Annotated in this window: 56 protein-coding genes and 6 tRNA genes (2 of these 62 only partly in view); 5 read left to right on the forward strand and 57 right to left on the reverse strand. The window is 57.1% G+C overall.

Features of this window, described 5'->3' with window-relative positions; all coding sequences use genetic code 11:
* From B9Z52_RS17565 to rpe, 35 genes are all read right to left on the reverse strand, one after another.
* A protein-coding gene (locus B9Z52_RS17565; RefSeq protein ID WP_146182779.1) for a hypothetical protein crosses the window boundary here: on the reverse strand, window positions 1–527 show its 5' portion. 196 nt of this gene lie to the left of the window's left edge; the window shows 527 of its 723 coding nt (coding positions 1–527); the start codon lies at window positions 525–527; the stop codon falls past the left edge of the window.
* Window positions 524–2,524, reverse strand: a complete 2,001-nt coding sequence (gene pglZ / locus B9Z52_RS03470) for a BREX-3 system phosphatase PglZ (RefSeq protein ID WP_108412477.1) — start codon at window positions 2,522–2,524, stop codon at window positions 524–526. Before pglZ ends, B9Z52_RS17565 begins: the two co-directional genes overlap by 4 nt.
* A complete protein-coding gene (locus B9Z52_RS03475) occupies window positions 2,521–5,364 on the reverse strand; it encodes a helicase-related protein (protein ID WP_108412478.1) in 2,844 nt (947 codons plus the stop codon). Before B9Z52_RS03475 ends, pglZ begins: the two co-directional genes overlap by 4 nt.
* Window positions 5,364–8,159 (reverse strand): DNA methyltransferase, encoded by a 2,796-nt coding sequence (locus B9Z52_RS03480; RefSeq protein ID WP_108412479.1) that lies wholly within the window; start codon window positions 8,157–8,159, stop codon window positions 5,364–5,366. Before B9Z52_RS03480 ends, B9Z52_RS03475 begins: the two co-directional genes overlap by 1 nt.
* Before the next feature lie 15 nt (window positions 8,160–8,174).
* Complete coding sequence (locus tag B9Z52_RS03485) at window positions 8,175–10,094, reverse strand: hypothetical protein (protein WP_108412480.1); 1,920 nt, start codon at window positions 10,092–10,094, stop codon at window positions 8,175–8,177.
* Between the two features lie 4 nt (window positions 10,095–10,098).
* Window positions 10,099–13,824, reverse strand: a complete 3,726-nt coding sequence (locus B9Z52_RS03490) for a DUF6079 family protein (RefSeq protein WP_108412481.1) — start codon at window positions 13,822–13,824, stop codon at window positions 10,099–10,101.
* Window positions 13,825–13,841: 17 nt separating this feature from the next.
* Window positions 13,842–14,297: a BREX-3 system P-loop-containing protein BrxF gene (gene brxF, locus B9Z52_RS03495; protein WP_108412482.1), complete on the reverse strand. Its 456-nt coding sequence runs from the start codon at window positions 14,295–14,297 to the stop codon at window positions 13,842–13,844.
* A gap of 6 nt (window positions 14,298–14,303) precedes the next feature.
* Window positions 14,304–14,549, reverse strand: coding sequence for a helix-turn-helix domain-containing protein (locus B9Z52_RS03500; RefSeq protein ID WP_233251800.1), 246 nt, complete (start codon window positions 14,547–14,549; stop codon window positions 14,304–14,306).
* 338 nt (window positions 14,550–14,887) lie between these two features.
* A tRNA-Phe gene (locus B9Z52_RS03505) sits at window positions 14,888–14,963 on the reverse strand.
* Window positions 14,964–15,023: 60 nt separating this feature from the next.
* The gene (locus B9Z52_RS03510) at window positions 15,024–15,677 is read right to left on the reverse strand and encodes a response regulator (protein WP_108412483.1); all 654 of its coding nucleotides are present in this window, start codon (window positions 15,675–15,677) and stop codon (window positions 15,024–15,026) included.
* A gap of 20 nt (window positions 15,678–15,697) precedes the next feature.
* Window positions 15,698–17,989: an ATP-binding protein gene (locus B9Z52_RS03515; protein ID WP_233251801.1), complete on the reverse strand. Its 2,292-nt coding sequence runs from the start codon at window positions 17,987–17,989 to the stop codon at window positions 15,698–15,700.
* 7 nt (window positions 17,990–17,996) lie between these two features.
* Window positions 17,997–18,635, reverse strand: a complete 639-nt coding sequence (locus B9Z52_RS03520; protein WP_108412485.1) for a DUF4390 domain-containing protein — start codon at window positions 18,633–18,635, stop codon at window positions 17,997–17,999.
* Window positions 18,592–19,944 (reverse strand): 16S rRNA (cytosine(967)-C(5))-methyltransferase RsmB, encoded by a 1,353-nt coding sequence (rsmB, locus tag B9Z52_RS03525; protein WP_108412486.1) that lies wholly within the window; start codon window positions 19,942–19,944, stop codon window positions 18,592–18,594. The genes B9Z52_RS03520 and rsmB overlap by 44 nt, the downstream gene beginning before the upstream one ends.
* A gap of 7 nt (window positions 19,945–19,951) precedes the next feature.
* Complete coding sequence (locus tag B9Z52_RS03530; protein WP_108412487.1) at window positions 19,952–20,494, reverse strand: hypothetical protein; 543 nt, start codon at window positions 20,492–20,494, stop codon at window positions 19,952–19,954.
* Window positions 20,495–20,592: 98 nt separating this feature from the next.
* Window positions 20,593–24,813, reverse strand: coding sequence for a DNA-directed RNA polymerase subunit beta' (gene rpoC / locus B9Z52_RS03535; RefSeq protein WP_108412488.1), 4,221 nt, complete (start codon window positions 24,811–24,813; stop codon window positions 20,593–20,595).
* Between the two features lie 23 nt (window positions 24,814–24,836).
* Complete coding sequence (gene rpoB / locus B9Z52_RS03540) at window positions 24,837–28,961, reverse strand: DNA-directed RNA polymerase subunit beta (RefSeq protein WP_108412489.1); 4,125 nt, start codon at window positions 28,959–28,961, stop codon at window positions 24,837–24,839.
* Between the two features lie 251 nt (window positions 28,962–29,212).
* Window positions 29,213–29,587 (reverse strand): 50S ribosomal protein L7/L12, encoded by a 375-nt coding sequence (gene rplL / locus B9Z52_RS03545; RefSeq protein WP_108412490.1) that lies wholly within the window; start codon window positions 29,585–29,587, stop codon window positions 29,213–29,215.
* Between the two features lie 40 nt (window positions 29,588–29,627).
* On the reverse strand, window positions 29,628–30,134 hold the full coding sequence (gene rplJ, locus B9Z52_RS03550; RefSeq protein ID WP_108412491.1) for a 50S ribosomal protein L10: 507 nt from the start codon (window positions 30,132–30,134) through the stop codon (window positions 29,628–29,630).
* Window positions 30,135–30,393: 259 nt separating this feature from the next.
* Window positions 30,394–31,089: a 50S ribosomal protein L1 gene (gene rplA / locus B9Z52_RS03555; RefSeq protein WP_108412492.1), complete on the reverse strand. Its 696-nt coding sequence runs from the start codon at window positions 31,087–31,089 to the stop codon at window positions 30,394–30,396.
* A complete protein-coding gene (gene rplK, locus B9Z52_RS03560) occupies window positions 31,090–31,521 on the reverse strand; it encodes a 50S ribosomal protein L11 (RefSeq protein WP_108412493.1) in 432 nt (143 codons plus the stop codon).
* Between the two features lie 111 nt (window positions 31,522–31,632).
* A complete protein-coding gene (nusG, locus tag B9Z52_RS03565) occupies window positions 31,633–32,214 on the reverse strand; it encodes a transcription termination/antitermination protein NusG (RefSeq protein ID WP_108412494.1) in 582 nt (193 codons plus the stop codon).
* Window positions 32,214–32,597: a preprotein translocase subunit SecE gene (gene secE, locus B9Z52_RS03570; protein WP_108412495.1), complete on the reverse strand. Its 384-nt coding sequence runs from the start codon at window positions 32,595–32,597 to the stop codon at window positions 32,214–32,216. Before secE ends, nusG begins: the two co-directional genes overlap by 1 nt.
* Window positions 32,598–32,695: 98 nt before the next feature.
* Window positions 32,696–32,771, reverse strand: a tRNA-Trp gene (locus B9Z52_RS03575).
* Between the two features lie 11 nt (window positions 32,772–32,782).
* Window positions 32,783–33,973, reverse strand: a complete 1,191-nt coding sequence (tuf, locus tag B9Z52_RS03580) for an elongation factor Tu (protein ID WP_108412496.1) — start codon at window positions 33,971–33,973, stop codon at window positions 32,783–32,785.
* A 73-nt stretch (window positions 33,974–34,046) separates the two neighbouring features.
* A tRNA-Thr gene (locus tag B9Z52_RS03585) sits at window positions 34,047–34,121 on the reverse strand.
* Between the two features lie 30 nt (window positions 34,122–34,151).
* Window positions 34,152–34,225 (reverse strand) — tRNA-Gly (locus B9Z52_RS03590).
* An 87-nt stretch (window positions 34,226–34,312) separates the two neighbouring features.
* Window positions 34,313–34,398 (reverse strand) — tRNA-Tyr (locus B9Z52_RS03595).
* Window positions 34,399–34,459: 61 nt separating this feature from the next.
* Window positions 34,460–35,158, reverse strand: coding sequence for a uracil-DNA glycosylase (locus B9Z52_RS03600; RefSeq protein WP_233251802.1), 699 nt, complete (start codon window positions 35,156–35,158; stop codon window positions 34,460–34,462).
* Window positions 35,159–35,210: 52 nt separating this feature from the next.
* Window positions 35,211–35,999, reverse strand: a complete 789-nt coding sequence (trpC, locus tag B9Z52_RS03605) for an indole-3-glycerol phosphate synthase TrpC (protein ID WP_108412695.1) — start codon at window positions 35,997–35,999, stop codon at window positions 35,211–35,213.
* Window positions 35,992–36,132, reverse strand: coding sequence for a hypothetical protein (locus B9Z52_RS17960; protein ID WP_199222026.1), 141 nt, complete (start codon window positions 36,130–36,132; stop codon window positions 35,992–35,994). The genes trpC and B9Z52_RS17960 overlap by 8 nt, the downstream gene beginning before the upstream one ends.
* On the reverse strand, window positions 36,132–37,160 hold the full coding sequence (gene trpD / locus B9Z52_RS03610) for an anthranilate phosphoribosyltransferase (protein WP_108412497.1): 1,029 nt from the start codon (window positions 37,158–37,160) through the stop codon (window positions 36,132–36,134). Before trpD ends, B9Z52_RS17960 begins: the two co-directional genes overlap by 1 nt.
* A 38-nt stretch (window positions 37,161–37,198) precedes the next feature.
* The gene (locus tag B9Z52_RS03615; RefSeq protein ID WP_108412696.1) at window positions 37,199–37,780 is read right to left on the reverse strand and encodes an aminodeoxychorismate/anthranilate synthase component II; all 582 of its coding nucleotides are present in this window, start codon (window positions 37,778–37,780) and stop codon (window positions 37,199–37,201) included.
* Between the two features lie 5 nt (window positions 37,781–37,785).
* Window positions 37,786–39,285, reverse strand: coding sequence for an anthranilate synthase component I (gene trpE / locus B9Z52_RS03620; protein ID WP_108412498.1), 1,500 nt, complete (start codon window positions 39,283–39,285; stop codon window positions 37,786–37,788).
* Window positions 39,286–39,540: 255 nt separating this feature from the next.
* On the reverse strand, window positions 39,541–40,242 hold the full coding sequence (gene gph, locus B9Z52_RS03625) for a phosphoglycolate phosphatase (RefSeq protein WP_108412499.1): 702 nt from the start codon (window positions 40,240–40,242) through the stop codon (window positions 39,541–39,543).
* The gene (rpe, locus tag B9Z52_RS03630) at window positions 40,242–40,922 is read right to left on the reverse strand and encodes a ribulose-phosphate 3-epimerase (protein WP_108412500.1); all 681 of its coding nucleotides are present in this window, start codon (window positions 40,920–40,922) and stop codon (window positions 40,242–40,244) included. Before rpe ends, gph begins: the two co-directional genes overlap by 1 nt.
* 29 nt (window positions 40,923–40,951) lie before the next feature.
* On the opposite strand from rpe, the gene apaG reads away from it, so the two are divergent.
* Genes apaG through B9Z52_RS03650 form a run of 4 tightly spaced genes read left to right on the forward strand, consistent with a single transcriptional unit; the run spans window position 40,952 to window position 43,346 of the window.
* A complete protein-coding gene (gene apaG / locus B9Z52_RS03635; RefSeq protein ID WP_108412501.1) occupies window positions 40,952–41,344 on the forward strand; it encodes a Co2+/Mg2+ efflux protein ApaG in 393 nt (130 codons plus the stop codon).
* Window positions 41,345–41,386: 42 nt separating this feature from the next.
* Window positions 41,387–42,346 carry a thiamine-phosphate kinase gene (gene thiL / locus B9Z52_RS03640; protein ID WP_108412502.1) on the forward strand — a complete coding sequence of 320 codons (960 nt, stop codon included), beginning with the start codon at window positions 41,387–41,389 and terminating at the stop codon, window positions 42,344–42,346.
* Window positions 42,343–42,879, forward strand: a complete 537-nt coding sequence (locus B9Z52_RS03645; protein ID WP_108412503.1) for a phosphatidylglycerophosphatase A — start codon at window positions 42,343–42,345, stop codon at window positions 42,877–42,879. Before thiL ends, B9Z52_RS03645 begins: the two co-directional genes overlap by 4 nt.
* Complete coding sequence (locus B9Z52_RS03650; protein ID WP_108412697.1) at window positions 42,873–43,346, forward strand: CinA family protein; 474 nt, start codon at window positions 42,873–42,875, stop codon at window positions 43,344–43,346. Before B9Z52_RS03645 ends, B9Z52_RS03650 begins: the two co-directional genes overlap by 7 nt.
* 66 nt (window positions 43,347–43,412) lie before the next feature.
* On the opposite strand, the gene B9Z52_RS03655 is transcribed toward B9Z52_RS03650, so the two are convergent.
* From B9Z52_RS03655 to glpK, 19 genes are all read right to left on the reverse strand, one after another.
* Window positions 43,413–43,489: transfer RNA gene (locus tag B9Z52_RS03655), tRNA-Met, on the reverse strand.
* Between the two features lie 19 nt (window positions 43,490–43,508).
* Window positions 43,509–43,895: a 50S ribosomal protein L17 gene (gene rplQ, locus B9Z52_RS03660; protein WP_108412504.1), complete on the reverse strand. Its 387-nt coding sequence runs from the start codon at window positions 43,893–43,895 to the stop codon at window positions 43,509–43,511.
* 82 nt (window positions 43,896–43,977) lie between these two features.
* Window positions 43,978–44,970 carry a DNA-directed RNA polymerase subunit alpha gene (gene rpoA, locus B9Z52_RS03665; protein WP_108412505.1) on the reverse strand — a complete coding sequence of 331 codons (993 nt, stop codon included), beginning with the start codon at window positions 44,968–44,970 and terminating at the stop codon, window positions 43,978–43,980.
* A 100-nt stretch (window positions 44,971–45,070) separates the two neighbouring features.
* On the reverse strand, window positions 45,071–45,694 hold the full coding sequence (rpsD, locus tag B9Z52_RS03670) for a 30S ribosomal protein S4 (protein ID WP_108324098.1): 624 nt from the start codon (window positions 45,692–45,694) through the stop codon (window positions 45,071–45,073).
* A gap of 86 nt (window positions 45,695–45,780) precedes the next feature.
* Window positions 45,781–46,185, reverse strand: a complete 405-nt coding sequence (gene rpsK, locus B9Z52_RS03675) for a 30S ribosomal protein S11 (protein WP_108324097.1) — start codon at window positions 46,183–46,185, stop codon at window positions 45,781–45,783.
* Between the two features lie 19 nt (window positions 46,186–46,204).
* Window positions 46,205–46,570: a 30S ribosomal protein S13 gene (rpsM, locus tag B9Z52_RS03680; RefSeq protein ID WP_108324096.1), complete on the reverse strand. Its 366-nt coding sequence runs from the start codon at window positions 46,568–46,570 to the stop codon at window positions 46,205–46,207.
* 24 nt (window positions 46,571–46,594) lie between these two features.
* Window positions 46,595–46,708, reverse strand: a complete 114-nt coding sequence (rpmJ, locus tag B9Z52_RS03685; protein WP_011481465.1) for a 50S ribosomal protein L36 — start codon at window positions 46,706–46,708, stop codon at window positions 46,595–46,597.
* A gap of 92 nt (window positions 46,709–46,800) precedes the next feature.
* Window positions 46,801–48,120, reverse strand: coding sequence for a preprotein translocase subunit SecY (gene secY / locus B9Z52_RS03690; protein ID WP_108412506.1), 1,320 nt, complete (start codon window positions 48,118–48,120; stop codon window positions 46,801–46,803).
* Between the two features lie 22 nt (window positions 48,121–48,142).
* The gene (gene rplO / locus B9Z52_RS03695) at window positions 48,143–48,574 is read right to left on the reverse strand and encodes a 50S ribosomal protein L15 (protein WP_108412507.1); all 432 of its coding nucleotides are present in this window, start codon (window positions 48,572–48,574) and stop codon (window positions 48,143–48,145) included.
* Between the two features lie 10 nt (window positions 48,575–48,584).
* Complete coding sequence (gene rpmD, locus B9Z52_RS03700; protein ID WP_108324094.1) at window positions 48,585–48,767, reverse strand: 50S ribosomal protein L30; 183 nt, start codon at window positions 48,765–48,767, stop codon at window positions 48,585–48,587.
* A gap of 14 nt (window positions 48,768–48,781) precedes the next feature.
* Window positions 48,782–49,300 carry a 30S ribosomal protein S5 gene (gene rpsE, locus B9Z52_RS03705; RefSeq protein WP_108412508.1) on the reverse strand — a complete coding sequence of 173 codons (519 nt, stop codon included), beginning with the start codon at window positions 49,298–49,300 and terminating at the stop codon, window positions 48,782–48,784.
* 17 nt (window positions 49,301–49,317) lie between these two features.
* Window positions 49,318–49,683 (reverse strand): 50S ribosomal protein L18, encoded by a 366-nt coding sequence (rplR, locus tag B9Z52_RS03710; RefSeq protein ID WP_108412509.1) that lies wholly within the window; start codon window positions 49,681–49,683, stop codon window positions 49,318–49,320.
* Window positions 49,684–49,694: 11 nt separating this feature from the next.
* Window positions 49,695–50,228 carry a 50S ribosomal protein L6 gene (rplF, locus tag B9Z52_RS03715; protein ID WP_108412510.1) on the reverse strand — a complete coding sequence of 178 codons (534 nt, stop codon included), beginning with the start codon at window positions 50,226–50,228 and terminating at the stop codon, window positions 49,695–49,697.
* Window positions 50,229–50,244: 16 nt separating this feature from the next.
* Window positions 50,245–50,640, reverse strand: coding sequence for a 30S ribosomal protein S8 (gene rpsH / locus B9Z52_RS03720; protein ID WP_108324090.1), 396 nt, complete (start codon window positions 50,638–50,640; stop codon window positions 50,245–50,247).
* Between the two features lie 19 nt (window positions 50,641–50,659).
* Complete coding sequence (rpsN, locus tag B9Z52_RS03725; protein WP_108412511.1) at window positions 50,660–50,965, reverse strand: 30S ribosomal protein S14; 306 nt, start codon at window positions 50,963–50,965, stop codon at window positions 50,660–50,662.
* A gap of 8 nt (window positions 50,966–50,973) precedes the next feature.
* On the reverse strand, window positions 50,974–51,513 hold the full coding sequence (rplE, locus tag B9Z52_RS03730) for a 50S ribosomal protein L5 (protein ID WP_100174273.1): 540 nt from the start codon (window positions 51,511–51,513) through the stop codon (window positions 50,974–50,976).
* A 2-nt stretch (window positions 51,514–51,515) separates the two neighbouring features.
* On the reverse strand, window positions 51,516–51,836 hold the full coding sequence (rplX, locus tag B9Z52_RS03735; protein ID WP_108324088.1) for a 50S ribosomal protein L24: 321 nt from the start codon (window positions 51,834–51,836) through the stop codon (window positions 51,516–51,518).
* A 9-nt stretch (window positions 51,837–51,845) separates the two neighbouring features.
* Window positions 51,846–52,214: a 50S ribosomal protein L14 gene (gene rplN, locus B9Z52_RS03740; RefSeq protein WP_053172537.1), complete on the reverse strand. Its 369-nt coding sequence runs from the start codon at window positions 52,212–52,214 to the stop codon at window positions 51,846–51,848.
* Window positions 52,215–52,483: 269 nt separating this feature from the next.
* Window positions 52,484–53,983: a glycerol kinase GlpK gene (gene glpK, locus B9Z52_RS03745; RefSeq protein WP_108412512.1), complete on the reverse strand. Its 1,500-nt coding sequence runs from the start codon at window positions 53,981–53,983 to the stop codon at window positions 52,484–52,486.
* 89 nt (window positions 53,984–54,072) lie between these two features.
* Here glpK and proC point away from each other — a divergent pair, with 89 nt between their 5' ends.
* A complete protein-coding gene (gene proC / locus B9Z52_RS03750) occupies window positions 54,073–54,897 on the forward strand; it encodes a pyrroline-5-carboxylate reductase (protein ID WP_108412513.1) in 825 nt (274 codons plus the stop codon).
* Window positions 54,898–54,947: 50 nt separating this feature from the next.
* Here the strand turns inward: proC and ubiA are convergent, their stop codons facing one another.
* The 3 genes from ubiA to B9Z52_RS03765 all read right to left on the reverse strand — a co-directional run.
* A complete protein-coding gene (gene ubiA, locus B9Z52_RS03755) occupies window positions 54,948–55,799 on the reverse strand; it encodes a 4-hydroxybenzoate octaprenyltransferase (RefSeq protein ID WP_108412514.1) in 852 nt (283 codons plus the stop codon).
* 16 nt (window positions 55,800–55,815) lie between these two features.
* Window positions 55,816–57,009 carry a phosphoglycerate kinase gene (locus B9Z52_RS03760; RefSeq protein WP_108412515.1) on the reverse strand — a complete coding sequence of 398 codons (1,194 nt, stop codon included), beginning with the start codon at window positions 57,007–57,009 and terminating at the stop codon, window positions 55,816–55,818.
* A gap of 99 nt (window positions 57,010–57,108) precedes the next feature.
* On the reverse strand, window positions 57,109–57,356 hold the 3' portion of the coding sequence (locus B9Z52_RS03765) for an AzlD domain-containing protein (RefSeq protein WP_108412516.1). Its footprint extends 88 nt past the window's final position; 248 of the gene's 336 nt are visible here — the last part of the coding sequence; its start codon lies beyond the right edge, outside the window; the stop codon is at window positions 57,109–57,111.

Raw genomic sequence — 57,356 nt, forward strand, 5'->3', positions numbered from 1 at the left:
TCCGGATCAGAAATCTTCACCTTTTCTGCAGGCGTCAATTTAGACTCGTTCTTTTCTCTGGTGATAACTTTCCAATCAACAAGCGTCTGAATAACAGCCTGAGCCGCCACTCTAATGTTATGGCGTTCACCATATAACTCACCCATACGGCGGTACACCTCTGACGAAGAGCATACGCCTTGGATACTTGAGAGCCTGCCAATAGTTTCCGAAACTTTGCCGAAAAACATGTTGTTAACAATAATTGAGCCCCAAGCGAAAATCAAGACGCTGTTCGAAGTAGATGAGTTGCTTATGCTGTTAATGCCTCGGTCTATGAAATCTTGAAGTTCAACTCTTGGCTCTAAGCACAGCAATTTCAGTTTTGTTTTTAACTTGACTCGCGCTTCTTTCCCTAGCTTTACCCCATCAAGATATTTTTCTAATTCATCAGGATTGCTTCCACTTACCCGCACTTTTAGTGCCTCGGCAATCCATTCAAGTCGAATATATCTATCATATGCAATAGATGAGTTTGCAATTGTCATTTGTCTTTCTTCTTGTTAATTATCTTGATAAACGGCACCAGCAGCTCTTCTATAGAGAGTCCGCCATGCACTACAGATTGCTCTCCTTGGAGAGTAAATGCACTGCGACCACCTGCATATAAGACCACATAGTTTGCTGGAAGACCAGTATTTTCCATACGATAGGTACCAAGACAAACGGCTTCAGACTCAGCAGCGAGCGCTTCGTTGCGATAGGTTCGGACACGTTCTCCGCGCATTTCTGCAGCAACGCCTTGCTTAGGACGGCCTTGGCCGATCGCTTCAACGTTTCCGTGATCCGCAGTCAGGTAAACATCAAATCCTTTTGCTAGCAGAAGCTCGAACAGACGATCAACGAAGCCGGAGTCACACCAGTTTTCAATCTGATTGGCAATTCCGCGTTTGCCAAGAACTGCGCCGTGAACAATTTCGTCAACGGTGTCGACGACGATTCCAGCCACCTTTGTCGAGCTTGCGATTGAGGATTCAAGCTCCTCCAGTTGGTCGATGCGCTTCAGTCCTTTTTGGTAATGGATCTCGTTCGACTTGAGTCCTTGATCCTGCCAAAACCTGCTCCAGTGTGCCGGCTCAGATGCAGTCGTCTCGATCGTTTCTGTGAACTCTCGTGGCTTCAGACCAGAAAAAATGGCTTGTCTCGATACAGAGGTCAGCGTTGGCATCCATGCAAAGCAAGCGGACTCATCAAAGCCATAATTTGGGGCGTGGCGGCCAAGACACTCCCGGACGAGTACCCACTGATCGATGGCAAGACCGTCAAACACTAGCAACGCGACGCGACCAGAACCTTGGGCTCTTTGCCGTTCCAGATAACGGGGAATGTGATGAACCATCACTGGCCCTTTGACTATTGGGAGTGATGGCAGGTCAGCGTAATGCTTGCGTGACCAAGCGATCAGTTGTTCGTCGGTGGCCCGTTGCAGCTCCGCCATGCTGGCCTTCAATCCCGCCGCTCCAGTCGCGTCCAGCCCATGATAACGACCCAGAACCTCGCCAAATTTGCGTGCGGTGTTGATCCAGTCGCGGTACGAGGATTCAGTGTCCGGCAGGGCCTGCTGAATGGCCTTGATCCCTTCTGCTACGAGAGTCCGAAGCGCGAGCGGATCCTGAATCACGCCTACCTTCGCCCATTCGGGAATGGAAGTGGGAATGCCTTGCACGGACAGTGGATGCAAGAGCCCATCCAGGAACATCGAGTCGATCCAAACGCGAACGTCAGGATGCTCGAAAGGGATCTCGACACGCAGCTGAAGCTCGGCAGGAGAAGGCTCCCCGATCTGCGTCCCTGTTACCCCATAAATCGACAGGAAGCGATACCAAGCATCCTGTACGGTGCGGAGCAGCGCTGGCTTCGATTCAAATAATTGTCGCAACGGAAGCGGCTTTAGCGCAGTAATCTCGGACAACACCCCAGCGACATGTTCTGCGAGCACGGCTGGAAGCGCTGCATCGCGGTAATGAAGCCGCAGTAATTCCCGCCATAAGTCTTCAGGTCGAGCCATGAGGTGTGGGCTGATCTTGTAAATATGGGTGAGGATGAACTCCTTGGTGGAAGACTCACCCATTGTCTGTGAAGCATGCTTAGCATGAGCATCAAACAGCGCTTCGTGTTGGTCCGGACCTAGCTGGCGGACGACCGAGTAGCTGAGTTTCGGGAACAGGTTGGCCAGACTAACGCTGACTTGCCGCGCTTGCGATAGGTAGTCCCAAGGAAGGTTACCGGTGGAGCTATCCCGCAGATGCAGCACCAAAGCTTTCGTTGGCGCATCCTGGTTATGGACCCAGGCAGTGCGATACCGCTCCTCATACTCGGCGCGGAATGCGACTGAGTCGTCGTAGGGCAACAGCTCAAAACCGCGCTCACGCAGACCTGACAAGACGCGCTCGTCCAACAAGACATCATCAGGGTCCGCTGCGATCCACAAGCGAGACAAATCCGCAGTGAACTCCTTGAGGATACGATCCACCCAACTGCTCATCTGGCAACTCCTTCACATTCTGCTTGTGCAGCGCAAAGTGGAGCCGACCCGATCCGAACCATAAGGACCGCGTTCAGGTCAGGCACGCTCGCCTCGGCATCATCGAGTGCTGCCATCCTGACGTCATGCTCGGCCTTGAGCCTCTTGCGGCGATGCTCCCGAACCTGCGGGAGACCAATCCGGCCGATAGCTTGGTACCGGGCTTCGTAGGCGTACTGGGCGCGATCGCGTTCTTCCCGCAATTGAGTGCGCTTCTCTTCAACTAAGTTGGAAAAGATACGCTCGCCCTGCGTCTTGGCTGCGGCCACAGAAACCTCGAACCATCCTTCTGAATTTTCGATGGACGTTGCGCCCAGAACTTCAACGGACTCCGTCAGTAACAGATCCCAGATACGTTTGGCCGTGGGGAGGTAGGTACGACCCTCGTCGGTAGAAAAAACAGGCAGGAAACGCTTTCTGCTGAACCCGACAGCAGACAGGCTTATCTCCCACAGTGACCACACCCCCTGCAAGTTGTCTGGCAAACCAGCGATCTTCGCCACAGGCATCGGCTGTCCCGCGGCCCATCTTGGTAACTCGCTAATCACTGCTCGTGCGCGCGGGTCCTCCAGGGTGATCCAATCGAGGTTCGGGTTCTGTTCAGCCGTCCGCGCGTCAAAGCAGGCGCGTGACGATTCGCTACCGTCCATCCAACGCACGCGCCACGCATCACCAGCCTTGACTGCGCTGCCGCCGCGTGCTGGCAAACCGGCCGTGATTGCGCGCTCTAGCCAGAACTGGGCTGGATGGTCTCTCCACTTGCGAGCATCGTCCGCCTCCAGCGAATGGGCGTCAGAAAGCAGTTCGCTGTTCTTCCTGGATTCCGCCACCTTGTCGCGGACTTGATTGATCGCAGCGTCGCACTCACGCTCAATTGACGTCGGATCCTGCAAGCCTTGCACGAAGAGTTCATCAAGGATGGGCTCAGCCTCAACAGAGTCCATCACGTCGGATGCTTTGTCGACTCCGAATTCTTGGGCGATCAAAGCCAGCTTCTCTTCGAGCACTTGGCGCACGCGATGTTCGACGGTTTCCTCCAGGACAAAGTTGATGGCGCGGACGACGTGTTGTTGACCAATACGGTCCACACGGCCGATGCGTTGTTCCAGTCGCATCGGGTTCCACGGCATGTCGAAGTTGACGATGACGTGACAGAACTGAAGGTTCAGGCCTTCGCCACCAGCGTCAGTGGAAATCAGAACTCGAACATCCTGCGAGAACGCTTGTTGCGCCTTTGTCCGAGCGTCGAGGTCCATGCTTCCATTCAACTGCGCTACAGAAAAGCCGCGACTCTCAAGGAGCGACGTTAGCATTGACTGTGTCGGCACGAATTCCGTGAAGATCAACACCTTGAGTGCTGGATCGTTCTCCTCCTGCTGGAGCTTGTAGACCAATTCCAGCAGTGCTTCGGCCTTGGCATCCGTACCCTGTGCCTCTGTCTCGCGTGCTAGGTTGAGCAGCAGTTCGACTTCTGACTTTTCCTGAGCCCAACCTTCCATCTGAATAGCGATGTCCACTTGAGACTGACCGTCCAGTTCGGACCATTCTTCGGTGTCGGAAGACTCGAACAGGCTGTTCTGGAGTTGAGGCTCTTCGAGCAGCGCCAGACGTCGCTCTAATGTAGTGCGAATGGCTGCTGTGCTAGACGTTACCAGTCGCTGCATCAGGATCATAAGAAATCCGATATGGCGCTGCTTTGCAGCAAGCGCCTTGTTGTAGCCATGCCGAACGTAGTCTGTGACCGCCTCGTACAGGCGTTGCTGTGCCCCGTGGCGCTCTTGCCAAGCCACAGCATGCAAGCGTGTCATGCGCGGTTTGAAGAGTGGCTGCCCCTCTGCGTTGATAGCAACGCGCTTCTCCGTTCTTATGACAAATGGGCGGACGCGATCTTGATTTACGCTGCTTTCATCCGGAAATGCATCCCGGTCAAGGAGTTGCATCAGTCTCAGGAACTGGTCAGTCTTACCCTGGTGTGGTGTTGCCGAAAGCAACAACAGGTATGGCGCTGCCTCCGCCAATGCAGCGCCCAGTTTGTAGCGCGCGACCTGTTCCGTGCTACCGCCCATGCGGTGCGACTCGTCAATGATGACGAGGTCCCATGACGCGGAGACCAAGTCCTCGAAGCGCTCCTGGTTGTACCGCTGCAATTGCTCCAGGCTCCAGCCCCGTCGGCCCTCAATGGGCTTCACCGAATCCAGCGAGCAGATGACCTGATCGTGCAGCCGCCAGAGGTTCTCCTCATCGTTGCGCCACTGGCGGAACGACGCTAACTCTGCCGGGTCGATGTACTGCAGCTTTTCACCGAAGTGGAGACGCATCTCAGCTTGCCACTGGCGAACGAGGCCTTTGGGTGCTACAACCAGGATCCGCTTGGCCATCCCGCGCAACTTCAGTTCCCGAAGGATCAGGCCAGCCTCGATCGTCTTGCCCAGTCCGACTTCATCCGCGAGCAGGTAGCGGATACGTTGGTGACTCATCGCTCGGTTCAACGCGTACAACTGATGCGGCAGCGGGACGACGCTGGACTGGATAGGCGCCAGCAGCAGGTTGTCCTCAAGTGCATCGAGCAGCTTGGCAGCCGACACGGTGTGCAGAACATGGTCGACGGATGGTTGAACGCTATCAATAGCATCCAAATCCACCGAACGCACCCGTACCACTGCGTCCCTAGTAGGGAGCCAAACACGGTAGACCGTGTCTCCCCAAAACTCCTGGCGATCCACCACCTGGCACGGTGTCGCTTGGCGCTTGTGCCAGCACCAATCGCCAATGGAATGCCCCACGGCGGATGCTTGCGCCATCAGGCACTACCCTCCGATCTAGTTAAGGCCTGGTCATACCAGAGCAGTAGTTTTTCGTCTTCCTGCAGCGCTTCCTCTGGAATTTTCTGGGCAACCTTGATGATCGTCTGATAGTCCTTATTTGCCCACGCAACCTTAAAGCCCGAACGCAAGACTTCCAGTCGGAATTCCTTGAGCTTTCTGCCGGCTGCGCCAGCGTAACCCTCGAACTCCTTCAATAGCGCTCTTTCGCGCTTTTTCTCAAGATCTTGAGCCTTATTGGGGTCAGGCACGTACCACCGGTCCTTTGCCTTGGCAATTAGCTGTGGGCTAGTCTTGTCCAAGCCTCGTAAGTCTTTGTGATTGGTGGACAGATAACTGTGAATTTGGCTTGGCACCTCGCCTTTGCCGTCAAATTGAATGAAGTTTTCGTCGAGCAAACGTATGAGTTCGGGGATGACCTCTCCCTTCTTCTTGGCAGCACCGACAACAGGCATGTATTCCGGAGTGATTTCAGCATATGTAGATGGCCGCTTCTTCAGGAAATCTGCAAGCCAATCAATGGCACTTCTTTCGTCGGAAACAAACATCTCCATCTGTGGCGCTGACGCGACCTGCATGCGTTTTTTGTCATATTCCGCCGCTTGCTCTGGAAGGAATGTCATGCCGTCACGTGACTCGAAGCGCTGCATTAATCCAGCCTGGAATTCTTGGCTTGACAATGGCACAGCGAAACCGTGCTTCACAAACCACGCAACCATACGGTCAAAAATAATGCGCGGATCTCGTTCTTGAATGAACTCAAGTTCTCCGGCTCGCATTTTCACAGAGGGTAGATAACCAAGGTGTGTCCTGACAAAGTCCCACACCGAATCAATATGACCCTCAGATTTCACGAATCGATCTTCTAGCCCCCCATTAGGTTTGTAGGCGGTAATCACCAGGTCCTGTTTCACAGACGTCGCGTTAGAGACCGCGTTAAAACTACCCTGAACCTTATTGAGAGCCGAAACGTTGGCAATAACGAACCCGGCCTCTTGCAATGCGGTTCGAATACCGTTCCATACCGCGGCTTGTGTATTTGAGAACACAACCGTCATCCAGCGACCGGGCTTTAATACTCGGTAATACTCAGAGAAGCATGCCTTCATCAACCGGTAGTATTCATGCAAGCCTTTTTGCTGACTCTCGCTCATGACAGCTTCTGGGCCCTGATGTGTGAACACACGGTGGAAGGCTTCAACAATAAAATTCAACTCCGAATACGCGAGGTTGTCTCCAAACGGCGGGTCAGTAAAAATGTAATCAATGCTGCTTTCGGGCAAGCCAAGTGAGGCAGCTGTGCCTGTGGTGACCGCCGCATTGCCTGCCGTGGCTCTGTAATCGCGAAAGGCCTTCGTCAAGCGATCAAGTTTTCCGCTCATGTTGTACCAAGGACTGCACTCTGCATGCTGCGAAGCTACGTAGTAAATCCCACTCATCGCCTGGTTAACCTGTGAACCTCCGGCGCGACCATGTTGGATCGGCTTATAACGATTCAAGACAGACAAACCTGAGATCGACTGTTCGATCATGTAAAGCAAAAATGCACGAATGCGCGGGTCTGGGTTTTTATTGGCTTTGCCCCATAAATTTCCAATAGCGTGTGCTGAACGCGGGAGAAAAAGATGATGAACATGAGAAAAGGAAGCTGAGCCCGCACGCCATTTGTCGCCCCATTTTGCCTTTTCCTCAGGTGCATGCATCATTCGTTCTGAAGGCAAGTTAGACGGAAACCCGAGCGACCTTATCTTCTCCAAAACAGTTAAATCAAAGACGTCAGGTTTCTTTTCATAGCGCTTTCCGTTCACTGCGTAGCAGATCACACTCGGTACTCGTTTACCTGTTTTAAGTGCCTTGCCAGAAACGGGGTCGACGGTTGTTTCAAAAAGCTTCTCGAGTTTTTTCTTGGTAAGCTCCGCGCCACAATGCGGGCAAGGAAAATCATCGCGCACGCGTTTGGTGTCATCGTCCAGCGCCTCATCCAGAAAGTTGACCTCTCCAGCGCAATGCGGGCACGTGAAAACCTCACTCCAAACCGTGTACTCAATCCGCCCCTTAGTTTTTCCATCAGTGTGAGTGGTCTCGTACATCCACCCAATGTTTTGCTCAAGCTCCTTCAGTAACTGCTTGCCGGCTTTGGAAAAGACCTCCACATCGACCGGGATGTTGTAGTTCGCACCAATGAAGGTGGCGGCAGGTGATAGATCGTTGATGACGGCACGCCGCGCACCCCATTTGGGCGCTGGTTTGCCTTGTTTCTTCCACTCTATCTCAAGGTCGTGGCGATAAGCCGCCGGAGCCAACCCGCACCACTGCGCCGCAACCCCCGTCATTCCTGAACCGCCGAAGGCATCCAGAACGATGTCTCCAGGTTCCGTGTAGTGCAGGATGGAGGGCACGATCGCCAAGTGCGGTACCTTAGTGTGATACGAGTGGGCCTTGTAAAGTGCATCTGTCTTTCCGACTGACACGTCAACCGTTTGAGGCTCTCTGCTGTATTTAGCACTCGGGTCATAAGGCTTGCCGTAGTGATGAACGAAGTCCTCAAGGAAGGGATTCGGGCACGCTGTGTAGTAAGGCGGATCCGACATGGCCAGAATCGCCTCGTCCGTGCCCGTTGGAAAGCCGTCCAGTTTGCGGAAAGCTGGATCCTTGAGTTTTTCAGCAAGGATCTTCAGAAAATGCTCGCGACGAGCCTGATCGTTGGGGAATTTGATCCCTAGACACTCGACGGGGCCGGTGTCTTGGTTTTGGTGTTTGAGCAGATCGTTCATAGGGAAGTCCCAATTTCACAGGTTCGGGCGCACTTCGCGCACGTAGGTTGCTTTGTCGATCCCCAGGTGCTGTAGGAACGTCTTGAAGACGCCCACGCTCACTGGGTCCCGCGTTGGAAGAATGAAGGCCCGTTGGTCGGGACCGGTCCACTTCTGGTGCCCGCCCTTGCCTCCCGAGACGTCGAGGATGTGTCTGAAGAACTTCAGGGCTCTTTCAAGCTCGCGCCGTGTCGGAACGTTGAAGGTGGCCGGTTGCGACTGGAGTCGATCCGCAATTACGCCAGAACCAACGAATCGCAGCGGGATGTCGCTTGCCAGAAAGTCGTATGGCAACGGACCCCACAGCGTGCTCTCCAAAGGCAAGGCCAAAGCCGAAGCAGACGCTTTCGCCTGCCCAGTAGTGAGTTGTGTAGTGAAGTTTCGCCAGGTGAAGGACTGATGTCCCACTCGCCACTCGCGATAACCCGGCGGGGAAAGGTCAAGTGACGACTCCACCACCTTTCGTAACCCATCGAGGTTAGCCATGCTGCGTGCAAACAGTGCCTGGACGGGGGCAGATTGAAACCAGTCCCAACTCGTCCAGTTTGCCAATGCCTCTTCCAGCCACTCGGGCGTCTCGCGCAAGGCGTCATAGACTCGCTGCTTGTAACGCAAATGACGGGGTTGCAGGGCGTTAAGTTCTACCCACGAAAGCGCAGCCTCAACCCGAGCGTGGAACAGCTCGTGAGCATAAGTTAGACCGAACGCCAGACGCGCTGCATGGGTTGGGGATGCGTGAATGCGATGCGACCTTATGTCATCCAACAGACTTAACGCGAAATCATCCAGTTTGCGTGCATCGAAATAGATGCCCCAGACATCCTCTGAATAAGAGTGGTAGGGCTGAAACCACGCGATGGCCTCGAAGCCTTGCGCCTGTCGGTCTTTTCGACTCGCGTCGATACGTTCCCTGTAGTCGTGATCGTCAAGCTGGACATCATCCAAGGAGTCGAGCCATTCCTGTCCCCCGCTATCTAGACCGCTGACGGTCCCAGCAGGCTGGTCAGACAGGTTTACGTCGCTCTCGAGCTTGGGGCGTCCGATATGCGCCAATCTCGGTTTGCGAAGGGCTTGAGGTAGGCGGCGCTGAACTGCCCATCTCACCTCTGAATAAGAAGGGGGGCCACTGTATGGCTCCCATGTCAGAACGCAGGATTTTTTCGCACCAACAAGGATGTGCCTTATTCCTATGTAGGCACCGTCACGCGATGGCAGCCACCCTGAAGCTTCGATAGCCGTAATTGATTGACGATCAAGTGCTTCAGGTCGTAACGTTGACGGTGCACTGAACATAGTTGCCTTGGGCAAAAACGGCAACAGCAACTTGGCTTGCACTGACGGTGGTTGTTCTTGCGGTCCGAGTCCCTCAAACCGCATCAGCTCTGGACTCTTCTCGTACAGCCGTTCTCTTTCGAGTTTCTCGCGACTGACACGATCCTCGAAATCAGCCATCTCGGTGAGGTGAGCTGCATACAAGGAATCAGCTGCCGTCTTCAGGGACTGCGAAATCCATTCGTAGGATTGCACGGGCGCATTCCGTCCTGCAAGAACCAGGAGAGTATCTGAACGGCCAAGGCTAAAGGCTCCGTGAAAGTAGACCTTGACACTTTTTTCTCTCGAGGTGCCAGTTGCTAATGGTTTCAGTCGCCGCGGATCCCAAGCTGCTATTGCAAGTTGACCAAGCAGCCAGTCTTGTCCATGGATCAGGGCACTCATCGCTCTGACAGCTTTTTTGGGACGCCAGATCGTCACATCTATTGAGCCCGACGAGACGAATCCGACTAAATCGGGGTCCCCGCCTGATACCTCGACAGCAAAAAGGTCCTGCAGCGAAGACCACACTATGTAGTGAGGAATCCAACTGCGCAGGGCAGGCTGAGCGGTCGTCTTGTTCACCGGCTCATTCCACGACGAATCGGAGCTTGGATGCGTCCTTGCCCTTGGAGCGTTCAGTCAGGAACGACTCGAAGCGCTTGCGCAAATCTTCTGGAGAAGCTGGGGAGCCGCCATGCAGTAGCGCCATACGGATGTCATCTCCAGAGACTTTGACCTTCTCAAGGCCAGAGAGAGCCTCCTGAATGGCGCTGACAAACTCCGGCGGGATCGGGTCTGGCAGCCTCTTGGATGCGATGAACCTCTGGATCAAGTCACGTGCGGCAGCTTTCAGAAGGTCAAAGTTGGCCTGGATGATCGGATCGTCTAGGTTGTCCAGCAGCGTCTGCTGCCATCCGTCCAGCAGTTTGTCCAGTTCGTCGTCGAGTTGCTTGAGCACGTTGGCTGCCGGCAGGAAATCTCCTTGTTCGTTGGCAGGACGGAAACTGCAGTGTGGGCAGTATGGACTGGCCGACAACTCCGATTCGACCAGCGACGCGCAACTCTTGAGCTTGTCTAATTTCTCCTCGAAGGACGTCAGCTGGGCTGTGTTCATCATTTCGATACTCGCTAGCGCACGCATCGAAACCAATCGGCTGTCCTTGCGCAGTGCTGACTTAGTCTTGTCTTCTGCAACGCCGAGCCGGGCCTTGCTATGCTGGGCCACGTAAGCGGTCAGATAATCCTTCTTGAGCTGTTCGAGCGTCTGACGGTACTCGGCAGCATGCTGCGCGCTCCGGTCATTTGCGAGCTTGTCGAGGACTGATTTCCGAGCCGCTTGGGCCTTTTGGACCCAGGGATGGTCGCTAGTGAGGACCATTTCAGCCTGGGACAGGTACGACGCAGTGGTGCCCAACTCGGCGATCAGTTCTTGCAGCTTCTCGACTGCAGACAGAACCTCAAGATTCTTTTTCTGTGCATCGATGTCGTCCGATCCGATCCGCAGGTTCTTGAGTTTGCCGACGGTGTTGTAAGGACTCAGCCCTTCGGTGAACGTCTTCAGCGCTTCTAATCGTTTGCGCCAGTCGGCGATCTCGTCCTCGGTCAGGAGGGGCTTGCCCCAGAACGTCAGCTTGCCTTGCAGATCCGTGCCGGCAGTCAGCACGCGGCTAACGAGTTCCGAGACAGAGTCGAGTAGTTGCTTGACAGGCTCTTCAGACCCTTGGGTGGCCAACTGTGCGAGCCCAGGCGACAGGCCAAGCAGTTCGAACAGCGAACGAAGGACGGCGACGTTGATTTCCTTGGGTGCTTCAACGTGTTTGAACTGCTTAAGGTCTTCAAGGTTGCGCTCGGCCAGCAGGGTGAGCTTGCCGGAGTCGATCTTGTCCCCAGTGATGGCGAGAACGATGTCGCCGGAGTAAATCAGGCCTCCGAGAACAGTGACGAGCAGGTCGGGTTCGAGACGGAACTTGATCGGATGGAAGTATTCGACGTCCGTCTGTCCGTTAAGCAGTTCGCTGCGGTTCAGGACCTGCCCGTGGCCCTTGGTTTTGAGGCGACTCAGAACCTCCTGGGCATATCGAGAGCGCCCGGCGTCGACGCGATCGCCGTCGAGCATTTCCAGTGCATCGAGGATGGCGTTTGCGTCCTTGGTGCGAGCGCCACCAGCGAGCATCTTGAGCGCACTGCCCACGAGTTGCTTACGGTTGGCTTCAGTGACCAGCGTTGAGAATGTTGGGTACTCCGGTGCCAAGTCCGCAAAGCGCTGGTTGAAAGCGATGCCCGAGACTACATTGACGATGTCCCGGAAGTTGGCGCGTTCGTCGGCACCCAGGCGCAAGCGATCGCGTAGGTTGACGCCCTTTGCCCAGTCCTGAAGAGTCTTGGTCTTGCCTTGGTAAGTGACCTCGAACGCCGTCATCTGCTTTTCCTGGAGCCACTTACTCATGTCACGCAGCGCGTCCTTGGCCTTATCCAGGTAGACGCCTTTGGCGCTACCGCTGGCAGTCGATGCGAGGTCTTGTGCTGCGGCGTAGTACGCCAGGTGACGACGGATGGCGTCATCGAGTCCCTTTAGGCGAAAGAAGACTTCGTCAGACTTGCTCTCGTCACGGAAGCGCGGTGGCTCGAAAGGCTGTATGAAGTAGACGTAGAAGTCGCGCTCGGGTTGTGCAGTGGGGCGATCGTTTGGTGCCCCGAAAAACAGGTAGCCATCCCGTTCAACACGACGATCCTGCCACTCGATCTGGTATTGCCAGATCTGGTGGCCTGTCACGTAGGTGCTGTCGTCAGTGCGTTCCATGAGCTGCTTGACCGCTCCGTAGTAAGCACGGTCAAGTGCATCGTCGGACAGTGCCTCGGCACGCTTTTCGATCTGGGCGTCGTAGTCGACGTCTTTCTTGAGGTCGAGGTAGTACTGCTCAGTATCCGGCGCCTTGGAGATAAATTGGCCATTCACCGTTTTCACCACCTCACGCAGCGTTGTCTGGACCGCAGTCAGCAGGTCATCGGCAGGCTCTCCACCCATGTCTTCAATGCCCGGCTGGTACAAGCAAAGCGTGTCACGCAGTTCGGTCGCAGTGGGGCCGACCGGCACATAGATATCGCCACCTGTGGTTAGTCGCTGTACTGACAGACCAGCAATCACACGCTGAGCCATCGCCTTGTAGGCTGGCCGTGTGAAGGCCTTCTGGATGCGCTCAGTCAGGACCTCTGAAACCTTCAGAACAGGACCGATGTTGGGGTCGGACCGCAGCACGGAGTTCGATGTGACAGTCTCCCAGAATTTGTCGTAGCCGATAAGCCCTGGCCGATCCTCCGGCACGTCTGTGTTCAGGATCGCCTGGATCTGGTCGCGCAGTGTGACCAGCGCTCCTCGCTTTTCCGTGAAAATCAGACGTTCGAAAGTACCGATGTACTCGGGGTGGACCGGGAACAGGCGCACGTATTCGTCCATGCGCTCGTTCATCGTGCTGTAGAACTTGGCGAACTTGGTGAGGTAATTCCGGATTTTGTTTTGCTGGTCCGTTGTTTTCTTCAGCAGGCGTTCTGCTACCACAAAGCTGACATCCTGTCGGGCCAACAGGACCTGAGTGAATCGGTCCTTCACGCGGCGAAGGCTGTCCGCCACATGCTGGAAGCGACTGCTGTCAAAGATCGCCTCCTGGACACCGGCCACGAAGCGGAAACGCAGATGCTTTGTGACTTCCCCGATCTCGCGCAGGAATGAAAGGTCCAGCACGAGGTCATGGTCCTTGCGCGAGCGCAGGTACTCGAGGAACTCGTCGACCACCAGCAAGACGCCATGATTGGGATGGGCCTCGGCGAACGCAGCCATCATGTCCTCGAACGCGGCCTTATTGTTTACGACCTTGTCGGCAGGAGGGAAGGTGAAGTTGACACCGTTTTGCTCGAGGAACAACTCGAGCTGCTGCGTGACGATGTCGCGCAAGGACATCTGGCTTGAAATCTCGATGCGATGAACCTTGAACTTGCCTGCGATTGCCTTCGCGGCTTCGGAAACCTTCGGGTGCCTGATCATCGACAAATAGGTCGGATCTTCAGCGACCAGAGAAAGCACTGACATCAGGTGCGATTTACCCGTGCCATAGTTGCCGACCACCAGCACGCCCTTGTGATCAACTGATTCGTCGAACGAGAGTTGAGGGATCATGAGCTTGGCGATCCGCTCCGCCATGTCATCCGAGATGACGTAGGTCGCGACGAGCCTCTTGGCTTCGTCGGGCCGGTTTGCGTCGAGCAGCTGGATGACCGATTCGATCGGTTCGAATTGAATGAGATCGCCGTAGCGCATGGATTCCTCTCTTACCCTTAAATTGCAAATGGAACCAGGCCATCAATGCCATAGTCCTGATGTTCTGGATGCCCTGTGGTCGCGTAGGTGAGGCGACCTTCGGTTAGCTGACCAGGCCAGACTGCCACGACACGACGTACGCGCGCTTGTTGCTTGAGCAGGTCAAGCGGATCAAGTTGCAGCGTCCTATCAAAAAGCAGTTCAATGTTGTCTAACAGCAGCAGGTTGTCCCTAGCACGCTGGTCGGCCAGCTCGCGCAATATCGAAGCTGCCTGGAGTTGGCGACGGCGCTGTGGAATCGCTGCAAGTTTGTTACCCAGCTCAGCCCCTACACGCAACGGCGTGAGATCAAGCTTATTCCCGATTGCTTCTAGCAATGCAGTCTTTTCAGACGGGGGTCTACCGACAAGCAGAATTAGCTTGCTGTGCAGTGCGCCAATTTCATCGACTAATCGTTCAAGCAAATCCAACATGAGTGCTCAATTGCTTAGATTTGGCTCGATAGAAGTAGATTGCTCAGCAATCCATTTATCAATATCGACTTTTGAAAACCGCCAACTCCCTCCGACCTTGAACGAGGGAATCTTTTTAGCGCCCGCCAACCTATAAATAGTTCTCTCAGTGACTTTGAGATAGTTGGCAAGCTCCCCAATAGTCATGATCGTGCTGTCTGTTGATTTCGTCGGCATTGGCATCGCCATGAAGCTGGTAGAAAATGACAGCATAGTGCAAAATTTTCAATCCAAAAACAATAAGTGAAATATTATTCCGGACCAGTAGCTCATGGGACGAGCTCACTCAATATGGGTAGTACAGAAACATAAGCAAAACTTCGCTGATTCGACACGCGCACAAATCATTGATCTGCTTGACGTTTTGCGCGTGCTTCTCGCGCTTGTTTCGCCATGGTTTTTTGAGAAAGTGGGGCCAATAGAGAGTCGAACGCAGCATTTGTGCGACATGCGCGCAGACTTGTGGCACTCGCAGAATGGGCCGGAAGCCCTAGAATCGCGCCATTAACCCAAAAGAAAAGGCCCAACTGAGAACAGTTGGGCCTTCATATTGGTGGCCTGGGACGGAATCGAACCATCGACACGCGGATTTTCAATCCGCTGCTCTACCAACTGAGCTACCGGGCCGGTAAGCGGAAATTATAGCAGAGGAAAAACTGCATTTCGAAAGGGCTAACAAACAATGCATCATGCGATGCGTTTGCTGCGCGACAAATCCACGCCCAGTTGTTTGAGTTTGCGGTACAGGTGGGTGCGCTCTAGGCCTGTTTTTTCAGCCACTTTGGTCATGGAGCCGCCCTCATGGGTCAGGTGAAACTCGAAATAGGCTTTTTCAAAGGCATCGCGTGCTTCACGCAAGGGTCGATCCAGGTCAAAGCTTGGTGCCACCTCGGGCGTTGGGGCCTCTTCATGAACCACAGCAGGCATCGACAAAGCCGCTTGAGGCCCGGGCGCACTGGGCACAAGCATTTTGGCGGGCTCACGGGCCAGTCCTTGCTCCACCGCCTTGAGCAGTTTTTGCAGCGTGATGGGCTTTTCCAAGAACGCTTGTGCGCCGATCTTGACGGCATCAACGGCGGTGTCGATCGTGGCGTGACCGCTCATCATGATCACGGGCATGGTCAGTAAGCCTGTGGAAGCCCACTCCTTGAGCAAGCTCACACCATCGGTGTCGGGCATCCAGATGTCCAGCAGCACCAGATCAGGTCGCATGTTTTGACGTGCTGCACGGGCTTGTGCTGCATTCTCGGCCAGCTCCACCTGGTGCCCCTCATCAAAGAGGATTTCCGAGAGCAGGTCGCGTATGCCCAGCTCGTCATCCACCACCAAAATATTTGCCATATTGCCAGTCTTGTCTCAGTTCATGCAGAGGGCGAAATCGGCCCTCCTGTTTTGCTGTCCACTGCGAATGATAACGAGACTTGGGCCCCTTTGATTTGGCCGTCTTGCACGACGTTGGTCAATTCGATTTTGGCTTTGTGTTCATCGACAATTTTCTTGACCACCGCCAGCCCCAAACCGGTGCCTTTGGTCTTGGTGGTGACATAGGGCTCAAAGGCCCGCTGCAAGATGTTGGGCTCAAAGCCGAAACCGCTGTCGGTCACGGTCATCCGCACGCGTAACCGTGCTGCATTCCATTCCGTGCGCACACGCACACGGCTTTCGGCCTGCGCGGCGGGGCGCGCATCGCACGCGTCCTGTGCGTTTTGCAGCAGGTTGTGGATCACTTGCCGCAGTTGCTGCGCATCACCGGCGATGGGGGGGCAGCTCGGGTCCAGCTCGGTGACCACGGTGGCGCGGTGCACTTGGTCGCTGGGTTCGTGTGCATACAGCACCATCAGGTCTGAGATCAGGGTGTTCAGTTGAACCGGCTTCAATTCAGCCGTCGGCAAGCGGGCGTAATCGCGGAACTCGTTGACCAAGCGCTTCATGGCATCGACTTGGTCCACGATGGTTTTCACCGACTTGGTCAGTACCGCATCGTCTTGTGCATCGAGCTTGCCGATCAGCTTGCGCTCCAAGCGCTCGGCAGACAGCTGGATCGGCGTCAAAGGGTTCTTGATTTCGTGGGCCAAGCGACGCGCCACCTCGCCCCAGGCCTGGGCACGCTCGGCCGACACGATTTCGGAGATGTCGTCGAACACCAGCAAGCGCATGCCGTCGGGCAAGACCGCGCCACGCGCCAACAAGGTCACCGCAGTTTCGCTCAGGCCCTGTCCCGTGGCGTGAATCTCGAATGATTTTTGCCAATGGTCCAGCTCGTGCGCCTCTTTGTCCGAGCGCAGCAAGGCAAACTGCTCGGCCACGCCTTGCGCGAATTTCTGCAAGGTGGGCAAAGACAGCAAAGGCAAGCCCTCGTGCGCAGCCACAGGTACCCGCAAGATGCGCGTGGCCCCTGGGTTGGCCGACTGGATGACGCCTTGCGAGTCGAGCACCATGACCCCAGCGGTCAGGTTGTCCAGGATGGTCTGCAGATTGCCCCGCGCGGCATCGAGCTGACGCAAACTGCGCTCGACCGTAGAACGGGCATCTGACAGTTGCTGAGTCATGTCGGCAAACGAGCGGGTCAAGCCGCCCAACTCGTCTTTGCCTTGCAAGGCCAGCTTGGGCGTGAGGTCACCAGCCGCCACCTGTTGCATGCCGCGGGCCAGCAACAGCAAAGGCCTGGCCAGTTGGTTGCCCAAAAAGAAGGCCAGCAAAATCGCCCCCAAGACCGCCATGAACAGGCTGAGCGTCAAGGTGCCGATGTACATGCGACGCAAGCCATCTCGGGCCAGGGCGCGCTCTTGGTATTCCCGGTTGGCCGATTGCACATCCAGCGCGTTGTTGACGAGTGTTGGCGGCAAGTCCTGTGTCAACAACAGCACACGCTGGTCTTCGTCCAGCGCGATGCCGGCGGCAGGCAACATCACAAGCACCTTGATGCGGCCTTTATCACCACCCGGAATCGTTTCGTCAAAGCCTTCCACCCAAGCCAGGCTGCCTTTTTGTCGCGCTTCCTTGAATTGCACGGCCGCAGGGCGCTCGGGGCGAATCTGGAATCGGGACTGCCCTGCCCCAGCCAGCATGCGCCCGCTGCTGGACCACAACACCGCATCGCTGACGCCCAGCTGTTCTCTGATTTTTTCAAGTGCCAGCCCCGCACTGGCATCGCTGACCTCAGACAACTGCGAAGCGGCTGCCCGCGACTGCTTGAGCAAGTCACTGCTCAGGGTGTCCAGCGTTGCACGCCCAAGGTTGAGGCCCGCCATCAAGGCCGACTCAACTTTGACGTCGAACCAACTTTCGATCGAGCGCGATACAAACTGGTACGACACGACGTAAATCAGCACGCCGGGTACCACTCCGACCAAACCAAAAATAGCGGCCAGTTTGAGCAACAAGCGTGAGCCAAACTGCCCGCGCCGCAAACGCAAAATGAGGCGCACCGCGCCCCACAAAATGGTGATCAAGAGCCCACTGGCGACCACCCCATTGACCAGCACCAGCCACTCGTAATTTTCGTTGTATCGTTCGCGGTTGCCGGTGGCCTGGGTCAGCAACACCAGCAAACCCAAACCAATGGCCGCAAGGCTCAACACCCCCAGCCCCCAAAGCCACCGACTGGTGCGTTTGTCCAGCAACGAAGACTTGAGACTTTGGGCGGAGAACATGGACATGTCAGCGGACCATGTCGGCGCTCAAGCGCAAACTGCGGGCAATCTCGAGCCGCCAATCGGCCTGGTTGCCTGCTGCGATCTGAAAAGGCCTAGGCAGCTGAGACACATCCAGCCTGAAACGGTAAGCCACGTGCTGCCGGGCGTCAGGGTCGATGTCCGACATGTCGGCCAACTTCCAGCTGGTCTGCCTGCGCACCACATCAATGGCCTCTTGCAAACTCTCAAAATTTTGAGACAGGCTGCTGGTCACCCCCGAATGGGCAATGGGTTCGCTTGACACATTCAGACGCCAGCGGCGCGTCAAAGGCTGAAATGCCAAGCGGTAGTAGCGTGCGGCTGTGCCCAGCTTTTTGTCATACCAGTACCAGCGGTCACGCATGACTTCGGCCTCGGCCACGAAATGAACCGCCAAGCCTTTGATCAAGGCGTCTTCTACAGCAGGGCCCAACTCCAGCTTCAACTGGGCGTTGAGCAGCAGGCTGCCATCTTGGCGCTCGACCTTGAACTCAGTCATGTCGGCCGATGAAGTTTGCGCCCAGACCGGGGCGCACGCCATCAGCCAGGCCCACAACAGCCATCGGCAGTTGCGCCGCAGGTCAAACCCGGCGCTTTTCCAGCAGTGCGTAATAAAACCCGTCATGTTCACCCAGCTGATTGTCCTCGACAGGAAGGCCTTTGGGTGTCTGACCGGGGATCAAATGGCCCGGCGAGGGGTGTAAAGCCGCATCGGTGTTGCGTCGAAGAAACGCCTGAACCGTTTCATCGCCCTCGGCCTTGAAGACCGAGCAGGTGCAATACAGAAGTTTGCCGTCCTCGGCCAACAAGGGCCACAGGGCTTCGAGCAATTGCGCCTGAATCTTGGCCAACTGCGCACTGTCTGTCGGTCGACGCAGCCAGCGCACATCCGGATGGCGTCGCACAATGCCCGAAGCGGTGCATGGCGCATCGAGCAAGATGGCGTCAAAAGCTTGCCCGTCCCACCAGGTGCCGGGCTGGCCTGCATCGGCGGCCTTGACCTGCGCTTTCAGCCCCAGTCGGTCCAGGTTCTGGTGGATGCGCTCACAGCGCTGCACATCAACATCCAGCGCCAGCACCTGGGCCTGCGGGCACAACTCCAGCAGGTGGCCAGTTTTGCCACCGGGTGCGGCGCAGGCGTCCAAAATGCGCCAAGGCTTTTGTGTGTCCAGTCCTTGCATGAGCAAACGGGCCGACACCTGCGCTGCGGCATCTTGCACCGACACATGGCCTTGGGCAAAACCGGGCAACTGGTGCACCGGCACAGCCTGGCTGAGCTGCAAACCATCCTGACCCACCGGCTTGGCGATCAGCCCCATGGCCTGCAATTGTGCTTGGTAGGCGGCTACGGTGTGGTGCTGACGGTTCACCCTCAGCGTCATGGGGGCGGGCTGCTGCGCCATGCGCAGCAGCGATTGCCAGTGATCGGGGTGGTCGGCCTGCAAGCGCTCGACCCACCAACGCGGATGGTTCCATTGCGCCACGGGATTCTGGTCGGTCGCCAAGACCAAGGCTTCGCGCTCACGCATGAAGCGGCGCAAGCAGGCGTTGATGAAGCCGCTCTGCGCCTGGGTCTGGCGCTGCTGCCGCGCAGCCTCCACCACCTGATTGACCAGGGTGTGGATGGGATAAGGCGCGTCGGCCTCATTCCAGCACAAAGCCAATGCCGTGCAGAGCAATGCATCGGCCGCCGGGGGGGGCGCCTTGGCCGCCAATTGTTCACGCAACGCGGTGGCGCGCCCCAATTGGCGCATGACCTGAAAGCTCAGCGCTTGCACGCCAGGTCGCAACGCTTGCGGCACACGCTCGAGTTGCGCGGTCAGCGATTGACCTTGGCGCGTGGCTTGCACAGCACCAGCGGTGGCTTGCAGCAAGCGCCACAAAGGTGCTGATTGTCCAGGCTGTATCGTCTGGGTATGGGCAATGGATTTCATCAATCGTTCAGCTGGAAGCCACGCTCAAATCCATGCGCAAGGCGGGCAGGAATTTCAGCCGCCTGGCCAGCCATGCGGCTGGGCGCATTTCTAAGGCTTCGTTGTAGGCGGCCACCGCCACGTGGTAAGGAATGACCGATGCGGGCAAGGTTTGTCGCATGCGGCTCAAAGCGATGTCCAGATCGGGCTTGACAGCGTCTGAGGCGGTATGCAGCACGCGACGGACCTCGGCTACGAGCTGCTGGTGCTTTTGCACAACCATCTTTTGGCTTTCGACTTCAAGGGGTTGCAATCGGACTTGCGTCAAAGCTTCCAACAAGTCATCGCACAGGGTTTGAAGTGTTTGCAACGACAAGATGTCTTCTTCGGTGGCCATCGACTGGCGTGCAGCGATGCCGCCTTGCAAGCGGACCAGCAAGCGCAGCCACACGGCATCCACACTGCTCCATTGGCGAATGACTTCGCTGCGCAAGCGCACCAAACGGTTGTGCGCGCCGACAGACCAAAACAAGATCAACGCAGCCAGCAAGCCAAAGATCAATACCACCATGGGTTCACCTCTTGGGAATGTCTTGAACAAAACAGCCCCTGACCGCAAGCGGTACAGGGGCTGGTCGAGATCACCGGAAAGCCGGCGACCTGTCGCTTTTAGGCGGCTTCGCCCGCGTCTGCTGGTGCATCTTCAGATGAAGATTCACCCGCCAGATCGGCGGCTTCAGCATCTGCAATGGCGCGGCGCTCGGCGTCGTCCATCGCGTCTTTCACCTTGCGCGCCTGGTGGTAAGCCAGACCGGTACCGGCAGGAATCAGGCGACCGACGATCACGTTTTCCTTCAGGCCACGAAGCTCGTCGCGCTTGCCCATGATGGCCGCTTCGGTCAAGACACGGGTCGTTTCCTGGAAGGAAGCGGCCGAGATGAACGAGTCGGTCGACAGGGATGCCTTTGTGATACCCAGCAACAAGTTGCTGAAGGTTGCAGGTAACTTGCCTTCGCCTTGCAAAGCGTCGTTGGTGTTGAGCATTTCGGAACGCTCCACTTGTTCGCCTGCAATGTAGTTGGAGTCACCGGAGTTTTCAACGACCACGCGGCGCAGCATCTGACGAACAATCACTTCGATGTGCTTGTCGTTGATCTTCACGCCTTGCAAGCGGTAAACGTCCTGCACTTCGTCAACGATGTAGCGGGCCAGCTCTTCGATGCCCAGCAAGCGCAAGATGTCTTGTGGGTCGGCTGGGCCGTCCACAATGCTTTCGCCCTTGTTGACCACTTGGCCCTCGTGCACCAGGATGTTCTTCTCTTTGGGGATCAGTTCATCCCAGATCTTGCCTTCAGGGTCGGTGATCTGCAGACGGACCTTGCCTTTGGTCTCTTTACCGAAGGACACGGTACCGGTGATCTCAGCCAGCATGCCCTTGTCTTTGGGCGAGCGCGCTTCGAACAGTTCGGCCACACGGGGCAAACCGCCGGTGATGTCCCGGGTCTTTTGACCTTCAACAGGGATACGGGCCAGCACTTCGCCTGGTCCCACATCCATGCCGTCGCGCACCTGGATCAGCGAGCCGATCTGGAAGCCGATCGTCACCGAATGATCGGTGCCAGGGATCTTGACTTCTTTGCCCGCTGCATCAATCAACTTAACCTGTGGGCGAATAATCTTGGCTGCACCACGGCGCTTAGGATCGATGACCACCAGGGTGGACAGACCGGTCACCTCGTCGACTTGTTTGGCGACTGTCAGACCTTCTTCGACATTCTCAAATTTCACCTGACCGGCGAACTCCGTGATGATAGGTCGGGTCAATGGATCCCAGTTTGCCAAGATCGCACCAGCCTTGATGGTCTGGTCGGCCTTGATGGACAAGATCGCGCCATAGGGCACTTTGTGACGCTCACGCTCACGGCCATGCTCGTCATGGATGACGATCTCGCCTGAACGGGCAATCACCACCAACTCGCCTTTGCTGTTGGTCACATAACGCATCGTGGCATTGAAGCCGATGATGCCGTTGGACTTGGCTTCCACGCTGGATGCCACAGCAGCACGCGAAGCGGCACCACCGATGTGGAAAGTCCGCATGGTCAGCTGGGTACCCGGTTCACCAATGGACTGGGCAGCGATCACACCGACGGCTTCGCCGTTGTTGACCAAACCACCGCGGCCCAAATCGCGCCCGTAGCACATGGCACACAAACCAAAGCGTGTGGCGCAAGTCAGCGCCGTGCGCACTTTGACTTCGTCCACACCTGCAGCTTCGAGTTCGTCGATCAGGTCTTCGTCGAGCATGGCACCGGCGGCGGCCAGAACCGAGCGGTTCTCAGGGTGCAGCACATCTTCGGCTGCGGTGCGACCCAAAATGCGGTCACGCAGCGATTCGATCACTTCACCGCCTTCAACGATGGCGCGCATGAGCGAGCCGTCGGAGGTGCCGCAATCGAGCTCGGTCACGACCAAGTCTTGGGTCACATCCACCAGACGACGTGTCAGGTAACCCGAGTTGGCGGTCTTCAAAGCCGTGTCGGCCAGACCTTTACGTGCACCGTGGGTTGAGATGAAGTACTGCAACACGTTCAGACCTTCACGGAAGTTCGCCGTGATGGGGGTCTCAATGATCGAGCCGTCAGGCTTGGCCATCAGACCACGCATGCCGGCCAACTGGCGAATCTGCGCTGCAGAACCGCGGGCACCGGAGTCGGCCATCATGTAGATGGAGTTGAACGATTCCTGATCGACTTCGTTGCCATGGCGGTCAATGGTGCGCTCTTTGCGCAATTGGTCCATCATCACCTTGGAGACGACGTCACCGGCTTTGCCCCAGATGTCCACCACCTTGTTGTAGCGCTCGCCAGCAGTCACCAGACCGGAGACGTATTGCTGCTCGATGTCTTTGACTTCTTTTTCGGCGGCTTCAATGATGGCGGGTTTCTCGGGCGGCACCAACATGTCATCGATACCGATCGAGATACCAGCGCGTGTAGCCAAACGGAAACCGTTTTGCAGCAGCTTGTCGGCGAACACCACGGTCTCTTTCAGACCGCACTTACGGAAAGACGTGTTGATCAGCTTGGAGATCTCTTTCTTCTTCAAAGCCTTGTTCAGGTTCGAGAAAGGCAAGCCTTTGGGCAAAATTTCCGACAACAGCGCACGGCCGACAGTGGTTTCGACCATCGACACGGACGAGCTGAACTCGCCGGTTGTTTTGTCTTTGGTCCACTCGGTCATGCGCACGTTGATCTTGGCCGCCAATTCGACAGCATCCGCGTCCAGGGCGCGTTGCACTTCACCAATGTCGGCGAAGATCAGGCCTTCGCCCTTGGCGTTGATGCGGTCACGGGTGGCGTAGTACAGACCCAGCACCACGTCTTGCGAAGGCACGATCGAAGGTTCGCCAGACGCAGGGAACAAGATGTTGTTCGAAGCCAGCATCAAGGTGCGGGCTTCCATCTGAGCTTCCACCGACAGCGGAATGTGCACGGCCATCTGGTCACCGTCGAAGTCGGCGTTGAAAGCCGCACAAACGAGAGGGTGCAACTGAATGGCCTTGCCTTCGATCAGCAGGGGCTCAAAGGCCTGGATGCCCAAGCGGTGAAGCGTAGGCGCACGGTTGAGCATCACAGGGTGCTCTTTGATGACTTCTTCCAGGATGTCCCAAACCACGGGTGTACCGGCTTCGACTTCCTTCTTGGCCGCCTTGATGGTGGTCGCAATGCCCATCGATTCGAGGCGGGCAAAGATGAAGGGCTTGAACAGCTCGATGGCCATCAACTTGGGCAAACCACACTGGTGCAGCTTGAGGGTTGGGCCCACGGTGATCACGGAACGACCCGAGTAGTCGACGCGCTTGCCCAACAAGTTCTGACGGAAACGACCCGACTTGCCTTTGATCATGTCGGCCAAAGACTTCAGGGCACGCTTGTTGGCACCGGTCATGGCTTTGCCGCGACGGCCGTTGTCCAGCAAGCTGTCCACGGCTTCTTGCAACATGCGCTTTTCGTTGCGGGCGATGATTTCGGGTGCCTTCAGTTCCAGCAAACGGCGCAGACGGCTGTTGCGGTTGATGACGCGACGGTACAGATCGTTCAAGTCAGAGGTCGCGAAACGGCCACCGTCCAGTGGCACCAAAGGACGCAGGTCCGGTGGCAACACGGGCAGGACTTCGAGCACCATCCACTCGGGCTTGATGCCCGACTTCTTGAAGGCTTCCAGCACTTTGAGGCGCTTGGAGTTCTTCTTGACCTTGAGTTCAGAACCGGTCAAGTCACCGCGCAGGCGCTCGATTTCGCTTTCGATGTCGATGCTTTGCAACAATTCCTTGATGCCTTCAGCGCCCATCTTGGCCACGAATTCGTCGCCGTATTCTTTGACTTTGGCATCGTAGTCGTCTTCCGTCATGATGCCGAATTTCTTCAACGGGGTCATGCCGGGATCGGTCACCACATACGCTTCAAAGTACAGCACGCGTTCGATGTCACGCAGTGTCATGTCGAGCACCAGGCCCAAACGCGATGGCAGCGATTTGAGGAACCAGATGTGGGCGCAAGGCGCGGCCAGGTCGATGTGGCCCATGCGCTCGCGACGCACTTTGGTTTGTGTGACTTCAACGCCACACTTTTCGCAGATCACGCCGCGGTGCTTGAGGCGCTTGTACTTGCCGCACAAGCATTCGTAGTCTTTGATGGGGCCAAAGATCTTGGCGCAAAACAGACCATCGCGCTCGGGCTTGAAGGTGCGGTAGTTGATGGTTTCCGGCTTTTTCACTTCACCGAAAGACCACGAACGGATCTTCTCGGGCGATGCCAAGCCGATGCGGATCGCATCGAAGTGGTCATCGGGCGTGAACTGCTTGAACAGGTCGAGTAGTGATTTCATGGTTTAAATCCTTTGCCTGTGAATTAAGAACGCTCGAGCTCGATGTCAAGGCCCAGCGAACGGATTTCCTTGACCAGCACGTTGAACGACTCGGGCATGCCCGCTTCGATGGAGTGTTCGCCCTTGACGATGCTTTCGTACACCTTGGTACGGCCTTGCACGTCGTCGGACTTCACGGTGAGCATCTCTTGCAGAACGTAAGAGGCGCCATAGGCTTCCAGCGCCCAGACTTCCATCTCACCGAAACGCTGACCACCGAACTGCGCCTTACCACCCAGCGGCTGCTGCGTGACCAAGCTGTAAGGACCGGTCGAACGGGCGTGCATCTTGTCGTCCACCAAGTGGTGCAGCTTCAAGTAGTGCATGTAGCCGATCGTTGTGGGACGGTCAAAGGCATCGCCCGTGCGGCCGTCGAACAAGTTGGCTTGTGTGCGTGTGGCGGTCAGGCCCTTGGCCTTTGCCAGATCGTCCGGGTAAGCCAAGTGCAGCATGGCGCGGATTTCTTCTTCGGCAGCACCGTCGAACACGGGCGATGCGAATGGGAAACCTTCTTTGAGGTTCTCGGCCATGGCCAACACTTCGTCGTCGGTCAGTTGAGACAGGTCTTCCTTGCGGCCCAAGCTGTTGTACAGCTGGTCGAACAGTTTGCGCAGCTCAGCCACTTTTTCCATGCGCTGGGTTTCAGCCTGCAGCATGTTGCCAATGCGATGACCGATGCCTTTGCCAGCCCAGCCCAAGTGAACCTCGAGCACCTGACCCACGTTCATGCGTGAAGGAACGCCCAAGGGGTTCAACACGATGTCGGCAGGGGTACCGTCGGCCATGTAAGGCATGTCTTCAACGGGCACGATCTTGGAGACCACCCCCTTGTTGCCGTGACGACCGGCCATCTTGTCACCAGGCTGCAAGCGGCGCTTGACGGCGAGGTAGACCTTGACCATCTTGAGCACGCCTGCTGGCAACTCGTCGCCTTGGGTGAGCTTCTTGCGCTTTTCTTCGAAAGACAAGTCGAAGCTGTGGCGGGTTTGCTCCAGCGAGTTCTTGATGGACTCGAGTTGGCTGGCCACTTCGTCTTCTGCAGGGCGGATGTCGAACCAGTGGAACTTGTCCACGGACTCAAGGTACGCCTTGTCCAGCTGGGTGCCCTTGGCCAGCTTCTGAGGGCCGCCGTTGGCCACGCGGCCGATCAGCAGTTTCTCGATGCGGTCAAACGCGTCGGCTTCCACGATGCGCAGCTGGTCGTTCAGATCCAAGCGGAAACGCTTGAGTTCGTCGTCGATGATCTGCTGGGCACGCTTGTCACGCACGATGCCTTCACGGGTGAAGACCTGCACGTCGATCACGGTGCCTTGCGAGCCTTGGTCCACGCGCAGCGAGGTGTCTTTCACATCGGAAGCCTTCTCGCCGAAAATGGCGCGCAGCAGCTTCTCTTCAGGTGTCAGGGTGGTCTCGCCCTTGGGGGTGACCTTGCCGACCAGCACATCGCCTGGCTGCACTTCTGCACCCACGTAGATGATGCCGGAGTCGTCCAGACGGCCCAGTTGTTGCTCGGACAGGTTGGGGATGTCGCGCGAAATTTCTTCGGCACCCAACTTGGTGTCACGGGCCATGACGACGAGTTCTTCGATGTGAATCGAGGTGTAGCGGTCTTCCGACACCACACGCTCAGAGATCAAAATCGAGTCTTCGAAGTTGTACCCGTTCCAAGGCATGAAGGCGATCAGCATGTTCTGACCGATGGCGATTTCGCCCAGGTCGGTCGATGCGCCGTCGGCGATCACGTCACCCTTGGCCAGCTTGTCGCCACGCTTGACGATGGGACGCTGGTGGATGTTGGTGTTTTGGTTGGAACGCTGGTACTTGATCAGGTTGTAGATGTCCACACCCACTTCACCGGCCAAGGCCTCAGCGTCGTTCACGCGGATCACAATTCGGGTTGCGTCGACATAGTCCACCACGCCACCGCGGGTGGCGGTGACCACGGTGCCGGAGTCGACCGCAGCAACGCGCTCGATGCCGGTACCGACCATGGGCTTTTCAGGGCGCAGCACAGGCACGGCTTGACGCGACATGTTCGCACCCATCAAAGCGCGGTTCGCATCGTCGTGCTCGAGGAACGGCACCAGGGATGCGGCCACGGAAACGATCTGCGCAGGCGACACGTCCATGTACTGAATGCGCTCGGCACCGCACAGGATGGATTCGCCTTTTTCACGGGCAGACACCAAGTCGCCCGTCAGCTTGCCGTCTTTGTCCAAAGCCGCGTTGGCCTGGGCAATGACGTACTTGCCTTCTTCAATGGCCGACAGGTAGTCGATGTTCATCGTGACTTTGCCGTCGATCACTTGACGGTATGGGGTTTCAATGAAACCGTACTCGTTCAAGCGGGCGTACAAAGCCAGCGAGTTGATCAAACCAATGTTTGGACCTTCAGGCGTCTCAATAGGGCAAACGCGACCGTAGTGGGTCACGTGCACGTCACGCACTTCAAAGCCTGCACGTTCGCGGGTCAAACCACCTGGGCCAAGGGCCGAAACACGGCGCTTGTGGGTGATCTCGGCCAGCGGGTTGGTCTGGTCCATGAACTGCGACAGCTGCGATGCGCCGAAGAACTCTTTCAATGCCGCAGAAATCGGCTTGGAGTTGATCAGGTCGTGCGGCATCAAAGGCTCTTGCTCGGCTTGGCCCAGACGCTCTTTCACGGCTTTTTCGATACGGGCCAGACCTGTGCGGTATTGGTTTTCGGCCAATTCGCCGACGCAACGCACGCGGCGGTTGCCCAAGTGGTCGATGTCATCGACTTCGCCGTTGCCGTTGCGCAGATCCACCAGGATCTTGACCACAGCCAGGATGTCTTCGTTGGTCAACACCATGGGGCCTGTGGACTCGCCACGGCCCACGCGCGCGTTGAACTTCATGCGGCCCACGCGCGACAGATCGTAAGTGTCGGGGTTGTAGAACAAGCGCTGGAACAGGGCTTGCACGGCGTCTTCGGTTGGCGGCTCGCCAGGGCGCATCATGCGGTAGATGGCCACGCGTGCTGCGAATTCGTCGACGGTTTCGTCGATGCGCAGGGTTTGCGAGATGTACGCGCCTTGGTCCAGTTCGTTCGTGTAAATGCACGGGACGTCCTGGATGCCAGAGGTGCGCAGCTTCTTGAGCAATGCTTCTGTGACTTCTTCGTTGGCTTTGGCGATGATCTCGCCGGTGTCGCCATCCACAATCGCCTTGGCGATCACGCGGCCGATCAGGAAATCTTCTGGCACGCTGATGTGCGTGGTGCCCGATTGCTCGAGCTCACGGGTGTGGCGCACAGTAATGCGCTTGTCTTTGGCCACCACGACTTTGCCGGACTTGTCGGTGATGTCAAAACGCGCAACTTCGCCGCGCAGACGCTCGGCCACAAATTCCATTTGCGCGCCACTGTCCATCAGGCGGAAATTATCGTTGACGAAGAAGTTCGCGAGGATCGACTCTGGGTTCAGACCGATGGCCTTGAGCAGGATCGATACGGGCATCTTGCGACGGCGGTCAACGCGGAAATACAGGATGTCTTTCGGATCGAATTCAAAATCCAACCAGGAACCACGGTAAGGGATGATGCGTGCCGAGAACAGCAACTTGCCAGAGCTGTGGGTCTTGCCCTTGTCGTGTTCGAAGAACACGCCAGGAGAGCGGTGCAGCTGAGACACGATCACGCGCTCTGTACCGTTGATGATGAAGGAGCCTTTGTCGGTCATCAAAGGCACTTCGCCCATGTAAACCTCTTGCTCTTTGACTTCCTTGACCACTTTGGACTGAGAAGTCGAAGACTCACGGTCGTAAATGATGAGCTGAACGCGCGCGCGCACAGCGGACGAGAAGGTCAGACCACGGGTCTGGCACTCACGCACGTCAAACGCTGGCTTGGCCAGGTTGTACTCGACAAATTTCATCTCCACAAAGCCGTTGTGCGAGACGATTGGGAAAGCAGATTCAAACGCGGCTTGCAGACCTTCGTGTGTGCGTTTGGACGGAATGGCACCGGCTTGCAGGAAAGACGTGTAAGCGTCTTTTTGCATTTGCAGCAGGTAAGGAACTTCGAGCACGCTCTCGCGGCTGCCGAAACTTTTGCGAATTCGCTTGCGTTCGGTATAGGAATAGGACATGAGATCTCCGGGCTTGATCTTTCAGGACTGGGTGCCAAGAGCGCTTTTGGCACTCTCAACGGGCTTGGCGGCTGGCCTCTACCAGCGTTGGCGGACGATTGCGCATTGCACGCAACCCGAACCAAGGGTTTTCTGCAGTCGGGTCAGAAAACACTGAAAAACAACTCCTACAGAGGTGTTTTTCGGTGTGCTCTTCAAGAACCAAAGGCTGGAGGCCCTTGCGGGCACTCCAGCCTTGGAACGATGCCGAATTACTTGAGCTCGGCCTTGGCGCCAGCTTCTTCCAGCTTCTTCTTGGCGGCTTCAGCGTCTGCCTTAGGCAAAGCTTCTTTGACCGCTTTAGGAGCGCCGTCCACCAGATCTTTGGCTTCTTTCAAGCCCAGACCGGTGATTTCACGCACCGCTTTAATCACGGACACTTTGTTTGCGCCGGCTTCCAACAACATCACGTTGAATTCAGTCTTCTCTTCTGCAGCAGCAGCAGCACCGCCACCAGCAGCAGCAGGAGCGGCCATAGCAGCTGCGCTCACGCCAAATTTCTCTTCGATGGCTTTCACCAACTCGTTGAGTTCCATGACCGTCATGCTGTCCAGCGCGGTCAAAAATGCGTCTTTATCGAATGCCATTTTTATTTCCTAACAATTGGTTAAAACACGAACGCTGGCCTTAAGCGGCAACAGCTTCGCCTTCGCCTTTTTTGGCCGCCAAAGCACCCAACACCACGGCGGTGCGAGACATAGGCGACATCAACAAGCCACACAACTGGGCCAACAGCACTTCTTTCGAAGGGATGCTTGCCAATTGCTTAACGCCGTTCACGTCCAAGACTTTGCCTGCAAATGCGCCTGCGCGAATGACCAACTTGTCGTTGGTTTTCGCGAAGTCAGCCACCACTTTCGCGGCAGCAACTGCATCTTCAGAGAAGCCGTAGATCAGCGGACCGGTCATCTGGTCGGCGACAACTTCAAACTGCGTACCTGTCACAGCACGGCGAGCCAAGGTGTTTTTCAACACCGTCAGCGAAACGCCGAGACTGCGAGCTTTGACGCGCAGGTTGGTCATGTCAGCGACCGTGATACCACGGTATTCCGCCATCACAAGCGTTTGAGCTTTAGCGGCGAGGTCGGTCACTTCGGTAATGACCGCTTCTTTCTCACTGCGATTCAGACTCAAGGTCTACTCCTTTTTATGTGTTCTTCGGGTTGCCCCTGAAACACGCCTATTTGCAGCGACCAACTGTTTTGGATATTTATCCATCTGCAGCGGGATCGCCATCTGCGTTGGCCCAAACTTCCAGAGTGATCTTTCGGTTTGTTGATTAAGCACACCCATGTGTGCACCAACGGTCTTGGATGGCCTGCTGTCCCTTTGGAAGGTCAGCAGCCCACCACATTGAGCAGGACTTTGCAGCCTGCTCAAATTCTTACCGCAATCAAGCTGCGATGGATTGTGTGTCGACGCGAACGCCCACACCCATGGTCGAAGACACCGCGATTTTGCGCAGGTAAACACCCTTGCTGGTGGCTGGTTTGGCTTTCACCAAGGCTTCAATCAATGCGGCCAAGTTGCCTTGCAGCTTGTCGGAATCAAACGAGCGACGTCCAATGGTGCCGTGCACGATACCGGCTTTGTCAACACGGAACTGGACTTGACCAGCTTTGGCGTTGCGCACAGCGGTAGCGACGTCCGGTGTGACGGTTCCAACTTTGGGGTTAGGCATCAGGCCGCGTGGGCCCAAGATCTGACCCAAAGTACCCACAACGCGCATGGCGTCAGGGGCAGCAATGACCACGTCGAAAGGCATGTCACCCGCTTTCACGCGTGCAGCCAGATCGTCCATGCCGACCACGTCAGCACCAGCGGCAAGCGCTTCTTCAGCCTTGGCACCCTGTGCGAACACAGCCACGCGAGCTGTTTTGCCCGTGCCATTCGGCAGGACAACAGCACCACGGACCACTTGGTCGGATTTCTTGGCATCGATACCGAGTTGCACAGCCACGTCGATGGACTCATCGAATTTGGCGGTCGCAGCGTCTTTGACAATGGCCAGTGCGTCAGCGAATGCGTACAGCTTGTTGCTGTCCACTTTGCCAACCAAAGCTTTTTGTTTTTTAGTCAATTTGGACATTTACACGCCCTCCACATTCACGCCCATGGAACGGGCAGTACCAGCGATGGTGCGAACGGCGGCGTCGAGATCGGCAGCGGTCAGATCTTTCATCTTGGCCTTGGCAATTTCTTCCAGCTGAGCGCGGGTGATCTTGCCCACTCTTTCCAAACCTGGCTTGGTCGAAGCCTTGTCGATCTTGATGGACTTCTTGATCAAGGTCGCTGCAGGAGGCGTCTTGATGATGAAAGTGAAAGATTTGTCTGCAAACGCAGTGATCACCACTGGCAATGGCAGACCTGGCTCGACGCCTTGGGTCTGGGCGTTGAACGCCTTGCAGAATTCCATGATATTCAAACCACGTTGACCCAAAGCTGGGCCAATAGGTGGTGATGGATTGGCTTTACCAGCTGGAACTTGCAGCTTGATGAAGCCGACGATTTTTTTCGCCATGCTTTTCTCCTTGCGGGTGATAACGCTCTCTCGAGCTCCCCGGGGTTAACGACTCACTTGCAATGTCTGGTGCCGAGTCGGGAAGCGCCAGACAGAAAACGTGAAGACCTGTCAGGTCTTTTCGACTTGGCTGAACTCCAGCTCGACGGGTGTGGCACGACCAAAAATCGTCACTGACACACGCATCTTGTTGCGCTCGTAGTTGACTTCTTCCACCGTGCCATTGAAATCAGTGAACGGGCCTTCCTTGACGCGGATGTATTCACCCACCTCAAACTCCACTTTGTGGCGTGGCTTGTCCGTGCCTTCTTGCATCTGATTCACGATTTTCGCAACGTCAGCTTCAGAGATGGGTGCCGGGCGGTTCTTGGCCCCCCCTACAAAACCCGTGACCTTGTTGGTATGCTTGACCAAATGCCAAGTGTCGTCGTCCATCACCATTTCCACCAGCACATAGCCAGGGAAAAATTTGCGCTCGGTGGTGCGCTTTTGTCCGTTCTTGACTTCCACGACCTCTTCGGTAGGCACAAGAATTCGGCCAAACTTGGACTCCATGCCGGAGCGCGTGATGCGCTCAACGATGTTGCGCTCCACGGCCTTCTCCATACCTGAATAAGCATGAACCACATACCATTTCAGATCAGGATTGATCGAGGAACCAGCCAATGGCGCGTTGACTACAGCATCGTTCATTATTTTTTCCACCCGAGAATCAGATCGTAAAAAACCCATTCCAGAGTTTTGTCGGTGAGCCACAAAAAGACCGCCATCACCACCACAAAGCCGAACACGTAAGCCGTGATTTGCATGGCTTCCTTGCGTTCTGGCCAAACCACTTTCTTGACTTCGCGTACAGCATCACGACCGAACGCGAGCAACTGGCGACCAGCTTCGGAAGTGAAGAATACAGCCACAGCCGCCACCAAGCCCACCAACAGTCCTGCCCACTGAACAAGACTTCCTTGTTGACTTAACAAAGAGTAGGCCGCCAAGGCAGCAATGACCAATGCGCCAGACAGCGCCAAGCGCATCTTCTCGCCAGAGGCGCTCACAGTTTGTACTTCAGACGTTGCCATACGGCTTGGGGACCTTTTTTGCACCCTGAAAATCAAGGCACTTATCAGACAAGGAAGCCCGCTAGAGACTAGCGGGCTTGAAAATCCACCTTTTCAGGTGGCAGGGGCAGTAGGAATCGAACCTACAACCTTCGGTTTTGGAGACCGACGCTCTGCCAATTGAGCTATACCCCTACTAAAACCTCTTAAGCAATGATCTTGGCAACAACGCCAGCACCGACGGTACGGCCGCCTTCGCGGATGGCAAAGCGCAAGCCCTCTTCCATCGCGATGGGGTTGATCAACTTCACAGTGATCGACACGTTGTCACCAGGCATCACCATCTCTTTGCCTTCTGGCAATTCGATCGCGCCCGTCACGTCAGTCGTACGGAAGTAGAACTGGGGACGGTAGTTGTTGAAGAATGGCGTGTGACGGCCACCTTCGTCTTTGGACAAGACATAGATCTCGCCCGTGAAGTGGGTGTGTGGCTTGATCGAGCCTGGCTTGCACAGCACTTGGCCGCGCTCGACGTCTTCGCGCTTGGTGCCGCGCAGCAAGATGCCGACGTTGTCACCGGCTTGACCTTGGTCCAGCAGCTTGCGGAACATCTCAACGCCTGTGCAAGTGGTCTTGACCGTGTCTTTGATACCCACGATTTCGATTTCTTCGCCGACTTTGACGATGCCGCGCTCGATACGGCCAGTCACCACAGTGCCGCGACCGGAGATCGAGAACACGTCTTCCACGGGCATCAAGAATGCACCGTCCACTGCACGCTCAGGTGTAGGGATGTAAGTGTCCAGCGCGTCAGCCAGCTTCATGATGGCTTCTTCGCCCAAAGGACCCTTGTCGCCTTCCAGGGCCAGCTTGGCTGAACCTTGGATGATCGGTGTGTCGTCGCCTGGGAAGTCGTACTTGGACAGGAGTTCGCGAACTTCCATCTCGACCAGTTCCAACAACTCAGCGTCGTCAACCATGTCGCACTTGTTCAGGAACACGATGATGTAAGGCACGCCAACCTGGCGAGCCAACAAGATGTGCTCGCGGGTCTGAGGCATTGGGCCGTCAGCAGCTGAACACACCAAAATCGCGCCGTCCATCTGGGCAGCACCCGTGATCATGTTTTTCACATAGTCAGCGTGGCCTGGGCAGTCCACGTGAGCGTAGTGGCGGTTAGCCGTCTCGTACTCCACGTGGGCGGTGTTGATCGTGATACCACGGGCTTTTTCTTCGGGTGCAGCGTCGATCTGGTCGTACGCTTTGGCCGAACCACCGAATTTGGTAGCCAACACAGTGGTGATGGCAGCAGTCAGTGTCGTTTTGCCGTGGTCAACGTGACCAATGGTGCCGACGTTGACGTGCGGTTTGGTCCGTTCGAATTTCTCTTTTGCCATTTCTCGACTCCGAAAAAAATTGTGGTCAAACTCAAGACAGAGGGCGCGCAACCTTAAGCTGCGCGCCCGGAACTGGTGCCCTTGGCGGGAATCGGACCCGCGACCTCTCCCTTACCAAGGGAGTGCTCTACCACTGAGCCACAAGGGCAAAAAATCTTCAAGACATTTGTCGGATGACTGGAGCGGGAAACGGGAATCGAACCCGTGTCATTAGCTTGGAAGGCTAAGGTTCTACCATTGAACTACTCCCGCACTGATTGCGCAGCACGAGTGGATGCAACGCCAATGCTTGGAAACCTTTTCCAAATGCTCAAAATCACCTGACTCAAGTCAGTTCGCTGGTGGAGGAGACTGGATTCGAACCAGTGTAGGCGTAAGCCAACAGATTTACAGTCTGCCCCCTTTAGCCACTCGGGCACCCCTCCGGAGCGAGCCTCAAATTATGCCAGCTTTTCCGCAAATGTCGCAAGTCATGGGAAAAAGTTTTTACCAATTGATCGTTTTGGGATCACTCTGCATCAAAAAATCATTGGCCAGCGCGAAATGACGACAGCCCAGGAAGGGCACTGGGGGCCGCATGGCCGACAAGGGTGAGGGATGGTTCGACTGTAAAACCAAGTGACGCGCATCGCCACTGACCGCATCGATCAAGCTTCTTTTGGCCTGGGCATGCGTGCCCCACAGCATGAACACTACGGGTTGCGCACTTTGCGCCACCGCCCGGATCAGCGAATCGGTCAAAACCTCCCAACCCCAGCCCGCGTGGCTAGCCGCCTGCCCCTGCTCCACCGTCAAACACGCATTGAGCAGCAAGACACCTTGCCGGGCCCAGCGCACCAAGGAGCCTTGCGCAGGCACCGGCAAGCCTAGGCTGTGTTGCAGTTCTTTGAAGATGTTGCGCAAACTGGGTGGGACACGAACGCCATCGGGCACAGAAAAAGACAGGCCTTCGGCTTGACCAGGCCCGTGGTAGGGATCTTGACCCAGAATCACCACACGCACCTGACTGAGCGGCGTCAAGGTCAAAGCCCTCAATGGCTCCGGGGGGTACACCACAGCACCCGAGGTCAATCTTTCGCGCAAGCGAGCCGACAAGCTTTGCCCTGCGGCCGAAGCCAAAAAATCTTGAACCAAGGCTGCCCATGCAGGGTCCAGCCCCGTCAGGTCCGGAGGCCAACAGTTCAAGCGCCTGGCAACAGGTGACGCGTCAAACAGCAGACCTTGCTGCGACACAGATTCAGGCAAACAACTTGGCCAGCGCCTCGCCTGGCTCGGCGGCGCGCATGAAGGCCTCGCCCACCAAGAAGGCATGGACATTGGCATCGCGCATGCGCTTCACGTCAGCCGCATTCAAAATGCCACTTTCCGTGATCAACAGGCGGTCCACCGGCACATCGGGCAACATGTCGAGCGTGGTTTGCAACGTCACTTCAAAAGTTCGCAAGTTGCGGTTGTTGATGCCCACCAGTCGGGTCTTGAGCTTCAAGGCCCGGTCCAGCTCGGCGCGGTCGTGCACCTCCACCAGCACCGCCATGTCCAGGCTGCGCGCCATCGCTTCCAGATCGGCCATTTGGGCATCGTCCAAACAGGCTGCGATCAGCAAGATGGCGTCTGCACCCATGGCCCGGGCCTCGTAGACCTGGTACGCGTCGATCATGAAGTCCTTGCGCAACACCGGCAAATCGCAGCTGGCGCGGGCTTGCTTGAGGTAGTCCACGCTGCCCTGGAAGAACTGTTTGTCGGTCAAGACCGACAAACAGGCTGCGCCATGCTCGGCATAGCTTTGCGCGATGTCGGCCGGGATGAAGTCGGCACGCAACACGCCTTTGGAGGGGCTGGCTTTTTTGACCTCAGCAATCACTGCCGCCTGGCCTGCGGCGATCTTGGCGCGCATCGCGCCCTCGAAATCACGGGTCAGCACGCGGCTTTCGGCATCGGCGCGCATGGCGTCCAAGGACTTTTTGGCCAAAGCGGCGGCGACCTCTTCACGTTTGACCGCGACGATTTTGTTGAGGATGTCACTCATGCTGGTTTTTCCGATCAGACGCATCCGCGCCGGTTTTCAAAATTCGAACGAAGACGTGGTGCATCACCACACCCGCCACCACAAACAAAGCCGAAACGCCCAAGGCGATCCAGGCACCCTCTTCTCGCCACATCAGGCAGAGGCCTGGCTGAAGGCAACAAATTGCGCCAACTTGGCTTTGGCAGCACCGGACTCAATGGCTACGCGGGCGCGCTCCACGCCTTCGGCAATGCTGGCCGCCACATTGGCCGCATACAAAGCCGCACCGGCATTGAGGGTCACGATGTCTCGCGCAGCACCCGGCTGGTTGTCGAGCACACCCCGCAACACCGCCAGCGACTGCTCTGGCGTTTCGACCCGGAGTGCCCGGTTGCTGGCCATCGGCAAACCGAAGTCTTCCGGATGGATTTCATACTCGGTGATCTGGCCATTCTTGAGCTCACCCACCAAGGTGGAAGCCCCCAGACTGATTTCGTCCATGCCGTCTCGGCCGTAAACCACCACCGCATGCTCGGCGCCCAAGCGCTGCAAAGCACGCACCTGAATGCCCACCAGATCGGAGTGGAAAACGCCCATCAAAATGTTCGGCGCGCCAGCCGGATTGGTCAATGGCCCTAGGATGTTGAAGATGGTGCGGATGCCCAGCTCTTTGCGCACCGGTGCCACGTTCTTCATCGCAGGGTGGTGGTTGGGTGCGAACATGAACCCGATGCCTACCTCTTCGATGGAGCGGGCGATCTGCTCTGGTGTGAGGTTCAGGTTGGCCCCCAAAGCCTCGACCACATCGGCACTGCCCGATTTGCTGCTGACGCTGCGCCCGCCGTGCTTGGCTGTTTTGGCCCCCGCGGCTGCGGCCACAAACATGGCGCAGGTCGAGATGTTGAAAGTGTGCGCACCGTCACCGCCCGTGCCCACGATGTCCACCAGATGGGAAGGGTTGGCCACCTTCACTTTGGTGGAAAACTCGCGCATCACCTGCGCCGCGGCGGTGATCTCGCCAATGGTCTCCTTCTTCACACGCAAGCCCGTGATCAAGGCCGCCGTCATGACCGGCGAGAGCTCGCCATTCATGATCATGCGCATGATTTTGAGCATCTCATCGTGGAAAATTTCACGGTGCTCGATCGTGCGCTGCAATGCTTCTTGGGGCGTGATGGGCATGGAAGGGTCCTTGCTGGAATTCGATGAACGCGTGACGCTCAGGGCCGCACGAGAAAGTTTTTCAGCATGGCATGGCCATGCTCGGTGAGGATCGATTCGGGGTGAAACTGCACACCCTCGATGTCGAGTTCGGTGTGGCGCACGCCCATGATTTCGCCGTCATCGGTCCAGGCCGTGACTTTGAGGCAAGAGGGGCAAGACGCCCGCTCGATCGCGAGAGAGTGATAACGGTTGACGGTGAATTGTTCAGGCAAGCCAGCAAACACGCCCTCTTGCGTGGTGGTGATGACGCTGGTCTTGCCATGCATCAACGCTTGCGCCCGCACGATCTGGCCGCCAAAGGCCGCGCCAATGCTTTGATGGCCCAAGCACACGCCCAGAATAGGCAGCTTGCCCGCAAAATGCTGGATGGCTGCGACCGAAACACCCGCCTCGGCAGGCGAGCAAGGCCCAGGCGAGATCACCAGACGGTCGGGCTTTCGTGCGGCGATGCCTTCGAGTGTGATTTCGTCGTTGCGAAAGACTTCGACCTCTGCGCCGAGTTCACCGAAATACTGAACGATGTTGAAGGTGAACGAGTCGTAGTTGTCCACCATGAGCAATTTGATTTTGGTTGTCATGGCGTTCACTCCAAACCTTCTTCGACCAACTCGCTGGCGCGCAGCAAGGCACGTGCCTTGTGCTCTGTCTCACGCCACTCCATTTCGGGCACCGAGTCGGCCACCACACCGGCAGCCGCCTGCACATACAGGGTCTGGTCCTTGATGACGGCCGTGCGGATCGCAATGGCCACGTCCATGTCGCCTGCGTAGCTGATGTAGCCGCAGGCCCCGCCGTAAAGCCCACGCTTGACCGGCTCAAGTTGGTCGATCAGCTCCATGGCGTGCACTTTGGGTGCACCCGTCAGCGTGCCCGCAGGGAAGGTGGCCTTGAGCACATCCATATTGGTCATGCCCTCGTTGAGCAAGCCTTCGACGTTGCTCACGATGTGCATCACATGGCTGTAGCGCTCCACCACAAAGGCCTCGGTCACCTTGACCGATCCGATCTGGGCGATGCGGCCGATGTCGTTGCGGGCCAGGTCAATCAGCATCACGTGCTCGGCACGCTCCTTCGGATCGTTGATCAACTCTTGCTCGGCGGCCTTGTCTTTCTCAGGCGTTGCACCCCGCGGACGGGTCCCAGCCAGTGGGCGGATGATGACTTTGGCGCCCTCTTCGGTTTGTTCCTGACGCACCAAAATCTCGGGGCTGGCGCCCACCACATGGAAATCGCCCAGGTTGTAGAAATACATGTAGGGGCTGGGGTTGAGCGAGCGCAGTGCACGGTACAGCGACAAGGGGCTCTCGGTGTAGCGTTTTTTGATGCGCTGCCCCACCTGCACCTGCATGAAATCGCCTGCAGCGATCAGCTCCTTGGCCTTTTCCACGGCGGCGATGTAGTCGGCTTTGGCGAAATCACGCTCTGCTGGGTAAGACTGGCTGGGCTTGACCACTGGCGCACTGACGGAGTATTTGAGTTGTTCTTTCAAATCACGCAGGCGCTTCTTGGCGCCCGCATAGGCTTCCGGCTGCGCAGGGTCGGCATAGACGATGAGGTAGAGCTTGCCCGAGAGGTTGTCAATCACGGCCAGCTCTTCGCATTGCAGCAGCATGATGTCTGGCGTGCCCAGCGTGTCGGGTGGGCATGATTTTTCGAGCTTCTTCTCGATGTAGCGCACCGCGTCATAACCGAAGTAGCCCGCCAGACCGCCGCAAAAGCGCGGCAAGCCAGGACGCAAAGCCACCTTGAATCGGGTTTGGTATTGCTCGATGAAGTCCAGCGGGTTGCCCACTGCGGTCTCAACCACCACCCCGTCGCGCACAACCTCGGTCTTGGCATCGGCACCAAAGCCACTGGCACGCACCAGCGTGCGGGCAGGCAAGCCGATGAAGCTGTAACGGCCAAAACGCTCTCCGCCAACCACCGACTCCAGCAAGAAGCTGTACTTGCCGTTGTCCTTGGTGTGGGCCAGCTTCAAGTAAAGCGACAAGGGGGTTTCCAAGTCCGCAAAGGCCTCCAGCATGAGAGGGATGCGGTTGTAGCCTTGGCTGGCCAGGCTTTTGAATTCAAGTTCGGTGATCACAGGCGGGAGCCTCCAACAGCTCGGCAACCTCAACGGAGGTGCTTTCATTCATCCAAATGCCCAGCCTATGCCGGGCGCGGGTGGCGGCAGGTGCCGCACGGTTCAGGCGATGTCAGGCTGGCTGACGCCAGGACCAAGCTCCCCGGCCTTCCGCGTGGGAATGGCTCGGCAGGCAGGCTGCACAGGAATGGCTGAGGATGATGAACATGATGGACCTAGTGTAGCAAAGCCTGTCGGACGTTTTCCTGACTTCTGTCATCGCCCCGCTTGCAGCCATGCGGGCAACTGGGCCAGAGAGTCCAGCCAGGCAGCCGCAGGTGTTTCCTGAACCGGCCGGCCATGGTTGTAGCCATAGGTCACCAGCACCACCGGACATCCTGCTGCGTGGGCTGCTTGCGCATCGTTGCTGGAGTCGCCCACCATCAGGGTATTGGCTTCGGCAGTGCCCAAGGCCTCGCAGGTTTTGCGGATGGGCAGAGGGTTCGGCTTTTTACGCTCGAAGCTGTCACCACCAAACACATGCGTGAAATAGCCATCGAGTCCTTTGGCTTTCAAAAGAGGCTTGGCAAAAGACAAGGGCTTGTTGGTCAGGCAGGCCAGCTGCACACCGGCTTGGCTCAGGCCCTGCAAAGCGTCTTGCACGCCGGGGTACACCACCGAGTGCAGGCCATTGCATTGCAGGTAATGGTGCTGGTAGCGCTGCCAGGCCGGCTCGTACAAAGCATCCACCGTCACGCAGGCACTCACACCCGCCTCGGGCAAGGCCAGCTGGTGGGCCAGCACGGAACGGATCAGGTGCTCAGAGCCCTTGCCCACCGTGCGCTCGACCAAGACTCGGGTGACGGCTGGCAAGTCCAGATCGGCCAGGGTGCGGTTGAGGGCCACTTCAAAATCGCCCAGGGTGTCCACCATGGTGCCATCCAGATCGACGATGGCTGCTTGGATATTCGGTCGCATCAGACCAGCGCCTGGCGCATTTGATCCACCACGCTCTTGTAGTCGGGCTTGCCAAAAATCGCGCTGCCGGCCACAAAGGTATCGGCACCGGCATCGGCCACGCGGCGGATGTTGTCAACCTTGATGCCGCCATCGACTTCAAGGCGAATGTCTTTGCCGCTGGCGTCGATCAGCTTGCGGGCTTGCTCGATCTTGCGCAAGGCCGAATCGATGAAGCTTTGGCCACCAAACCCCGGGTTGACGCTCATGATCAAAATCAGGTCGATCTCGTCGAGGGTCCACTCCAGCACATCCAGTGGCTCGGCCGGATTGAAGACCAGACCGGCTTTCACGCCTTTGCTCTTGATGGCCTGGATGCTGCGGTGCACGTGCGCGCTGGCATCGGGGTGGAAGCTGATCAGATCGGCACCGGCTTCGGCAAATGAAGCGGCCAAAGCATCGACGGGCGAAATCATCAAATGCACATCGATCGGCACGGCCACGCCCGCTGCCGTCTTGGCGTGGGGCTTCAAAGCCTGGCAAATCATGGGGCCGAAGGTCAGGTTCGGCACGTAATGGTTGTCCATCACATCAAAGTGGATCCAGTCGGCACCGGCGTCGATGACGCTTTTGACTTCCTCGCCCAAGCGTGCGAAATCGGCCGAGAGGATGGAAGGGGCAATTCGGTAAGTGGTCGTCATCCGTGAATTGTCGCAGTTAACATCCATACATGTCTGCTTACGCCTTCCAAATTGATACCTCGCCCCAATACGTGGCCGAGCAAAGCGATCCCCTGCATGAGGTCTTTGCTTTTGCGTACACGATCACCGTCACCAACACGGGGCGTGTGCCTGCGCAATTGATCGCACGCCACTGGATCATCCAGGATGATCTGGGGCACACCGAAGAAGTCAAAGGCTTAGGCGTCGTGGGTCAGCAACCCTTGCTGGCACCGGGCGAGTCGTTCCAGTACAGCAGCGGCTGTCGACTGAAGACCGCCAGCGGCACCATGCACGGCAGCTTTTTCTTTGTGGCGTCCGATGGCCACCGCTTCGATGTGCCGATCGACACCTTTGTGCTGGAGTCGTCTGGTTCCGGTGCGCCGGGTCGCACTTTGCACTGATGCCCGCCCGAGCATCCAGCGGCTTGCGGTTAAGCTCGCACCATGGGTGAATTTGACCTGATTGAACGCTATTTCAAGCGGCCTGCACGCCAAGCCGATGTGGGCATTGGTGACGACTGTGCCATCTGGACGCCTCGCGCTGGCCACCAATTGGCCATCTCGACCGACATGCTGGTCGAAGGTCGGCATTTCCTGTCCACCGTCGACCCTGCACGACTGGGCCACAAATCACTGGCGGTGAACTTGAGCGATCTGTCGGCTTGCGGTGCAACGCCCAAAGTCTTCTTGCTGTCTTTGGCCATGCCACGTGTCGACGAGGCTTGGCTAGCAGGCTTTTCTCGTGGCTTGTTTGCATTGGCCGATGCCCATGGCTGCGAACTGATCGGTGGCGACACCACACAAGGCCCTTTGAACATCTCAATCACGGTGATGGGCGAAGTGCCTGTTGCGCAAGCCATCTTGCGCTCGGGCGCCAAGGCTGGTGATGAGCTGTATGTCAGCGGCACACTGGGTGATGCACGCCTGGCCCTTGAAGCCTTTCGCGGTCAGATCAGCTTGCCGCAAGCCGTCTGGGAAGCGGCTCGCCTACGCATGGAAACGCCCACACCACGTGTGGCTTTAGGCCAAGCGCTGCGTGGCGTGTCCACTGCCATGGCCGACATCAGCGATGGTCTCTTGGGCGATCTTGGCCACATCCTCCAAGCCAGCCAAGTAGGGGCCACCATCGATTGGCCTGCCAGCCAGGGCTTGCTGGCAGCTGCTGCCTCATGGTCTTGCCCCGAAGCATTGGCGATGACCTGCGTGCTGACGGGGGGTGATGACTACGAACTCGTTTTCACAGCCCCTGCTTCTGCGAGGTCGGCTGTTCAAGATGCCGCCACGACATCTGGAACAGCCGTGACCCGAATTGGCCAGATCACCGCAGAACGCCAATTGACTGTGCAAGATGCGCAAGGCCGCGCCATCCCGCACAGCCTCCGCTCTTTTGACCATTTCTCATGACGATGACCGACCACGATCTGCGCACTGTTGACCCACCTCGCCTGGTGAATGCGCGCTTCATGCTGTCACACCCCGCGCACATGATCGCACTGGGTTTCGGTGCCGGCCTCGCCCCTAAAGCGCCTGGCACCGTGGGCACCCTCTGGGCTTGGGCCGCATGGCTGGTGCTTCAGAATTTTTTGTCACCCGCTTCGCAAGGCCTGCTGATTTTATTGAGTGTGCCGCTCGGCTGGTGGGCCTGCACCCTGACTGCGCGGCACATGGGCATTGCCGATCCTGGCGCCATCGTCTGGGATGAATTCATTGCCATGTGGCTGATCTTGTGGCTCGTTTTGCCCGCGGGCTTTGTGGGTCAGTTGATGGCTTTTGCTCTCTTTCGCGTCTTTGATGCCGCCAAACCCGGTCCGGTGGCCTGGGCAGACCAACTGTTCAAAGGTTTTGGCTGGCGTGGCGGCTGGGGCATCCTCTTCGATGACTTGGTGGCCGCCGCTTGCACCTTGCTCGCGATTGCCTTGTGGAGGTGGGTGTGGTGAACGCCGCCATCCATGACTTGGCCGAACGCCTGCTTGAGTTGAAGTGGATGATGGCCACCGCCGAAAGTTGCACGGGCGGCATGATCGCGGCCCACTGCACAGACTTGGCGGGTTCCAGCGCTTGGTTTGAGCGCGGTTTTGTGACTTATTCCAACGAAGCCAAAACTGAACTGCTGGGTGTGCCTGCATCGCTGATCTTGCAAGACGGTGCCGTCAGCGCGTCGGTGGCGCGTGCCATGGCATTGGGTGCGTGTTACCGCTCCAGAGCGCAAGTCAGTGTGGCCGTCACGGGCATTGCCGGGCCCTCCGGCGGGTCGGTCGAAAAACCCGTTGGCACCGTCTGGCTGGCCTGGTGCGTTGAGGGCATCGTACAAACCGAAATGCGGCTGTTCCCCGGCGATCGGGCACAGATTCGGCAAGCCACAATGCAGGCAGCACTGGAAGGCCTGCTCAAACGCTTACCTTGAACCTGCGACAAAAACAAAAAAGCCCTCCGAAGAGGGCTTTTTTGAAAATCAGCTTGCGCCAAAATTTGGTTGCGGGGGCCGGATTTGAACCAACGACCTTTGGGTTATGAGCCCAACGAGCTACCAGACTGCTCCACCCCGCGGTAAGAGGTTAATTATACCTTATTCTGCGGCCTGTTCGGCAGAAGAATCAGCGCGATCGACCAATTCGACCAAAGCCATGGGTGCGTTGTCGCCCACGCGGTAACCCATTTTCAGGATACGTGTGTAGCCACCAGGACGCGAAGCCGAACGTGGACCCAACACATTGAACAATTTGGTAACGCTGTCGCGGTCACGCAAACGGTTGAACGCCAAGCGACGGTTCGACAAGTTGTCCACTTTGGCCAAAGTGATCATGGGCTCGATCACGCGGCGCAATTCTTTGGCCTTAGGCACTGTGGTTTTGATGACTTCATGCTCGATGAGCGAGTTCATCATGTTTTGCAGCATCGCAAGGCGGTGCGAGCTGGTGCGATTGAGTTTACGAAGTCCGTGTCCGTGACGCATGGTGCTTTCCTTTCTTTATTTAACAGACAGCCGTATCAGGTACTGTCCGTGCACACCCCGGATCATTTCCGGGAACTTGAGATTATCGCTTTTCCAAACCAGCGGGTGGCCAGGCTTCGAGCTTCATGCCCAAAGTCAGACCGCGGGAAGCCAAAACTTCCTTGATTTCGTTGAGTGACTTGCGACCCAGGTTAGGGGTCTTGAGCAATTCGTTCTCGGTACGCTGGATCAAGTCGCCGATGTAGTAAATGTTTTCTGCTTTGAGGCAGTTGGCAGAACGAACAGTGAGTTCGAGCTCGTCCACAGGGCGCAACAAGATCGGGTCGAAACTGCCAGCACCGCCGCGAGCGGCAGGCGCATCGAATGCAGACAATTCGCTGCCTTCGAGCTGTGCAAACACAGCCAGTTGTTCAACCAAAATCTTGGCCGAAGCGCGCACAGCGTCTTCAGCAGTGATGGCACCGTTGGTTTCGATCTCGATGACCAGCTTGTCCAGATCGGTACGCTGTTCAACGCGAGCGCTTTCCACGGTGTAGCTCACGCGCTTGACGGGCGAGAACGACGCGTCGAGGACGATGCGGCCCAGAGCCTTGGTTGGCTCATCGGCAAAACGGCGCATGGATCCGGGCACATAGCCACGGCCTTTTTCAACCTTGATTTGCATGTCCAACTTGCCGCCATGCGACAGGTTGGCAATGACATGCTCAGGGTTGATGATTTCAACGTCGTGAGGCGTCTGGATGTCGGCGGCTGTCACGGCACCTTCACCGTCTTTGCGCAGACTCAGCGTCACTTCATCACGGTTGTGCAACTTGAACACAACACCTTTGAGGTTCAACAAGATGTTGACCACATCTTCTTGAACGCCATCGATGGAAGAGTACTCGTGCACCACCCCGGCAATGGTCACTTCGGTCGCAGAATAGCCGACCATGGAGGACAGCAAGACGCGACGCAGAGCGTTGCCCAGCGTGTGACCATAGCCACGCTCGAAAGGCTCCAACGTGACTTTGGCACGGTTGGCAGCCAGTTGCTCGACTTGGATGGCTTTGGGTTTCAACAGATTGGTTTGCATTCAGACTTCCTCTCAATACCCCCGGTTCGTTACACCGGTAAGGCTGATGAAGCACCCGGCCCACAATGCCTTGTGCGCCGGGAACGATTGAAACGACGTATTAACGAGAATACAGTTCGACGATCAACGATTCGTTGATGTCAGCGCCGAATTCGTCGCGGTCAGGAACCTTCTTGAAGGTGCCTTCTGCCTTGTCAGCATTGACTTCGACCCAAGCAGGCATGCCTACTTGTGCGGCAAGTTGAAGTGCTTCAACCACACGATTTTGCTTTTTAGACTTCTCGCGCACAGCGATCACGTCACCGGCCTTGACCAAGTAAGAGGGGATGTTCACGGACTGGCCGTTCACGGTGATCGCCTTGTGCGACACCATCTGACGCGCTTCGGCGCGCGTGGAACCAAAGCCCATGCGGTAAACCACGTTGTCGAGGCGGCACTCAAGCAAAGCCAACAAGTTGGAACCGGTGTTGCCTTTGCGGCGATCGGCTTCAGCAAAGTAGCGACGGAATTGCTTCTCCAGCACGCCGTACATGCGCTTGACTTTTTGCTTTTCACGCAATTGCAGACCGTAGTCGGAAGTGCGCTGACCCGAAGTGCGACCGTGCTGGCCGGGCTTGGTGTCGAATTTGGACTTGTCAGCAATCGAGCGACGTGCGCTCTTCAAGAACAAGTCAGTGCCTTCACGGCGAGAAAGTTTGGCCTTAGGGCCGAGGTAACGTGCCACTTGATTTTCCTTTTATACAACTACCGCATCAGAAATGCGGGAGCCAGGCGATGCAAGCAAGGCCTGGCGGTGGGCTTGGTTTGAAATTAGATACGACGACGCTTTTGAGGGCGGCAGCCGTTGTGCGGGACAGGCGTCACATCCGAAATCGAAGTGATGCGAATGCCTAATGCACCCAAGGCACGAACAGAAGACTCGCGACCAGGACCGGGGCCCTTGATTTCGACGTCAAGGTTCTTGATACCTTGTTCTTGCGCTGCGCGGCCAGCCACCTCAGAAGCAACCTGGGCTGCGAAAGGTGTCGATTTACGCGAACCCTTGAAGCCTTGGCCACCCGAAGAAGCCCAAGACAGTGCATTGCCTTGGCGATCGGTGATCGTGATAATGGTGTTGTTGAACGAAGCGTGAACGTGAGCGATGCCGTCAGCAATGTTCTTGCGGACTTTTTTACGAACTCGTTGAGCTGCGCTGTTTGATTGTGCTTTAGCCATAGTGGTCTCTCAATCCTGCTTATTTCTTCAGAGCCGCAGCGCCTTTGCGCGGACCCTTGCGAGTGCGTGCATTGGTGCGTGTACGCTGGCCGCGCATGGGCAAACCGCGACGGTGGCGGAAACCACGGTAGCAACCGATGTCCATCAAGCGTTTGATGTTCATGGTGGTCTCACGACGCAGGTCACCTTCGATGGTAAACGCAGCGATGTGATCGCGAATTTTTTCCAAGTCGCCGTCCGTCAGATCTTTGATCTTTTTGGAATAAGCGATGCCACAGGCCTCGCAAATTTGTCGAGCGCGGGTGCGACCAATACCAAAGATGGCTGTCAAGCCAATCTCAGCATGTTTGTGCGGCGGAATGTTGATGCCAGCGATACGTGCCATTTTCGTCCTCTAAAACTAGTTCAATCAGCCTTGACGCTGCTTGTGACGTGGATCTGTACAGATCACACGAACAACGCCTTTACGGCGAATGATCTTGCAGTTGCGGCAAATTTTTTTCACCGAAGCAGAAACTCTCATGGTTCTCTCCTAAAACTCTTCGTTCAACCCAACTTTTCAGCCGGGCTCAAATGGTGGTCTGCATTCACAGCAGGGGTTCGTACACAAGCCGATCAGGACTTGAAACTCGCCTTCTTCAAAAGCGATTCGTACTGTTGAGACATCAAATAATTCTGTACCTGGGCCATGAAATCCATTGTGACCACAACAATGATCAGCAACGAAGTCCCGCCAAAGTAAAACGGAACATTGTATTTCAGAATCAGGAACTCGGGCAGCAAACACACAAAGGTGATGTAAGCAGCACCAGCCAAAGTCAAGCGCAACAAAATCTTATCGATGTAGCGGGCCGTTTGATCACCAGGTCGGATACCAGGGATGAATGCGCCACTTTTCTTCAGGTTGTCTGCAGTTTCACGGCTGTTGAATACCAACGCAGTGTAGAAAAAACAGAAGAAGATGATGGCCGCGGCATACAACATGACGTAGATCGGCTGACCTGGCGTCAAGGTGCTTGCAACATCCTTGAAAAAACGAACAATTGCGCTGTTGGTCTCACCTGAGCTGAACCAGTTGATCACTGTCGCAGGCAACAAAATGATCGACGAAGCAAAAATCGGTGGAATCACGCCCGCCATGTTCAACTTGAGCGGCAAGTGAGACGATTGACCGCCATACACTTTATTGCCTACTTGACGGCGTGCGTAATTCACCAAAATTTTGCGCTGGCCTCGCTCCACAAACACCACGAAATAGGTCACCAAAACCACTACCGCGATGATCATCAAAGACACCAGTGGGTTCATTGCGCCAGTACGAACCAGCTCAAACAAACCACCCATAGCGTTGGGTAAACCCGCTGCAATACCAGCAAAGATCAGGATCGAAATGCCGTTGCCAAGACCACGCTCGGTGATCTGCTCACCCAGCCACATCAAGAACATCGTGCCAGCCGTCAGGCTGACCACTGCAGTCATGCGAAAACCCAAACCTGGATTGATCACCAATCCTGCCGAAGCTTCAAGAGCAATGGCGATACCCAAAGATTGGAAAACAGCCAAGCCAAGTGCACCAAAACGTGTGTATTGTGTGATCTTGCGGCGACCAGCCTCACCTTCTTTCTTCAACTGCTCGAAGGCAGGAAGAACGTAGGTCAGCAACTGCATCACGATAGATGCAGATATGTAAGGCATGATGCCCAAGGCAAACACGGTAAACCGCGACAAAGCGCCACCCGAGAACATGTTGAACAAGCTCAGGATGCCACCTTGCTGACCATTGAACAACTGCTTGAGTTGTGCAGGATCAATGCCAGGAACTGGGATGTGAGCGCCTGCACGATAGACCACCAACGCGAGCAGCAAGAAGACCAGTCGGCGACGAAGGTCTCCGAACTTGCCTGCCTTAGCGGTTTGATTAGCGTTGGTTGCCACGGTGTATCTCGTCCATCAACATTCAGACCAAGGAGCCGCCAGCAGCTTCAATGACTGCTTTGGCACCAGCGGTAGCCCCAATGCCTGTCAACTTGACGGCTTTGGTGAGCTCACCGGACTTGATGACTTTGACCACTTTTGCGATCTGAGATACAAGGCCCGCTTGCTTGAGTGTCAACACGTCCACTTCTGCCAAACCCAGATCACTCAAGGTAGACAGTGTGATTTCTGCGTTGTACTTCAGCAGATGAGACTTGAAACCACGCTTGGGCAAGCGACGCTGCAAAGGCATTTGACCGCCTTCGAAACCCACTTTGTGGTAGCCGCCCGAACGGGATTTTTGACCTTTGTGACCACGGCCGGCGGTTTTACCCAGGCCCGAACCGATACCACGGCCAACGCGACGAGCAGCGTGTTTAGCGCCCTCTGCGGGTTTGATGCTGTTGAGTTCCATCAGATATCTCTCAGAGAACTTTGACCAGATAGCTGATCTTGTTGATCATGCCGCGCACTGCAGGGGTGTCCTGCAATTCGCTGACGCTGTTGAGTTTGCGCAGACCCAAGCCACGAACGGTGTCGCGGTGGGATTGCTTGGTACCAATAGGGCTACGCACCAATTGGACTTTCACGGTAGTTTGGGTAGACATGTTCGATCTCCAGTTCAGACGAACAACTCTTCAACCGACTTGCCACGCTTGGCAGCAACGTTAGAAGCTGTTGTGCAGTTGGCCAGGGCGTCCAGAGTGGCGCGAACCATGTTGTAAGGATTCGAAGAACCATGGCTCTTGGCCACGATGTCGGTGATACCCACCACTTCGAACACAGCGCGCATAGGGCCGCCAGCGATGATGCCGGTACCTTTGGGGGCAGGCGCCATCATGACGCGAGCTGCGCCGTGGTGACCTGTCACTGCGTGGTGAATGGTGCCGTTCTTCAAAGCAACTTTGTTCAGGTTACGGCGGGCTTCTTCCATCGCTTTTTGCACAGCCACTGGCACTTCTTTCGACTTGCCTTTGCCCATGCCGACTTTGCCGTCGCCATCACCCACCACTGTCAACGCTGCGAAACCCAGGATACGGCCACCCTTGACCACCTTGGTGACGCGATTGACCGCGATCATCTTCTCGCGCAGACCGTCTTCTGGGCCGTCTGATTGCGGTTTTGCTGTAAATTTAGCCATTTGTAATTCCGATCCGTTTAGAACTGCAGACCTGCTTCACGGGCTGCCTCGGCCAAAGCCTTGACGCGACCGTGGTAAGCGAAACCTGCGCGGTCGAAGGCGACCTTCTCAACGCCAGCAGCTTTTGCTTTTTCAGCAATGCGCTTGCCAATGACGGCGGCGGCGGCAGCATTGCCACCCTTGCCTGTCGAGCCCAGTGCTGTGCGCACTTCGGCTTCGGCTGTAGAGGCACTGGCCAACACTTTGGTTCCACAGCCAGAGATAACGCTGGCGTAGATGTGCAGGTTGGTGCGGTTCACGGTCAAGCGGGCCACGCCTTGCTGTGCAATGCGGATGCGTGTTTGACGTGCACGACGGAGACGCTGCTCTTTCTTGGTCATCATGATGCAGCTCCTTATTTCTTCTTGGTCTCTTTGATCGTGATCTTCTCATCCGAATAACGGATGCCTTTGCCTTTGTAGGGCTCAGGAGGACGAACAGCACGGATCTCAGCAGCAATTTGGCCAACACGTTGACGGTCAGCACCCTTGATCACGATTTCAGTCGCGGTTGGGGTGGCCACCGTGATGCCAGCAGGCATATCGATGTTGACGGGGTGTGAATAACCAACAGCCAAGTTCAGCTTGGCACCCGACGCTGCGGCTTTGTAGCCCACACCGATCAAGTTCAGCTTCTTCTCGAAACCCTTGGTCACGCCAGTCACCATGTTGTTCACCAGCTGACGCAAGGTGCCGCTCATGGCATTGGCTTCACGCGAATCGTTGGAAGGTGCAAAGCTCAGCTTGCCACCTTCGTTGTTGATCTTGACCAGGCCGTTGGTAGCGATGGCCAATTGACCACCCGTACCTTTGACGCTGATTTGATCATTGTTGATCGACACATCCACGCCAGCGGGGATGGTCACAGGCATTTTTCCTACTCGGGACATTCAGTCTCTCCTGCCTTTAAGCGACGTAGCACAGCACTTCGCCGCCGACACCGGCTGCGCGCGCTTTGCGGTCGGTCATCACACCTTTAGGCGTGGTGACGATGGCGACGCCCAGGCCGTTTTGGACCTGAGGAATTGCATCGCTGCCTTTGTACACACGCAGGCCAGGACGGCTCACGCGCTCGATACGCTCAATCACAGGGCGACCGGCATAGTACTTCAGGGCGATTTCGAGGGTGGCTTTGCCGCCTTCGGTTTTGATTTGGAAGCCGTCAATGTAGCCTTCATCTTTCAGCACTTGGGCAATGGCCACCTTCACTTTGGAAGAAGGAACCAACACCATGGCTTTGGAAACCATTTGTGCGTTACGGATGCGGGTCAACAGATCGGCAATAGGATCACTCATGCTCATGTTGTATCTCTCCTGCCGATTACCAGCTGGCCTTGGTCACGCCCGGAATATTGCCTTGGAAAGCAAGTTCACGGATCTTGGCGCGGCCCAGACCAAATTGACGGAATGTGCCACGTGGGCGACCGGTGATTTCGCATCGGTTGCGCTGGCGCGTTGGGTTGGCGTTGCGTGGGAGCTTTTGCAAGCCCAAACGGGCAGCAGCACGCTCTTCATCGCTGCGCTTGGCATCGTTGGCGATGGCTTTAAATTCGGCGTATTTTTTCGCGAATTTGGCCGCCAGTTTTTCACGCTTGAGCTCGCGCTCGATCAAAGCTACTTTAGCCACGTGACACCTCAGTTCTTGAAGGGGAAGCGGAAAGCCGTCAAAAGTGCCTTGCACTCTTCGTCGGACTTGGCCGTTGTGGTGATGCTGATGTTGAGACCACGCAAGGCATCGACCTTGTCATACTCAATCTCAGGGAAAATGATCTGCTCTTTGACGCCGATGTTGTAGTTGCCACGGCCATCGAAGGCGCGACCAGAAATACCACGGAAGTCACGAACGCGGGGCAAAGCCACGGTCACGAAACGGTCCAGGAATTCATACATCTGAACGCCACGCAAAGTCACCATGCAACCGATAGGTTGTTGTTCACGGATCTTGAAACCAGCGATCGCTTTCTTGGCCTTGGTTACCACTGGCTTTTGGCCAGCGATTTTGGTCAAGTCGCTCACAGCGTGGTCCATGACTTTTTTGTCAGCCACCGCCTCAGACACACCCATGTTCAGAGTGATCTTGGTGATGCGAGGAACCTGCATGGGCGACTTGTAGCCAAATTTGGCCGTCAGTTCAGCAGCGATTTTCTCGCGGAAGATTTGTTGCAAACGTGCCATGCTCATGCCACCTTGATTTCTTCGCCGCTGGACTTGTAAACGCGAACGCGTTTGCCGTCTGCTTGCAGCTTGATGCCCACGCGATCAGCCTTGCCAGTTGCAGCGTTGAAAATCGCCACATTGGATTGGTGAATCGGCATGGCCTTTTCGATGATGCCGCCAGTTGTGCCCTTCATGGGGTTTGGCTTGGCGTGCTTTTTGACGAGGTTCACACCTTCGATCACGAGATGTGAATCGCTGGCGCGCAGTGACACGGTGCCACGCTTGCCTTTGTCACGACCTGTGATGACGATGATTTCGTCGCCTTTGCGAATCTTGTTCATGGCGCGTCCTTACAGTACTTCAGGAGCCAAGGACACGATCTTCATGAACTTCTCGGTACGCAGTTCACGCGTCACGGGGCCGAAGATGCGGGTGCCGATAGGCTCCAACTTTGCGTTCAGCAACACTGCAGCGTTGCCATCAAACTTAACAAGCGAGCCATCGCCACGGCGGATGCCCTTGGCTGTACGAACGACCACTGCACTGTAAACCTCGCCTTTTTTGACGCGGCCACGTGGAGCGGCTTCTTTGATGCTCACCTTGATGATGTCGCCAACACTTGCATAGCGACGCTTGGACCCGCCGAGCACCTTAATGCACAGCACGGACTTAGCGCCGGTGTTGTCGGCCACATCCAACCGAGTTTCTGTCTGGATCATTTCTTTATTCCCAACTTGTATCCCTCGCCCAGCAGCCAAAGCCACCAAACAGGAATCAGTCTTGGACCCGTCATCCACACCGCAAACCACTCGCGATACTTCTGATTGGGCAGATACTTACGCTTTTTGCAAAGCGAAGCCCACGATTCTGTCAGAAAAAAACGAGGGCGTCAACAACTTCCACAAAGAATTTTGAATTAAGTCACCCATTAATTGCCCATTGCGCCAGCAAAGAGCCCAACTTCATTGGATTGATCACGTTGAATCACTCAAACCGCCCATTTTCTGGCGCGGTCCACCGCCTGACGCCATCGCGCCTGACGCTCACTGCGCTGCGAGGCCGTCCATTGCGGTTCAAACCGCCGCTCTTCTTTCCGCTGCTCAGAAATTTCATCGGCACCCGACCAAAAGCCAGTGGCCAGTCCTGCCAAATAAGCAGCGCCCAGAGCCGTGGTTTCACTGACTTGACTGCGCACCACCGACACACCCAGCACATCGGCCTGTATTTGCATCAACAAATTGTTCCTGCAGGCACCGCCATCCACCCGCAATTCCCGCAGCTGCAAACCGCTGTCGGCACTCATGGACTGGAAGACATCGGCGGTCTGCAAGGCAATGGCCTCCAGTGCCGCCCGTGCAATGTGGGCGCGGGTGGTGCCCCGCGTCATGCCCAGCAAGGTGCCACGGGCTTGCCCATCCCAATCGGGCGCACCCAAACCTGCAAAAGCGGGCACCAAGAAGACATCCCCCGTGTCCGCCACACTGGCCGCCAGTGTCTCGACCTCGGGCGCACTCTGGATCACCTGCAGGCCATCGCGCAACCACTGTACCGTCGCTCCCGCCATGAACACCGAGCCCTCCAAGGCATACGCCCGGGCATTCTCGGACGTAGCAGGCCCCTGCCAAGCCACCGTGCTGAGCAGGCGATGCCGGCTGACCACTGGCTGCTTGCCGGTGTTCATCAGCATGAAGCATCCGGTGCCATAGGTGTTCTTGGCCATGCCAGGTGCAAAGCAGGCCTGCCCGAACAGGGCCGCCTGCTGGTCGCCCGCCCATCCGGCGATCGGCACACTCACGCCCAGCAAAGCCGCGTCGGTCTCGGCCACCACCCCGCACGAGGGCAGCACCTGAGGCAAGACCTCTGCCGGAATGCGCAGCATGGCCAACAGCTCTGGATCCCACGCGCCTTTTTTCAAGTTGAACAGCAAGGTGCGCGAAGCATTGCTGGGGTCCGTGGCATGGACGCGGCCGCCGGTGAGCTTCCAAACCAACCAACTGTCCACCGTGCCAAACGCCAGCTCACCGCGCTCGGCCCGCGCACGGGCACCCGGCACATGGTCCAGCAACCAGGCCAGCTTGGTCCCCGAGAAATACGCATCCAGCACCAACCCCGTCTTGCGCGTGATTTTGTCGGCCAGCCCGGCAGCCCGCAGCGCCTCGCAATGCGCCACGGTCCTGCGGTCTTGCCACACGATGGCCGGTGCCACCGGCTCGCCGGTCTGGCGGTCCCACAGCACCGTGGTCTCGCGCTGGTTGGTCAGGCCAATCGCGCGCAATTGCGCAGCCGAGATGCCCGCACGGCTCAAGGCCTCCTGCATCACCGCCAGCTGGCTTTGCCAGATCTCGTTGGCATCGTGCTCCACCCAAGCGGGCTGCGGAAAATGCTGCGCAAACTCGCGCTGCGCGATCGCCACCGGCTGACCAGCCCGGTCAAACACCACCGCACGTGAGCTGGTGGTCCCTTGGTCAATAGAAAGGATGTAGTCCATGCCCACAAGGCTAACGCAAAGTCCTGGGCACAAACAGCGACAATTCCCGTATGGCGTTTTCCAATCAGACACCCAAGAGACACCCCAACATGAGCACACCTTCACAACAGATCGCATTCATCGGCGGCGGCAACATGGCCAGCGCCATCATGGGCGGTCTGATCCGCCAGGGCATGAAACCTACACAAATCACCGTGGTCGAGCCCTTTGCTGACACGGCCGCCAAACTGCTCAAGGATTTCGGCATCACGGCACTGCCCTCGGCAGGCCCGGCGCTGGCCCAGGCAGACCTCGTGGTCTGGGCGGTCAAACCCCAAATCTTCAGCGACGCGGCCGCCCCCGTCATGGCGCACACCCGCAAGGCGCTGCACCTGTCGGTGGCCGCAGGCATCCGCACCGACAGCATCTGCCGCTGGGTGGGCACCGATCGCGTGGTGCGCTGCATGCCCAACACACCCGCACTGGTGGGCCAAGGCATGACCGCGCTCTACCCCTGCCCCAGCGTCTCCGCAGCCGACAAGGCACTGGTCGAGCAGGTGATTGGCACCACCGGGCAATACCTGTGGGTGGCGCAGGAATCGCAACTGGACGCGGTGACCGCCCTGTCGGGCTCGGGCCCGGCCTATGTGTTTTATTTCCTGGAAGCCATGACCGAAGCCGGTGTGGGCATGGGGCTTTCGGCCGACCAAGCCTACCAACTGGCCGTGGCCACTTTCTCGGGCGCATCGTCTTTGGCCGCAGCATCGACCGAATCCCCCGAAGTGCTGCGCCAGCGCGTCACCTCCAAGGGCGGCACCACCTACGCGGCACTCACCGCCATGGAGGCCGCTGGCATCAAACCCGCCTTCATCCAGGCCATGCAAGCGGCACAAGTGCGGGCGCGCGAACTGGGCGATGAATTCGGCAAGGCCTGACGACCGCGCCACCAGTGGGCGGCTTCAGCCCTTGCATGGCAGGTACGCCATCACCGATAAGACAAGGCCACACCCACAAACACGCTGAAGCCCAGCCAGTGGTTCAGCCTGAAGGCTTTGAAACAGCCTTCGCGGCTGCGCTGGCGAATCAAGCCGTGATGCCAGACCACCTGGCCTGCCGAGACAGCAAAGGCCAGCCAAAACCACACCCCTTGCTGCGGGGCATTCAGCAGCCATGCCCAGATCAACAGGTAGGCCGCATAAAAGCCCATGATGGTAGGCACATCCTTGTCGCCCAAGGTGATGGCCGAGGTCTTCATGCCGATCTTGAGGTCGTCGTCGCGGTCGACCATGGCGTATTCGGTGTCATAGGCCAGCACCCAAAACAGATTGCCCAACAAAAGCGCCCAGGCCAGCAGCGGCACACGGCCTTGCACGGCCGCAAATGCCATCGGGATACCGAAGCTGAACGCCACGCCCAGCACCGCCTGCGGCATGGACACGTAACGTTTGGCATAGGGGTACACCAGCGTCACCGCCAGCGCGGCAAATGAACAAACAATGGTGGCCTCGTTGGTGGTGAGCACCAAGCCAAACGCGCACAGCGCCAGCACGGCGCCCACCAGCAAAGCTTCGCGGGTGCCGATGCGGCCGCTGGTCACCGGACGGTTGGCCGTGCGTTTCACATGCTTGTCAAAGTCGCGGTCGGCCACATCGTTGGCGCAGCAGCCCGCGCTGCGCATGAGGAGGGTGCCCAAGGTGAACACCGCGATCAGGTGCCAACCCGGAAAGCCCCCGGCCGCCACCCACAAAGCCGCCAAAGAAGGCCACAACAAAAGCAACCAGCCCGCAGGCCGGTTCCAGCGGATCAGGTCCAGATACAGCTTGAGTTTGTCGGTCATGGACCAATACTTGGCGTCAAGCTGCCGCCCGCTTCATCAGGATCTCAAATGCGGGCAAGATCTTGCCTTCCAGGATTTCGAGGAAAGCGCCGCCGCCGGTCGAGATGTAGCCGACCTGTTTTTCGATGCCATATTTGGCAATCGCGGCCAGGGTGTCGCCACCGCCTGCGATGCTGAAGGCGCTGGACTCGGCGATCGCCTGGGCAATGACTTTCGTGCCGTTGGCGAACTGGTCAAACTCGAACACGCCCACCGGACCGTTCCAGACGATCGTGCCTGCAGCCTTGAGCTGCGCCGCAAGCTGGGCTGCGGTCTCAGGCCCGATGTCCAGGATCATGTCGTCGTCGTCCACTTCAGTGGCTTTCTTCACCGTGGCCACGGCATCGGCCGCAAAGGTCTTGGCGGTCACCACATCGGTCGGGATCGGCACCTCGGCACCACGGGCCTTCATGGCCTCGATCACGGCCTGGGCCTCCCCCACCAAATCGGCTTCGGCCAGGCTCTTGCCGATCTTCAAGCCCGCGGCCAGCATGAAGGTGTTGGCAATGCCGCCGCCCACGATCAGCTGGTCCACGTTTTGCGCCAGGCTCTTCAAGATGGTCAGCTTGGTGGACACCTTGGAGCCCGCCACAATGGCCGCCAGCGGGCGCTTCGGGTTGGCCAGCGCTTGGCTGATCGCATCAATCTCGGCAGCCAGCAAGGGGCCTGCACAAGCGATAGGCGCAAACTGCGCGATGCCGTAAGTCGTGCCTTCAGCCCGGTGAGCGGTGCCAAAGGCGTCGTTCACGTAGATGTCGCACAGCAGGGCCATCTTGCGGGCCAGTTCTTCGTTGTTCTTTTTCTCGCCCTTGTTGACGCGGCAGTTCTCCAGCAGCACCACCTGGCCCGGGGCCACGGTCACGCCGTCCACCCAATTAGCGACCAGCGGCACTTCACGGCCCAGCAGTTCGCCCAGGCGCTTGGCCACCGGGGCCAGCGAGTCTTCGGCCTTGAATTCGCCTTCGGTGGGACGGCCCAGGTGGCTGGTCACCATGACAGCGGCACCGGCGGCCAAGGCCATCTGGATGCAGGGCACACTGGCGCGCACGCGGGTGTCTTCGGTGATGCTGCCGTCATCGGCTTGGGGGACGTTCAGGTCGGCGCGGATGAAAACACGTTGGCCTGCGGCTTGGCCGTTGGCACACACATCAGAAAAGCGGATGACGTTCATGGTGGGACAGGTCCTGTATCGAGAAAACTGTTCTCATTTTAAAAGGCACATCTGACGCCGGCTGACAAAACGGCCAAACGAAACCAGAACAAATCCGGCTTACCAGCCCAGCCCCAGATGCAAAGGCAGGTACACGGCCATGCCCGCCACAATGGTCAGCAGCACGTCGCGCCGCCAGAAGTAGACACCTGCGCCCACGGCCGCAGCAAACAGCCGGGCGTCTTGCCAGGTGCTGATGAGCGCGCCCTGCACGGTGATGATCTCGGGCACCACCACGGCCGACAGGGCCGCAATCGGCGCATATTGCAGGCCGCGCTGCGCCCAATGCGGCAGCTGCCAACTTTTGT

The sequence above is a fragment of the Limnohabitans sp. Jir72 genome (genome assembly GCF_003063575.1).
Classification (GTDB): domain Bacteria; phylum Pseudomonadota; class Gammaproteobacteria; order Burkholderiales; family Burkholderiaceae_C; genus Limnohabitans_A.

Bases quoted from the DNA above. Each gene is read 5' to 3' on its own strand.
- pglZ (WP_108412477.1), bottom strand. From the start codon at position 2,524: ATGAGCAGTTGGGTGGATCGTATCCTCAAGGAGTTCACTGCGGATTTG.
- B9Z52_RS03475 (WP_108412478.1), bottom strand. From the start codon at position 5,364: ATGGCGCAAGCATCCGCCGTGGGGCATTCCATTGGCGATTGGTGCTGG.
- B9Z52_RS03480 (WP_108412479.1), bottom strand. From the start codon at position 8,159: ATGAACGATCTGCTCAAACACCAAAACCAAGACACCGGCCCCGTCGAG.
- B9Z52_RS03490 (WP_108412481.1), bottom strand. From the start codon at position 13,824: ATGCGCTACGGCGATCTCATTCAATTCGAACCGATCGAATCGGTCATC.
- brxF (WP_108412482.1), bottom strand. From the start codon at position 14,297: ATGTTGGATTTGCTTGAACGATTAGTCGATGAAATTGGCGCACTGCAC.
- B9Z52_RS03500 (WP_233251800.1), bottom strand. From the start codon at position 14,549: ATGCTGTCATTTTCTACCAGCTTCATGGCGATGCCAATGCCGACGAAA.
- B9Z52_RS03510 (WP_108412483.1), bottom strand. From the start codon at position 15,677: ATGGCAAATATTTTGGTGGTGGATGACGAGCTGGGCATACGCGACCTG.
- B9Z52_RS03515 (WP_233251801.1), bottom strand. From the start codon at position 17,989: ATGTTCTCCGCCCAAAGTCTCAAGTCTTCGTTGCTGGACAAACGCACC.
- B9Z52_RS03520 (WP_108412485.1), bottom strand. From the start codon at position 18,635: ATGACGGGTTTTATTACGCACTGCTGGAAAAGCGCCGGGTTTGACCTG.
- rsmB (WP_108412486.1), bottom strand. From the start codon at position 19,944: ATGAAATCCATTGCCCATACCCAGACGATACAGCCTGGACAATCAGCA.
- B9Z52_RS03530 (WP_108412487.1), bottom strand. From the start codon at position 20,494: ATGGTGGTATTGATCTTTGGCTTGCTGGCTGCGTTGATCTTGTTTTGG.
- rpoC (WP_108412488.1), bottom strand. From the start codon at position 24,813: ATGAAATCACTACTCGACCTGTTCAAGCAGTTCACGCCCGATGACCAC.
- rpoB (WP_108412489.1), bottom strand. From the start codon at position 28,961: ATGTCCTATTCCTATACCGAACGCAAGCGAATTCGCAAAAGTTTCGGC.
- rplL (WP_108412490.1), bottom strand. From the start codon at position 29,587: ATGGCATTCGATAAAGACGCATTTTTGACCGCGCTGGACAGCATGACG.
- rplA (WP_108412492.1), bottom strand. From the start codon at position 31,089: ATGTCCAAATTGACTAAAAAACAAAAAGCTTTGGTTGGCAAAGTGGAC.
- rplK (WP_108412493.1), bottom strand. From the start codon at position 31,521: ATGGCGAAAAAAATCGTCGGCTTCATCAAGCTGCAAGTTCCAGCTGGT.
- nusG (WP_108412494.1), bottom strand. From the start codon at position 32,214: ATGAACGATGCTGTAGTCAACGCGCCATTGGCTGGTTCCTCGATCAAT.
- secE (WP_108412495.1), bottom strand. From the start codon at position 32,597: ATGGCAACGTCTGAAGTACAAACTGTGAGCGCCTCTGGCGAGAAGATG.
- tuf (WP_108412496.1), bottom strand. From the start codon at position 33,973: ATGGCAAAAGAGAAATTCGAACGGACCAAACCGCACGTCAACGTCGGC.
- trpC (WP_108412695.1), bottom strand. From the start codon at position 35,999: ATGAGTGACATCCTCAACAAAATCGTCGCGGTCAAACGTGAAGAGGTC.
- B9Z52_RS17960 (WP_199222026.1), bottom strand. From the start codon at position 36,132: ATGTGGCGAGAAGAGGGTGCCTGGATCGCCTTGGGCGTTTCGGCTTTG.
- trpD (WP_108412497.1), bottom strand. From the start codon at position 37,160: ATGCCCATCACGCCCCAAGAAGCATTGCAGCGCACGATCGAGCACCGT.
- B9Z52_RS03615 (WP_108412696.1), bottom strand. From the start codon at position 37,780: ATGACAACCAAAATCAAATTGCTCATGGTGGACAACTACGACTCGTTC.
- gph (WP_108412499.1), bottom strand. From the start codon at position 40,242: ATGCGACCGAATATCCAAGCAGCCATCGTCGATCTGGATGGCACCATG.
- rpe (WP_108412500.1), bottom strand. From the start codon at position 40,922: ATGACGACCACTTACCGAATTGCCCCTTCCATCCTCTCGGCCGATTTC.
- apaG (WP_108412501.1), top strand. From the start codon at position 40,952: ATGTCTGCTTACGCCTTCCAAATTGATACCTCGCCCCAATACGTGGCC.
- thiL (WP_108412502.1), top strand. From the start codon at position 41,387: ATGGGTGAATTTGACCTGATTGAACGCTATTTCAAGCGGCCTGCACGC.
- B9Z52_RS03645 (WP_108412503.1), top strand. From the start codon at position 42,343: ATGACGATGACCGACCACGATCTGCGCACTGTTGACCCACCTCGCCTG.
- rplQ (WP_108412504.1), bottom strand. From the start codon at position 43,895: ATGCGTCACGGACACGGACTTCGTAAACTCAATCGCACCAGCTCGCAC.
- rpoA (WP_108412505.1), bottom strand. From the start codon at position 44,970: ATGCAAACCAATCTGTTGAAACCCAAAGCCATCCAAGTCGAGCAACTG.
- rpsK (WP_108324097.1), bottom strand. From the start codon at position 46,185: ATGGCTAAAGCACAATCAAACAGCGCAGCTCAACGAGTTCGTAAAAAA.
- rpsM (WP_108324096.1), bottom strand. From the start codon at position 46,570: ATGGCACGTATCGCTGGCATCAACATTCCGCCGCACAAACATGCTGAG.
- rpmJ (WP_011481465.1), bottom strand. From the start codon at position 46,708: ATGAGAGTTTCTGCTTCGGTGAAAAAAATTTGCCGCAACTGCAAGATC.
- rplO (WP_108412507.1), bottom strand. From the start codon at position 48,574: ATGGAACTCAACAGCATCAAACCCGCAGAGGGCGCTAAACACGCTGCT.
- rpmD (WP_108324094.1), bottom strand. From the start codon at position 48,767: ATGTCTACCCAAACTACCGTGAAAGTCCAATTGGTGCGTAGCCCTATT.
- rpsE (WP_108412508.1), bottom strand. From the start codon at position 49,300: ATGGCTAAATTTACAGCAAAACCGCAATCAGACGGCCCAGAAGACGGT.
- rplR (WP_108412509.1), bottom strand. From the start codon at position 49,683: ATGATGACCAAGAAAGAGCAGCGTCTCCGTCGTGCACGTCAAACACGC.
- rplF (WP_108412510.1), bottom strand. From the start codon at position 50,228: ATGTCCCGAGTAGGAAAAATGCCTGTGACCATCCCCGCTGGCGTGGAT.
- rpsH (WP_108324090.1), bottom strand. From the start codon at position 50,640: ATGAGCATGAGTGATCCTATTGCCGATCTGTTGACCCGCATCCGTAAC.
- rplE (WP_100174273.1), bottom strand. From the start codon at position 51,513: ATGGCACGTTTGCAACAAATCTTCCGCGAGAAAATCGCTGCTGAACTG.
- rplX (WP_108324088.1), bottom strand. From the start codon at position 51,836: ATGAACAAGATTCGCAAAGGCGACGAAATCATCGTCATCACAGGTCGT.
- rplN (WP_053172537.1), bottom strand. From the start codon at position 52,214: ATGATCCAGACAGAAACTCGGTTGGATGTGGCCGACAACACCGGCGCT.
- glpK (WP_108412512.1), bottom strand. From the start codon at position 53,983: ATGGACTACATCCTTTCTATTGACCAAGGGACCACCAGCTCACGTGCG.
- proC (WP_108412513.1), top strand. From the start codon at position 54,073: ATGAGCACACCTTCACAACAGATCGCATTCATCGGCGGCGGCAACATG.
- ubiA (WP_108412514.1), bottom strand. From the start codon at position 55,799: ATGACCGACAAACTCAAGCTGTATCTGGACCTGATCCGCTGGAACCGG.
- B9Z52_RS03760 (WP_108412515.1), bottom strand. From the start codon at position 57,009: ATGAACGTCATCCGCTTTTCTGATGTGTGTGCCAACGGCCAAGCCGCA.